Consider the following 43143-nt stretch of genomic DNA (forward strand, 5'->3'; position numbering starts at 1 on the left):
CGCCGCAGCCCCGGCCGCCGCCCCCCAATCCCACGAAGTCATCGAAGTCGGCGCGGAAGACCTGCCCGTCTTCTGCCCCGGCCCCAAGGCTCCGCTCTGGAGCATGCATCCCCGCGTCTTCCTCGACGTGACGCACACCGGCTCGGCCAACTGTCCATACTGCGGCGCCAGCTATCGCCTGAAGCCCGGCGCCGTCCTGCACGGCCACCACTGAGCCGGCCCCGTCCACGTTTCCGCCCCCAGCCATGTTCGCCACGCCCGACGAAGCCGAGCACGCCTTCTACGAAGCCCTGGAACAGGGAGACGCCGTCCGCCTGATGCAAGTCTGGGCCGACGACGAGGAAGTCGTGTGCATCCATCCGGGAGGCCTGCGCATCGTCGGCCATTCCGCGGTCCAGGAGTCCTGGCAGCAGGTGCTGGCCAACGGCCCCCTGCACATCCGCGCCCTGCGTCCGCTGGTGATGCAGAGCATGATGTGCGCCGTGCACGTCCTGGTGGAGCAGGTGGCGGTGCGCACCCGCGAGGGCACGCAGTTCGCCAATTGCTACGCGACGAACATCTATCACAAGGGGCCGGCGGGCTGGCGCATGGTGATGCACCACGCTTCGCCGGCGCCGGCGGAGGCCGGCGTGCTGGACCTGCACGACGTGCCCGACATGCTGCACTGAATCGGGTGGATCGTTGGCCGCTGCACGCTTAGACACGTCTCCCTGTCCCGTTCCCGCCTGGCTGCCCGGCGGCGATGCCCAGACGGTGTACGCCGCGCTTTTCGCGCAGTACCACCGCATCGCCTTCGTGCGCGACCGCGTGGACACGCCCGACACGGATTTCGTCGACTTCGACTGGACCGGCCCCGGACTCTTCCCGCACAAGGCCGCCGACGGCACGCCGGTCAGCGGCCAGCAGCCGGTCGTGAACGGCAGGACGGCGGCGGCGCGGTGGATGACCGAAGCCGACTGGAAGTCCCTGCCCCACACGCCCGATACGCCCGCGCTGATCCTCTTCCACGGGCTGGAGGGCGGCAGCACGAGCCGCTACGCGCAGTCCATCGCGCATCATTTCCGCGCGCGCGGCTGGATCGTCGTCATCGCGCACTTCCGCGGCTGCTCGGGCGTGCCCAACCGCCTGGCGCGCGCCTACTACTCCGGCGACTCGGCCGAAGTGGGGTTCCTGCTCCAGACGGTGCGCAACCGCATCCCGCACGCCAGGTGGCACGCGGTGGGGGTGTCGCTGGGCGGCAACGCGCTGCTCAAGTACCTGGGCGAGCACCAGGAAGAAACCGCCTGGCTCACGGCCTGCGCCGGCGTGTCGGTGCCGATGGACCTGGTCGCCTGCGGCAAGACGCTGTCCACCGGCGTCTTCAACCGCCGCGTTTATACGGCGCACTTTCTCAAGACGCTCAAGCACAAGGTGCTGGAAAAGGCGCACCGCTTTCCAGGCGCCATCGACGTGATGCGCATCGCCCACGCCCGCGACCTGCGCGACTTCGACGATGCCTACACGGCGCCCATGCATGGGTTCCGCAATGCGCTCGATTACTGGACGCGCGCCTCCAGCAAGCCCCTGCTGCCCGGCATCCGCGTGCCGACGCTGGTGCTCAATGCGCGCAACGACCCGTTCATTCCGCCGAGCGCCCTGCCCCGGCCCGAAGAGTGCTCGCCGTCGGTGCTGCTGCACCAGCCCAGCGACGGCGGCCACGCCGGCTTTCCGACCGGCGCCTTCCCGGCGCACCTGAACTGGCTGCCCCAGCGCCTGGGCCGCTTCTTCGAAACCGGCCTCTGAGCCCCCCGCGACGGGCGCTTTCCGACAGGGTGGACACGCTTCAGCCCGACTTGAAGCGTTCCAGGAGCTGCCTCTCCTCGGCCAGCTTGTCCTTCACTTCCTTGATTTCCACATCGATCTGCGACTGTTCGTAGAAATCGTTGGACATGCCGCGCGCCTGCTGGAGCTGGGATTCGGCGGCCGCGTAGGCGCCGGTCTGCACATAGAACTGGGCCAGGTCGCGGCGCGCCTGCACGGGCTTGCCCGTGCGCTCCTCGCTCTGGGCCAGCATCTGGTAGAGCGCGGGCTCGTCCGCCCCCCACTGCTTGATCTTCTCGCGCAGGTAGGCTTGCGCGTCGGCGTGCCGGCCCACCGCCTGCAGGGCGGTGGCGTAGGCCATGCCCAGGGCCCTCCGGTCGGGCCAGCGCCGGACAGCCGCCTGCGACAGCTCCAGGGCGCGCGCCGTGTCCTTGCGCGCCAGGGCGATATCCACGCTCAGCTTGGCCAGTTGCGGCGAGTTCTGGCCGTCGGCCGTGGCCTGCTTCCATTCGCGCTCGGCCTCGTCCAGGTTGTTGCGCGTGTAGGCCTGCAGCGCCAGCCCGTAGCAGGCCGCCGAGCGCCGCACGCCGGACAGCGCGCGCGCCTCGTCGCGCAACTGCTGCTCGGCGCTGCGCAGGCTGAGGGCGTCGCGTCCCTGCACCACGCGCATCTTGGCGCGCAGATACCAGAAATCGTCGCTGTCGAGATGCTGCCTGGGCGGCAGCGACCGGATGCGGTTCTGCACGTCGGACATGCGATCGATGGACAAGGGGTGGGTGCTGGCCCAGGAGCCGCCGCCCGCCCCTTCGTTCAGGCGCGATGCATTCATGAGGCGCGCGAACATCTGCGCCATGCCGCCGGGGTCATAGCCCGCCTTGGTGAGCATCTGCAGGCCGGCCCGGTCGGCTTCGCGTTCGGCGTCGCGCGAGAAGCCGAGCTGGCGGTTGATGGCCGCCGCCTGCCCGAACGCGGCCACCCCCATGGCGAGGTTGCCGCCGCCGCCCGCCAGGGCGGCCAGCAGCGCGCCGGCCAGGCTGGCCAGCATGACCATGCCGTTCTGGTTCTGCTGCGTCATGCCGCGCGCGATGTGCCGCTGCACCACGTGGCCGATTTCGTGCGCCAGCACGGCGGCCAGCTCGGACTCGCTGTCCGCGGCGACGATGAGGCCGGTGTTCACGCCGATGTAGCCGCCCGGCATGGCAAAGGCGTTGATTTCCGGATCGCGGACGCCGAACATCTCCACGTCGGGCACGGCGCCGGGCGAGTAGGAGGCCAGCTTGCGGCCCATGGTGGTCAGATACTGGGAAAGCTCGGAGTCGTCCACGTAGGTGGGATCGCGCCTGCCCTGCGCCATGATGGCCTGCCCCAGGCTGCGCTCGAGCATGGGCGAGAGTTCGGAAGCCGAGGCCGTTCCCATGGAAGGCAGCCCCACCGGCTGGGCCCAGGCGGCGACCGGCACGGCGGGCAAGGCCAGCGACGCGCACAGGCCGGCGATCAATCCTCGTTTTGCAATCGCGCAAATGGATGGCGTGTTCCTGCGTTTCATAACGCCTATGATAGCGATGAGCCTAAAATGTTTCATCGATACCCCATTCAACGAGGTTTCAATGCGTCCTGTCCGCAAAGCCGTTTTCCCCGTCGCCGGCATGGGTACGCGCTTCCTGCCCGCCACCAAGGCCATGCCCAAGGAAATGCTGCCCGTCGTCGACAAGCCGCTGATTCAATACGCCGTCGAGGAGGCCGTTGCCGCAGGCATCACGGACCTGATCTTCGTAACTGGCCGAAACAAACGCGCCATCGAAGATCACTTCGACTCCGCCCCCGAACTCGAGTCCGACCTGGAAAGCAAGGGCAAGCACGAATTGCTCGCCATGGTGCGCGGCATTCTACCCGCGCACGTGAACTGCCTCTACATTCGGCAATCGGCCCCGCTGGGGCTGGGCCACGCCGTGCTGACGGCCGCGCCCGCCGTGGGCGATGAGCCCTTTGCCGTGCTGCTGGCCGACGACCTCATCGACGCCGACACGCCGGCCATGAAACAGCTCGTGGACGTGGCCATGGCCCAGGACGCCAGCGTGCTCGGGGTGCAGGACGTGCCGCGCGCCGACACGCGCAAGTACGGCATCGTCGCCACCCGCGAGCACGATCCGCAGGCAGGCGGCCGCACCGAGCGCGTCACGCACATCGTGGAAAAGCCCGACCCCGGCGATGCGCCCTCGACGCTGGCCGTGGTGGGCCGCTATGTGCTGGAAGCCGCCATCTTCGACCACCTGCGCTCCATCAAGCTGGGCGCGGGCAACGAGATCCAGCTCACCGACGGCATCGCTTCCATGATGCGCGAGCGGGCGGTGTACGCGCACCGCTACGAAGGCGTGCGCTACGACTGCGGCAACAAGGCGGGCATGTTCCAGGCCACCGTGGCGCTGGGACGCAAGTACCACGGGCTGGAGCCCGAATAAGCGGCTGGCGGGCTCAGGCCGACAGCGCTTTGCCGGGCTTGTTGCGCATGCGCGCCTCGCGGTCGGCGCGGCGCAGCCGCCCCCGGCCCGACAGGCGCATCAACGTGCCCAGCGCCACCAGCAGCCCGATCACCTCGACCAGGGCGGCGGGAATCCACATGGTCAGCCCGCCGATGGTCTGGTCGGTCTGGGCCGACATCGGAATGGCCCGGCCGCACAGCTCGAAAATCGGATAGATGTCGCTTTCCGTGAAGGCGATGACGGCGCCCGCGACCATCTGCGGCGCCATGGTCAGGATGGGCGAGATCACCCGCCCGCCGGGCGACATGGCCGCGGGCGGGCTGGGCCGGCGGTCCAGGATGAGATTCCAGTACATGAATCCGCTGATCACCACCGACCAGTTCATCAGCCGGTACAGCCGCCAGTCCAGCATGGAATAGAACTGCACGGCGGGAATCAGCCACACCAGCACCAGGAACACGAACAGGGCCGGAACCAGGATCTTGTGGGTGCAGACCGCCGTCAGCGCCCGGCCCCAGGGAGTGGCCAGCCAGCGGCGCAGGCGGGCCCGCCAGGCCAGCGGCAGCCCCGCGCGCATGACCGAGCCCGGAAACGCCGCCATGACGAGCAGCGGCCCCAGGTGGTGGAGCACCAGGTGCTGGATGCGGTGGATGAAGAACATGCGCTCGGCGTAGTAGTCGAGCCGCGTGTGCATGGAGAGATACAGCAGCGCGAGCCCCGTCCAGAACAGCGCCTGGCGCGCCCACGTGACGCGATGCACCCGGCGGCCGCGCGCGAAAAGCGCGATGGCGGCCGCGAAGCCCGCCACCAGCGTGGGAGAGAACTCCCAGGGTATCAGCCATTCGAGAGAATCCATGCGCCCTATCCGGAGAACGGCCGCCCGGCGAAAGACCGCGGGGCGGGCGGCGGACGCACGCGTCCGCCCGGTGATTGTAGTGGAGGCCCGGCGGACGGCGTTCAGTAGCGGTGCGACACCCCCATTCCCGCCCTCGCGGTGCGGGAGCCGCCCGGGTCGAACTGGTTGTCCAACGTGTAATTGCGCGCGTAGCCGGCAAAGCCGTAGAGCGTCGTGCGCCGGGACAGGTCGTAGGTATAGCCCAGCGTCACGACCTGCGCCTTGCGCGCCGTCATGCCGCCGCGCCATTCCCAGTCGGGGCGGGCGATCGAGCCCTGGATGAGCACGGTTCCGGCGCCCAGGGGCAGGCTGGCGCCCAGCAGGTACGCGTCGGCGCGGCCGCCCCGCGCGAAGGCGGCCGGCCCCAGGCCGAGGCCCAGCCCGTCGGGGTCGCCGCCGTCCAGTCCCACATAGCCATTGCGCTGGCGCGTCCAGGCCGCGAACAGCCTCACCCATTCGATGTCGTACGAAACGCCGAACTGCGCCGCCTGGGGCCGGCCGACGCCGGCCGGCGCATCGGCCAGCCGCAGGCGTTCCCAGGTGGCCACCGCCAGCAGCGGCCCGCTTTCATACTTGAGGCCCGCGCTCAGGGCGCGATCGTTGTCGCGCGTGGCGTAGCGGCCCTGGTCGCCGGCATCGAACGCATAGCCCGCCCCCGCCTGCCAGCCTCCCCACACGGGCGTGAGGTAATTGAGCATGTTGCTGAACTGATAGTTGTCGGCGGCCTTGAAGGTGGCGCCCATGCCCATGTCCTTCCAGGAAGCGATCTCGAGCGCGCTGGCGAAATCCCGCCCCACGGTGTATTGCCGGCCCAGGCGCAGTTCGCCCAGGTCCGCGCGGCCCAGGCCCACCCAGGCCTGGTAGTTGAAAAGGCGGGTGTCGTCGGCGGCGCCCGACGATGGATCGAAGCCGCTTTCGAGCCGGAAACCGGCGCGCCAACCGGCCCCCAGGGACTCGGCCCCGGCCAGGCCCCACAGCGAATCGGCCAGGCCCCCGTCAAGCAGGCGCACACTGCCGCCCTGCCCCGACTGGCGCGTGGCGGCCACGCCCGCGTCGACCACGCCGTAGAAGTCCAGTTGGGGCGCGGCCGCGCCGGGCCGGGCCGAAGCCAGCGCGGCCGCCACGGCGGCGCAGCGCAGGGCCTTGATGGCGCGCCGCGACGCCGGCGCAGGGCGCGCCTTGCCCGGAAAACGGCGCTCATTGCCAGCCATAGCGGCGCACCCAGATGTGCTTGAGTCCCTGCGTGAGCGCGCAATAGCCGAGCAGGATGGCGACGAGCCAAGGGAAGTAGCTCCAGGGCAACGCCTGCAGGTGGAAATACTCCGCCAGCGGCGAGAACGGCAGCGCCAGCCCCAGCGCGACCACCATCAGCGTCATGAGCATCAACGGCCAGGCGGCGCAGCTCTGCACGAAGGGAATGCGGCGCGTGCGGATCATGTGCACGATCAGCGTCTGCGACAGCAGGCCCTCCACGAACCAGCCCGACTGGAAGAGCGTCTGGTGCCCGGGCGTGTTGGCCTGGAAGACGAACCACATGAGCGCATAGGTGGCAATATCGAACACGGAGCTGATCGGCCCGAAGAACATCATGAACCGGCCCAGCCCCTCGGGATCCCATTTCTGGGGCCGCGCCAGCAGTTCTTCATCGACGTTGTCGAAGGGAATCGCGGTCTGCGAGATGTCGTACATGAGGTTCTGCACCAGCAGGTGGATCGGCAGCATGGGCAGGAAGGGCAGGAACGCGCTGGCGACCAGCACCGAAAAGACGTTGCCGAAGTTGGAACTGGCCGTCATTTTCAGGTACTTGAGCATGTTGCAGAAGGTCTTGCGGCCCTCAATCACGCCATCTTCCAGCACTATCAGACTCTTTTCCAGCAGAATGATGTCGGCGGCCTCCTTGGAGATGTCCACAGCCGAATCCACCGAAATGCCTACGTCGGCGGCGCGCAGCGCGGGCGCGTCGTTGATGCCGTCCCCCATGAAGCCGACGGTGTTGCCCTGCCCGCGCAGCGCGCGCACGATGCGCTCCTTGTGGGCAGGGGTCAACCGGGCGAACAGGTTGGCCTGGCGCACCGCGGCCGCCAGCCGGCCGTCGTCCATGCCGTCGATGTCGGCGCCCACATAGACGCTGCTCACCTCGAAACCCACTTCGCGGCACACTTTGCGCGCGACCAGCTCCACGTCGCCCGTCAGCACCTTGACGTCGATGCCGGACGCCTTCATGGCGGCCAGCGCCGGGGCGGTGGATTCCTTGGGCGGATCGAGGAAGGCGATGTAGCCCACCAGCAGCAGGTCGGATTCGTCGGCCACGCCATAGGCCTCGCGCGCCGGGGGCATCTGCTTCACGCCCACGGCGATGACGCGCAGGCCGTCTCGATTCAGCTTCGCCGCGACGCGGCGGATGTCCTCGCGGCGCTCGTCGGTGAGCGGAAGCGCCTCGCCGCCCGCGCGCAGGCGGGTGCAAGCGGACAACACCTCCTCCAGCGCACCCTTGCAGATCAGTTCGTGGTGGTCGCGCCCGTGCTCGGTTTCGTTCACGACCACGGACATGCGGCGCCGCGAGAAATCGAACGGGATCTCGTCCACCTTGCGGTATCTGCCGGCCAGGTCCAGGCTGCGCTCGACCTCGGCGTGCTGCAGCACCGCCACATCCAGCAGGCTCTTCAGCCCGGTCTGGTAGTAGCTGTTGAGGTACGCATAGGCGAGCACGTCGTCGCAGGTTTCGCCGTAGACGTCGGTATGCCGCTCGAGCACGATGCGGTCCTGGGTCAGGGTGCCGGTCTTGTCGGTGCAAAGCACGTTCATCGCGCCCAGGTTCTGGATGGCGTCCAGGCGCTTGACCACCACCTTGCGGCGCGCCATGCGCACCGCGCCCTTGGCCAGCGTGGCGGTGACGATCATGGGCAGCATCTCGGGCGTGAGCCCCACGGCGATCGCCAGCGCGAACAGCACAGCCTCCAGCCAGTCGCCCTTGGTGAAACCATTGATGAGCATGACGATGGGCGCCATGATCAGCATGAACCGGATCAGCACCCAGCTCACGCGGTTGATGCCTTGCTCGAATTGCGTGGGCGCCCGCGACGACTGGGCGAGCCGCGAAGCCAGGCCGCCGAAATAGGTGCGGCCGCCGGTGCCGACCACCATGGCCACGCCCGAACCGCTGACCACGTTGGTGCCCATGAACGCCATGTTTTCCAGCTCCAGCGCGCTGGCGGCCTCGCCGTGCACGGCCGCGTGCTTCTCCACGGGCAGGGACTCGCCCGTCAGCGCGGCCTGCGCCACGAACAGATCCTTGGCGGCCAGGATGCGGCAGTCCGCCGGGATCATGTCTCCGGCCGAAAGCAGCACCACGTCGCCGGGCGCCAGCTCCGCCAGCGGCAGCTCCCGGCCGCGCGGCGCGCCGCCGCGCCCCGCCCGGCCCTGGCCCGGCGCCTCGTCCCGACGCAGCACCGTCGCCGTGTTCTGGACCATGGCCTTCAGGGCCTCGGCCGCGCGATTGGAACGGCGCTCCTGGATGAAGCGCAGCACGGTGGATATCGCCACCATGGACCCGATGATGAACACCGCCGTCCAGGACTGCTCGCCGGGCCCGGCCGTGTGCACGTCGGTAAGCCAGGACAGCGCGGCCAGCGCCGTCAGCAGCAGGTTGAAGGGATTGCGGTAGGACAGCCACAGGTGCAGCGGCCAGCCCAGCGGCTTTTCCTGGGCCACCTCGTTGCGGCCATGGCGGGCCAGGGCGGCCTGCGCCTGGGCCTCGGTCAGCCCGTCGCGGCCGCTTTCGTAGCGCGCATAGAGCGCGGGCAGGTCCAGGCGCGCCAGCGCCAGCATCCGGCGGTTGGCGCGCCGGGCGGCCGCGGCCGACATGGCCCCGTGGCCGTTGCGCTCAAGGATGGGCGCGCGGCGGAAATGGCCGGCGCCGCGGCGCAGCCGGGCCGCGGCGGAAAAGAAGGATTTCAGGTGTTTGAACATCGGAGTGCTCCGCTTGTCATTGGTGTTCTGGGAGACACTGACGGCCAGGCGCGGGCGAGCGCGGGCCGAACGCCGCCGCGGCCCTCGTGCGGGGGGCCGTGATCCGTCGCGTACGGGCGTGCGCAGGCGCCGGCGCAATGCAGCCGGTGTCCGGGTCGCGTCAAGGTCGCGCCGGGTGCGGAAACGGAAGGGGGAGCGGGGAGAGATGCCGGGACCGGCGCGCGGGGCGGCCAGCCGGATGCTCAGGCTGCGAATTCCGTACGGACCGGGATGACTATCCGGCCGGTCGGCTCGCAAGGAGAAGACGGGTCAGACAGCCACGCCGGGACCGCGCACTGGGCGCAATCGAGGGTCAGGGTCTAAGGCACTGGGCATGGTCTCGCTCCAGGAAGAAAAAACGAAAGCGCGGGGCTCAGGCCGCAGTGCGCGCGCCGCCGGCCATGCCTGCCGCCGCGCCGGCCCCGAAGCGCACGTGGCGCACGGCGGGATTGGCGCTGAGGCGGCGCGCCTGCGACATCAGTTCGCCGCGCAGCTCGGGCGGGCAGTTCACGGTAATGCAGGCCGAGGCCAGCTCGGTGTCGCGGCCGGTGTCGACCTGTACCCGGGCCACGTCGAGGCCCGCGGCGCTGAAATCGAGACAGATCTGCTTGCGCAGCGCGCCGATTTCGTCACGCGGGCAGACGACGGTCAGGCGAGAGGTGCCGCGACGGCGGCCTTGGGCGGCGTGGCGGTCCACGCCGGCGCGGCGCAGGAACAAATCAAAAAAACGCATAGCGACCTCCATTGCGAAAACGGGAAGCGAAATCGCGGTCATCCGCGCGCGCAACGGCCGCGCTTGCGCACGGGGCGCGCAAGCGGGCGCGGACGCTGCAACGAGCGGCGGTTCTGGCGTTAAGGCGTTGGGGAGTATCCCGTCAAGCCGCGGGGCTTGCGCTCAGGGGCCGGCGAGCGGAAGCTCGCGATTCGGACCTGGCTTGGGTGGGATGCGCCGCAACCTGCATGACAGGATGCGGCAGAGGGCGTTCTGCGTGGATCCTGTCAGGCAGCGATGTCGATGCAAGATCGACTACTGTCGCCGGAATCGGTATTCACGAAAACTGCTCCTGGGATTGAAAACGGATAAATTTTACGCGGGTTTGCCCGTACGGACAAGGGTTTGCCCGAACAACCCGCGCAATCGCCGGCACCGCGCCGCTCAGGCGTGGAAATGCCACCCGAGGTAGACGGCGAACAGCGCGTAGAAGCCGCCGGCCGCCGACAGGGCCGGCACGCTCATGCCGGCGCGGCGGAAGCGCAGCCACAGCATGCCGATGGAAAACATGGTGACGAAACCCGCCGTCAGCAGCGGGCCGTCCAGCAGCCATGGGGTCAGGAAAATGCCCAGGGCGCTGGGAATGGTGGCCTGGATCATCATGGCGCCCGAAATATTGGCCAACGCCAGCCGCTCCTTGCCCTGGCGCACCCAGATGAGCGCGTTCATGATTTCCGGCAGCTCGGTGGCGACGGGCGCCAGCAGCAGCGCCGCGACGTGCGGCGAGGCTCCCATGGCCACGCCGAGCAGCTCGATCTGGTTCACGAACACCCGCGAGGCGCCTGCGATGACGAGCAGGGCGAGCACGGTCTGGGTCACCGCCCAGCCCATGCTGGGGTCTTCGTCGCGCGGGCGCAGCTTGAGGGGTTCGAGGTCTTCGCAGTCCAGGCATTCGTCGTCGCGGCTCAGCTCGCGCTTGACGTAGAGCGCGTAGGTGCCCAGGAACAGCAGCCCCAGCCACGGCTTCCAGGCAAAGGCCAGCAGCCCCAGGCCCACCTTGGCCACGAAAATGCCCATGAACCATGCCTGATCGCGGGCCAGGCGCTGCTGGTCCGCGTTGATACAGGGCACGCCCGCCGCCTGCCCGTTGCGGCGGCGCCACAGGGCCAGCCCCACCACGGCGTAGGCCAGGGTCGCCAGCACCAGCGGGCCGCCCATGGCGGCGCCCACGCCGATGTCTTTTTGCTCCGGGGAAGTGCCGAACACCACGGCCATGAAAGTCACTGCGCTTTCGGGCAGCGCGGTGCCGAAGGCCGCCAGCACGGTGCCGGTGGCGGTGGCGCCCAGCTGGAAGCGGTGGCCGACCCATTCCACGCCGTTGACGAAGAACTCGCAGGCGAAATAGATGACGGCGGCGGACAGGAAAAACAGGAAGAGCGTGAGCAGCATATAGGCGAGCCGGACGAGCAGATACCCATGGCGCGACATCGCGGCTCGCCCGGCCAGGGTGAACGCGATGCGGCCAAAGGTCTCGCCGGGCTGCTCCATGCGCGGGCATGCCGCCTGCATGAATGCCGTCCGCGCCATGGGATCCAGGCTCTTGCTGCGCAAGGCCGAACCGCCAAGTCTGTTGACGCGGACTCCTTTGGGGGCAAAGGATGGCTACTCCCCAATGACAGAGGCGCGATTGTAGCAGCTTGAAAGCGCGTGTCCAGGTTTGCGCCGCGCCTCCGGCCCGGGCCGCGGCCGCCCTGCCGCGAGGCGATGACGGGTAAAGTAGTAGCGTCTCCCGCCACCTTCCGCGTGCCCGCCCATGAGCCTGCCTCCCTCCGACATCGCTCCCTTCGTCTCGCGCCGCCAGCGGCTCATGGCGCGCATGCGCGCCGAGGGCGGCGGCATCGCCATCCTGCCAACGGCGCCGGAAGCGTTCCGCAACCGCGACGCGGAGTATCCGTACCGGCACGACAGCGACTTCTTCTACCTCTCCGGATTCACGGAACCGCAGGCGTGGCTGGTGCTGGTCGCCGGCGCCGAAGACCGGGCGCTGCTCTTCTGCCGGCCGCGCCATGCCGAGCGCGAAATCTGGGAAGGCCGGCGTTTCGGTCCCGAGGCGGCGGCCGCGCATTTCGGCTTCGACGACGCCTACCCGGTGGACGCGCTGGACGAAGTGGTGCCGCCCCTGCTGCTCGACCAGCCGGTTCTGTACGGCCCGCTGGCCGAAGACCGCCGCACCGACGGACAAGTGATGCGCTGGATGGCGCGGGCGCGCGAATCCGCGCGCGGCGGGCGCAAGCCGCCCGAGCGCCTGGCGGACCTGCGGGCCATGCTGGCGGAAATGCGGCTGGTCAAGGACGCGAGCGAAATCGCGGCCATGCGCAAGGCGGCGAAGATCTCGGCGGGCGCCCATGCGCGCGCCATGCGCGCCGCCCGCCCCGGCATGCGCGAGTACGAACTCGAGGCCGAGCTGCTTTACGAATTCCGGCGCCACGGCGCCCAGTCGGTGGCCTACAACAGCATCGTGGCCGCCGGCGCCAACGCCTGCGTGCTGCACTACCCCGCGGGCGACGCGGTCATGCGCGACGGCGACCTGGTGCTCATCGACGCGGGCTGCGAGGTGGACAGCTACGCCAGCGACATCACGCGGACCTTCCCCGTCAACGGCCGCTACAGCGGCCCGCAGCGGGCGCTGTACGACCTGACGGTGGCGGCGCAGGAGGCGGCCGTCCGGGCCACCGCGCCCGGCCGCGGCTTCAACGAGGCGCACGAGGCGGCGGTGCGCGTGCTGGCCCAGGGCATGCTGGACCTGAAACTGCTCAGGGGCTCGCTGGACGGCGTCATCGAATCGGGCGAGTACAGCCGGTTCTACATGCACCGCACGGGGCACTGGCTCGGCCTGGACGTGCACGACGCGGGCGACTACCGCCTGCCGGGCGCCGGCGCGGACCGGCCCTGGCGCCCGCTGCAAACCGGCATGATGGTCACGATCGAGCCCGGCATCTACGTGCGGGCGGCCGACGACGTGCCCGAGGCGTACTGGAATATCGGCATCCGCACCGAGGACGACGCGCTGGTCACCGACGAGGGCTGCGAGCTCATCACCCGCGGCGTGCCCGTGCATGCCGGCGAAATCGAGGCCCTGATGCGCGAGTGACGCCCGCCCGCAAAAGCGCGGCTCAGAGCACGTACCCGTCCAGCCAGCCCATGGCCACCCAGACGTACACCACCACCATCGCGATCGCGAACATGGTGACGGTCGCCCCGATCAGGCAGGCCAGCAGGGCCACCAGCACCGGGCCCCAGCCGGTGCGGGACGGCCGGTCCAGGCCCGGGTTGTAGAGGCGGTCGAATTTCTCGTCGGACATGAGCGAAAACACTGCGCTTTCGACAAAGCCATCGATCACCGGAACGAAAACCAGGAAAAAGGCAGGGTTGTCGTACCAGACCGGATAGAAGCGGAAGGCGCAGAACAGGCAGACCGCCGAGAACGCGGTCACGGCCCAGGCGTGGCGGCGGCCCAGGTACCACCAGTGCGCGCCCAGGCCGCCGAGAAAGCAGGCCAGGAGGCCGACCGCCACCTTGCCGCGCGGACGGCGCGCGGCGGGGCCCGATAACGATGAAGAAACCTGAGCTTGCGTCATGTCGTCATGTCGGTGGAAACGGGAATGAGGCGCAGCGGCGCCGTGCCATGGCGCCCGCAGGGGGGCGGCCCGCCGGGCGGACCCATTGTAGTGGCAGGCGCGGCGGGAGGGGGCGGGTAAAATCCGCCGCATGACTACGTCCGCCTTCGACATCGCGATTCTCGGCGCCGGCCCGGTGGGCCGGGTACTGGCTCTGATGCTGGCGCGCGAAGCGCCGGACCCGGCCCGCATCGCGCTCGTCCAGGGCGCCGCGCCGGGCGCCGTTCCGCCGGCGGCGGCGGACCCGCGCGTGCTGGCCATGAACCAGGGCAGCCGCGTGCTGCTGGAGTCGCTGCATGCGTGGCCCGAGCGCTCGGCGGATATCCGCCACATCCATGTGTCCCAGCGCGGCCGCCTGGGCCGCACCCTCATCCAGGCCGCCGATTTCGGCGTGCCGCAGCTGGGCAGCGTGGTGCCCTATGCGGGCCTGCACGCGCACCTCGAAGCGCGCGTGGCCGCCAGCGGCGTGACCGTGCTTTCGGGCCCGCCGGCGCGCATCGACGTCCAGGATGCCGACGGCATCGAAATCGTCCAGGGCGACTCGCGCCTGCGCTGCCGCGTGGCCGTGCAGTCCGACGGGGCGGGCGCGCCGGATGTCAGGCGCGAATACGGCCAGCACGCGGTGCTCGCCACCGTGCGCGCCGCCCTGCCCCGCCCGGGTTGGGCCTGGGAACGCTTCACCCCCGAAGGACCGCTGGCCCTGCTGCCGCATCCCCAGCAGGCCGACGCCTGTTCGGTGGTCTGGTGCAGCGCGCCGGCGCGCGCCGCCGAGCTGGCCGGGCTGGACGACGCGGCGTTTTCGCGGGCGCTCACGGAGGCTTTCGGCGACCGCCTCGGGCGGCTCCATGCCCTGGCGCCGCGCCATGTGTTTCCGCTGGCCCTGAGCGCGCGCCGCGCCCAGGTGCAGGGACGCACCGTCGCCATCGGCAATGCCGCCCAGACCCTGCATCCGGTGGCCGGCCAGGGCCTCAACCTGGGGCTGCGCGATGCCGCCCGCCTGGCGCAGGCGCTCGCTCCCTGGCTGCTGGCGCCGCAAGCCAGCCCCGCGCCTGCGCTGGACGAATTCGCCGGCGCGCGCCAGTTCGACCGCTACCTGACCGCCGGCATCACCGACCTGATGCCGCGCGTCTTCGCCACCCGGCTGGCGCCGGTGGAGCATGCCTGCGGGCTGGCGCTGCTGGCGCTGGATCTGTCTGCCGGGCTGCGCGCGCCGCTCGCGCGCCACCTGCTGCAAGGGTTCCGCGCCTGACGGCCCTTTCCGATACGGCCCCCTTTGCGGGGGCCGCCGCCCTCCGGCGGCCGCGGCTGTTACCAGGCCGCCGGCACGGTAAAAAAGAGGGTTGGATCGAGGCGGTTAAAATGTGAGCATGCGCATCGGCCCGTGGACTCTCCCCAACAACGTTCTGGTCGCGCCCATGGCGGGCGTGACGGACCGTCCTTTCCGCCAGCTTTGCAAGAAACTGGGGGCGGGTTACGCCGTGTCCGAAATGGCGGCGAGCAATCCCAGGCTCTGGGACAGCGTCAAAACCTCGCGCCGCCTCAACCACGACGGCGAGATCGCCCCCGTTTCGGTGCAGATCGCGGGAGCGGACCCCGCGATGATGGCGGAAGCCGCCGTGTTCAATGCGCACAAAGGCGCGAAGATCATCGACATCAACATGGGCTGCCCGGTCAAGAAGGTGTGCAACGTGGCCTCCGGCTCCGCGCTGCTGCGCCACGAAGACCTGATCGCGCGCATCCTGGAGGCGGTGGTCGAAGCCTGCGCCCCCCTGGGAGTGCCGGTCACGCTCAAGACCCGCACCGGCTGGGACCGCGAAAACCGCAATGCGTTGCGGGTGGCCCGGCTGGCCGAGAACGCCGGCATCGCCGCCCTGACGCTGCACGGCCGCACCCGGGCCGACCTGTACGCGGGCAAGGCCGAGTACGACACCATACGCGCCGTCAAGGCCGAGATCGGGATTCCCGTGATCGCCAACGGCGACATCGATTCCCCCGAGAAAGCCCGGCGCGTCCTGGATTACACTTCTGCCGATGCGGTCATGATCGGCCGGGCCGCGCAAGGCCGTCCCTGGATTTTCCGCGAGATCGACCACTACCTGCGCACCGGGCGGACGCTGGCGCCGCCCACCCATGCGGAAATGCGCGAGCTGCTGCTCGAACATCTCGACGACCACTACCGCTTCTATGGCGAGCACACCGGCGTGCGCACGGCGCGCAAGCACATAGGCTGGTACCTGGAAAGCCTGCCGGGCGCGGACGCGTTCCTCGCCCGCATGAACCGGATCGACAACACCCGCGACCAGTGGCGGGCCGTGGCCGACTGGTTCGATCTCCTGCAAGAGGAGGCCGGCTCCGGCCGGCCCCCTGCGGACGGCCCGGACGCCCCTGCGGGCGGCGCCGGGCAGTCCGGCATCACGCGCGGCGGCACTCATCCGGCGCCCGCCGCAAACGCCCTGCTGGCGGCATAACCGCCTAACACCAACATAAAAATATCTGTACTCCCATGAGCAAGAAAGATGTCCTGGAAGAATGCGTGCGCGCCAGCCTGGAGCGCTATTTCGAAGACTTGGGCGAATCCGAGCCCCACGACATGTGGGACATGGTGATGCGCTGCGTGGAGCGCCCGGTGCTCGAAGTGGCCCTGGAACGCTCCGGCGGCAACCAGTCGCGGGCGTCCGAAATGCTGGGCATCACCCGCAACACGCTGCGCAAGAAGCTGCTGGCGCACAACATCCAGGTATAGCTTTCCGCGGGCGGCTCCGGCCGTCCTCCGATTTCCCATCCGACCTGAACGAGAAAGGCCCGCGCGCCTCCTTCCGTCCCCATCATGAAAATCGAAACCGCCCTGATCTCGGTGTCCGACAAGACCGGCATCGTTGAATTCGTCCGCGCCCTGGCCGCGCGCGGCGTGCGCCTGCTTTCCACGGGAGGCACCGCCCGCCTGCTGGCCGACGCCGGCCTCGCCGTGACGGAAGTGGCCGCCCATACCGGCTCGCCGGAAATCCTCGACGGCCGCGTCAAGACGCTGCACCCCAAGATCCATGGCGGCCTGCTGGCCCGCCGCGACAGCGCTGAGCACATGGAAACCATCAAGCAGGCGGGCATCGACCGCATCGACATGCTGGTGGTCAACCTGTACCCGTTCCGCGAAACCGTCGCCAAGCCCGGCTGCACGTTTGCCGACGCGGTCGAGAACATCGACATCGGCGGCCCCGCCATGCTGCGCGCCGCCGCCAAGAACCACGGCACCGAGGCCGGCGGCGTGACCGTCGTGATCGACCCGGCCGACTACTCGCGCGTGCTGGCCGAGATGGACAACGGCGGCAAGACTTCCTACGGCCTGCGCCTGGCGCTGGCGGCCAAGGTGTACGCGCATACCGCCGCCTACGACGGCGCCATCGCCGCCTACCTGAGCAGCCTGGCCGAGCCCGAGCCCGCCCAGGACGCCGCGCCCGCCCGCAACGACTGGCCGGGCACGCTGACCATCCAGGTCAGGCAGCAGCAGGCGCTGCGCTATGGCGAAAACCCGCACCAGACCGCCGCCTTCTACGTGGACGGAGAGCGTCACGCCGGCCTGCTGGGCAACTACCGCCAGCTCCAGGGCAAGGAACTTTCGTACAACAATATCGCCGACGCCGACGCGGCCTGGGAATGCGCGCGCAGCTTCGAGGCGCCGACCTGCGTGATCGTCAAGCACGCCAACCCCTGCGGCGTGGCCGTGGGCGAGAACACGCTGGATGCCTACCAGAAAGCCTTCAAGACCGATCCCACCTCGGCCTTCGGCGGCATCATCGCGTTCAACCGCCCCGTGGACGCCGCCACGGCGGAAGCCGTCAGCGCGCAGTTCCTGGAAGTGCTGCTCGCGCCGGCCTATGACGGCGCGGCGCTGGCCATCCTGGCCGCCAAGAAGAACGTGCGCGTGCTGGAAGTGCCCATGGGCACGGGCCAGAACGCGTTCGACGTCAAGCGCGTGGGCGGCGGCTGGCTGGTGCAGAGCCCGGACGCCTACAACGTGCCGCGCGATGCGCTGAAGGTGGTGACCCGGCGCCAGCCCACCGAGCAGGAAATGAACGATCTCATGTTCGCCTGGAAGGTGGCCAAGTACGTCAAGTCCAACGCCATCGTGTTCACGGGCGGCGGCATGACGCTGGGCGTGGGCGCGGGCCAGATGAGCCGCATCGACTCCGCCCGCATCGCCTCCATCAAGGCGGAGAACGCCGGCCTGACCCTGCAGGGCTCGGCCGTGGCCTCGGACGCTTTCTTCCCGTTCCGCGACGGCCTGGACGTGGTGGTGGCGGCCGGCGCGAGCTGCGTGATCCAGCCCGGCGGCAGCGTGCGCGACGACGAAGTCATCGCCGCCGCCGACGAGCACGGCATCGCCATGGTGCTGACCGGCACCCGCCACTTCCGCCACTGATGCGCGTCCTCGGCATCGATCCCGGCCTGCGCCGCACCGGCTTCGGCGTGATCGATGCCGACGGCATGCGGCTGCGCTACGTGGCCAGCGGGACCATCGTGGTCCCGCCCGCGCTGCCGCTGCCGGAGCGGCTCAAGGTCATCCTGGACAACCTGCGCCAGGTGGCGCGCGACATGCGGCCCGACGTGGCCGCGCTCGAAATTGTCTTTCTCAACACCAACCCCGCTTCCACCCTGCTGCTGGGCCAGGCCCGCGGCGCGGCCCTGTGCGCGCTGGCCGACAGCGCGCTGGACGTGCACGAGTACACCGCCCTGCAGATCAAGAAAGCCGTGGTGGGAACGGGCCGCGCGGCCAAGGAACAGGTGCAGATGATGGTGCAGCACCTGCTGTCGCTGGACGGCGCGCCCGCGCCCGACTCGGCCGACGCGCTGGCCTGCGCCATCTGCCACGCGCACGTGGGCCCCTTGCAGGGCAAGCTCGAACGCCTGGGCGCCAGCCTGGGCGCGGCGGGCAGGACGCGGCTGCGCAACGGCCGCCTGGTGGGCTAGGGCGAACACGCCCTGGAACCCCGGCGCCCGGCTTTGTATAGAATCGCGGCATCGCCGCGCCCGCGGCCCCTCCCCTGCCTGGACCCGCCATGATCGGACGCATTACCGGAACCCTGATCGAGAAACTGCCGCCCACCGTCTGCGTGGACGTCAACGGCGTGGGATATGACATCGACGTGCCCATGAGCACGCTCTACGCGCTGCCCGAGACGGGCGCGCGCGTGACGCTCTATACCCACCTCACCGTGCGCGAAGACGCCCACATCCTGTATGGCTTCGGCACCGCGGCCGAGCGCGGGGCGTTCCGCGAGCTCATCAAGGTCAGCGGCATCGGCGCGCGCACCGCGCTCGCGGTGCTGTCGGGGCTCTCGGTGGCCGAACTGGCGCAGGCCGTGACGCTGCAGGAATCGGGCCGCCTGACCCGCGTGCCGGGCATCGGCAAGAAAACCGCGGAACGGCTGCTGCTGGAAATGCGCGGCAAGCTGGGCGCCGACATCGGCGCCGCGCCCCATGCCGCGCCCGACAGCCAGTCGGACATCCTGAACGCGCTGCTGGCGCTGGGCTATTCGGAAAAGGAATCGCTCGCCGCCCTGAAGAACCTGCCCGAAGGCGTGGGCGTGTCGGAAGGCATCAAGCTCGCCCTCAAGGCCCTGGTGCGCTGAGGGCGACCGGCCAGGGCGACCGGCCAGGGCGACCGGCCAGGGCCGCGCGTTTCAGCGCAGCGGCGTGCCGCCGCGCAGGTAGCCGGGCGCCACCGCCTCCAGCCCGGTGGGCACCACGCGCAGCTCCGGCGCGATGGGCCCGGCGCAGACGTTGTCGGTGCGCAGCGAGTCGAGATTGTCGCGCGACATCAGCGGCTCTCCCGGCATGCACTCGAACAGCCGCGCCTGCAGGCGCCCCAGGCCCATGGGCACCGGCAGCACCGGGCGCGGATGGCCGCCCCAGGCCGCGCACAGCCGCGCGATCTCGCCCAGCGTGTAGACCTGCGGACCGCCGAGTTCGTATGTCTTGCCGCCCGCGTGGGAATCGGTCAACGCGGTTTCCATGGCCTTGACCACGTCGCCCACGTAGACCGGCTGCATGCGCGCGCCGGCGCCCGCCAAGGGCAGCGCCGGCAGGCAGCGGGCCAGGCGGGCGAAGCGGTTGGTGAACTTGTCGTCGGGGCCGAAGACCACGGAGGGGCGGAAGATGGTCCAGCCTTGCGGGTTCCAGTCGGCGAATTCCTGCTTGACGGCGGCTTCGCCGTCGCCCTTGGAACGCTGGTACATGCTGGGACCGCCGGAATCCGCGCCCAGCGCGCTCATGTGCAACATGCGCCGCACGCCCTGACGCCGGCAGGCTGCCGCCAGGCGCTGCGGCAGGTGCACATGCACGCGGGCGAAGTCGGATCCGTAGGGCCGGCCGCTGTTTCCATGCAGAATGCCCGCCAGATTGACCACCGCATCACAGCCCTCGGCCAGGCGGTCGAGCGTGGCGTCGTCCTGGACATCGGCCTCCAGCACCGTGACGGTGGGCAAGAGTTGCAGGTCGCGCCCCCGCGCGTAGAGGCGGGAGGGAACCAGAACCTGATGCTGGCCGGCGCTCAGGCGCGCCACCAGATGACGGCCGATGAAGCCGGTGCCGCCGATGACAAGAATACGCATGTAGCAGCCCCTCTCGTGCGTCGGGATTCAAGCCCGATTCTGCCCTGCGTGGACGACAACCGCAAGCGCGGACGGCGCCGGCGCGCCGCTCGCGCCTGATATGCGTCTAGGAAGCCAGCAGGCGGGCGTAGGACGCCAGGTCGACGTTGCCGCCGCTGATGATGACGCCGACCCGCGCACCGCGCACCGGCACCACGTTCTGCAGCACGGCCGACGCGGCCAGGCAGCCGGTGGGCTCCACCACCATCTTCATGCGCTCGGCGAAGAACTTCATGGTGGAGACGAGCTGCTCGTCCTTGACCGTGACGATGTCGCGCACGTACTTCTGGATGAGCGGGAAGGTGAGATGCCCGAGATGCGTGGTGGCGGCGCCGTCGGCCAGGGTCTTGGGCGCCTGGATTCGGACGATTTCGCCTTTGCGCAGCGATTGCTGGCCGTCGTTGCCGGCCTCGGGCTCCACGCCGTACACCAGGCAGCGCGGGCTGAGGGCGTAGGCCGAGAGCGCCGAACCCGACAGCAGGCCGCCGCCGCCCAGACAGACGAACAGGTAGTCCAGTTCGCCGACTTCCTCGAACAGCTCCTTGGCGGCCGTGCCCTGGCCGGCGATCACGTCGGCGTGGTCGTAGGGCGGGATCAGCGTGGCGCCGGTTTCGGCCTGGATGCGGCGCGCGATGTCTTCGCGGTCTTCCGTGTAGCGGTCATAGGTGACGATCTTGCCGCCATAGCCTTCGGTGGCGGCGCGCTTGGCCGCGGGCGCGTCCAGGGGCATGATGATGGTGGCCTGCACGCCCTGCAGCCGCGAAGCCAGCGCGATGGCCTGCGCGTGGTTGCCGGACGAGAACGTCAGCACGCCGGCGGCGCGCTGACCGGGCGTCAGGCGCGCGATGGCGTTGTAGCCGCCGCGGAACTTGAAGGCGCCCATGCGCTGGAAGTTTTCGCACTTGAAGAAGACCTGCGCTCCGGCGACGGCGTTCGCCGTGGCGGAGGTGAGCACCGGCGTGCGATGCGCGTTGCCGGCCAGGCGCTCGCTGGCGCGCACGACGTCGTCATAGGAAGGCAGTTCGGGCTGCTGCATGGAGATCGGTCCTTGAATCGCGGGTACGGAAACCCTGCGATGATAAACCCGCCTGGCGCCGGCGCGGACGGCCTACTTGCCGAACAGGTCGCCGCTCGCGCTGGCCGCGCCGGCGGGCGGCGTGAGGCCCAGGTGGCGCCAGGTGGTCAGCGTGGCGGTGCGGCCGCGCGGCGTGCGCTGCAGGTAGCCGTGCTGGATCAGGTAGGGCTCGATGACGTCCTCGATGGTGTCGCGCTCTTCGCCGATGGCGGCGGCCAGGCTGTCCACGCCCACCGGCCCGCCGTCGAACTTGTGGACGATGGCTTCCAGCAGCTTGCGGTCCATCAGGTCCAGGCCCTGCGGGTCCACCTCCAGCATGGAAAGCGCCCGGCCCGCCACATCGGCGTCGATGAGGCCGCCCGCCTTGACCTCCGCGTAGTCGCGCACGCGGCGCAGCAGGCGGTTGGCGATGCGCGGCGTGCCGCGCGCGCGGCGCGCGACCTCGGCCGCGCCCTCGGGCGTGATGGCGGCGTTGAGCAGGCCCGCGCTGCGCGTCACGATGCGGCCCAGGTCGGCAGCGTCGTAGAACTCCAGGCGCGAGACGATGCCGAAACGGTCGCGCAGCGGATTGGTCAGCATGCCGGCGCGCGTGGTGGCGCCCACCAGCGTGAAGGGCTGCAGGTCCAGCTTGACGCTGCGCGCGGCCGGGCCTTCGCCGATGAGGATGTCGATCTGGAAATCCTCCAGCGCCGGATACAGAATTTCCTCGACCACCGGCGACAGCCGGTGAATCTCGTCGATGAACAGCACGTCGTTCTTCTCGAGATTGGTGAGCAGCGCGGCCAGGTCGCCCGGGCGCTCCAGCACCGGGCCGGACGTCTGGCGCAGCTGCACCCCCATTTCGTGCGCGATGATGTGGGCCAGCGTGGTCTTGCCCAGCCCGGGCGGGCCGAAGAGCAGGACGTGGTCCAGGGCCTCGCCGCGCTGGCGGGCGGCGGCGATGAAGATCTCAAGCTGCTCGCGCGCGCGCTGCTGGCCGACGTACTCCTGCAGCGCCTTCGGGCGCAGGGCGCGTTCGATGGACTCCTCGTTGGACGACACCGGTTGCGGCGTCACGATGCGGGCAGTGTCGGCGCGGGTAGAGAGGGAATCGGACTGTATGGCCATGTTGCGGGAACGGCGATGATGAATGCAGCAAGCATCGTACCGTAATGCGGGCCGCGGCGCGCCCCGCCGGACGGGCGCGGCCGGCGGGGCGTACAGGCCCTAGTTTTCGGCCAGCGGCAGGCGGACGCGCACGCACAGCCCGCCGGACTCGGCCTGGCGCAGCTCCAGCGACCCGCCGTGCGCGCGCGCGATGGCTTCGGCCAGCGCCAGGCCCAGGCCCACGCTGCCGGTGCGGGTGCGGGCATCGTCGAGCCGGCTGAACGGGCGCAGGGCTTCGAGCCGGCGCTCGGGCGCGATGCCCTCCCCGTGGTCGGCCACGTCCAGCACGGCCTCGCGGCCTTCGCGGCGCAGGTGGATCTCGACCGGCGGCCGGGCATGGTTGAGCGCGTTGCCGATGAGATTGTCGAGCAGCCTCCCGAGCGCGACCGCGTCGGCCTGCACCGTGAGCCCCGGCTCTTCGTCCATGTGCAACCGCACGTCGGTGCCCGCGCCCTGCCAGGCGCCCACGCGCTCGGCCAGCCAGTCGCCCAGCGCCATGGGCGCATAGCGATAGGCGGCCGGGTCCGTGCCGCGCACGAAACCGATGAACTGGTCCACCATGTGCTGCATGTCGCGCAGATCGGTGCGCAGCCCTTCCTTGAGGTCGGAGTCGTCGGCCAGCTCGACCCGCAGCCACATGCGCGACAGCGGCCCCTTCAGATCGTGGGGCAGGCCGGAGAGCAGGGTGCGGCGCACCGAATCGGATTCGGCCAGCGCGTCGAGCATGGCGTTGAAGCGCTCGCCCAGCGCCCGCGTCTCGTGCGGGCCGGATGGCTCCACGCGCTGGGGCTGCCCCGCCGCCAGGCGGTCGGCGGCATCGGCCAGGCGCGTGAGCGGGCGGGTGATATGCCACGAGAAGCCCACCGCCAGCAGCAGCAGCAGGCCCAGCCCGCCCAGCCAGGCGGCGACAAACGGCATGGCCACGGGCGGGTCCAGGCGCTCGAGCGGGATCACGAGCCATTCGCGCAGGCGCGGAACGTCCTCGCTGGCGGAATTGGGCGCCAGCGAAATGAAGATCTCCGGCGTGGGACCGTGCGAGAGCGCCACGCGGGTGCCGTCGTTCAGGCGCTCGTTGAGCTGGCGGACCAGGTCGCGCAGGTCGCGCCGGATGTCGTCGGGCTCGTTCTCGTACCGGTGGCGGCGCATGGCCCGCTCGGCGTCGTCGCGGTCGCCGCCGGCCTGCGCGCCGCGGTCGCCGCCGTCGCCGGCGCGTTCATCGGGCGGAGGCGGCGGGCGTCTGCCATTGAAGCGCTGCAGGCGCGCCTCGGCCGGCAGCACCCGCGACCACAGCCGCCACTGGTTCTGCGAGGCCGAACGCACGAATTCCGCGCGGTCTTCGGCGGGCACCTGCGACACCGCCGCCCGCAGGGTGCGGATGGTGGTGACGATGTAGCCGATGGCCACGTCTTCCATGAACTTGTGCCGGAAGTACGAAACCGTGACCAGCGTGGCGGCCTGGGTCAGCAGCACCGAGCCCAGGACCAGCAGGATGAGGCGGGTGCGCAGCGAGCGCGGCACCAGCAGGCCGGGAGAAAAACGCATCAGGGAGAGAAACGGTAGCCGATGCCCCAGACCGTCTGGATCCAGCGCGGCTGCTTGGGGTCGTCTTCGATCACGCGGCGCAGCCGCAGGATGGCGATGTCGATGGCGCGGTCGTTGCGCTCGCCGGCGTCGTCGTCGCGCGCGAGCGCGAGCAGCCGCTCGCGCGACAGCGGCTTGCCGGCGTTGCGCACCAGCGCCTCGAGCAGGTTGATTTCACCGCCCGTCAGCTTGACCACCGCGCCGTCGCGCGAGAGCTGGCGCGTGGAAGGATCGAAGACGAAGGGGCCGAACGAGACGGGCGAGTCCTTGGTGAGCGCCGAGGGCCCGCGCTTGCGGCGCAGCACGGCCTCGATGCGGGCCAGGAGTTCGCGCGGATCGAAAGGCTTGCCCACGTAGTCATCGGCGCCGGCCTCCAGGCCGATGATGCGGTCCACCGCCTCGTCGCGCGCGGTGAGCAGGATGACGGGGATGTCTTCGCCCTGCTCGCGCAGGCGGCGGCAGGCGTCGGCGCCGTCGCCGCCGGGCAGCATGCGGTCGAGCACCAGCAGGTCGGGCGCGTAGCGCGTGATGCGCGCGGGCAGGTCGCTGGCGTCGGGGGCGAGCAGGGTGTCGTAGCCGTGCCGGTTGAGGTAATCGGCCAGCAACTGGCGCAGGGCCGGGTCGTCGTCGACGACCAGCAGCTTGGTATGCGGATTTTCCATATCCGCCATAGTGGCGGCGCGGCCGCCGGACGGCAAGAGGGGGGAAATCAACTGAAATACGGCTGTTGCGCAATGTTGCCGGAAGGTTCGCGATCTCGAGGGCGGAATCCCACGGGCGCCGCCGACTCGACCTACAATGGGCCGCGCTGCGGCGCGCGCCTTGCCGGACATCCGGCATTCGTTTACACCTGCGCGCCCTTCCCTAATACAGTGTAGTCATGGCCGTTCCTGCATTCCGGGGCGTTCGGCTGTTCCGCGCCCTATTTTCCGCCAGCCTGATCTGCTGCGCGCTGCCCGCCGCCAGCGCGCCCGGCGAGGCCCGCGCTCCGGACGCGGCCGTCTACGTCGCGAGCGGCATCGGCGTGCTGGCCCCCGTCCAGCCCGTGCCGGTGCGTCCCGCCGTGGACATCCGGGCGCGCGCCGTGCCGCTGGACCCCATGCCCTGCGACCTGCAGGCCGCGGAGCCGGCCCTGGACAATTCGGTGCGCGGCGGGGGCGACATGGAAATCCCCGGCACCGGGCCCGGCCTGTCGGGAGAGCCGGTGTTCCCGCCGCCCGAGGCCGGCCCCCTGAACTGTTCCGACCCCGACGCCGTCGGCGCCCAGCCCCCGCCTGTGTATTCCCTGGGACTGGAAAGCGGCGACGTGCCGCGCCCGCCGGTGGTGGTGATCTCGGGCGTATCCCGTCCGACCCGTCCCTGGTTTGCCTCGGTCAGCAGCCAGGAAGGGCTGCGCTACGGCGACCGCAACTGGAACTACCGCAGCCCGGACGGCCCCTCGGTCACGGTGGGCAACCTCAACACCAACGCGCCCGCCTGGGGCAGCGCCGCGCCGCTAGGCGGCATCCAGATCTCCAATTGGGCGGGCGCGTCGGCCACGCTGCCCGAAGGCAGCCTGGGCTATTCCTCCTCGATCGGGCGGCTCAACCTCATGGACCCCAATGCCCAGTCCGGCGCCGTGGACTACGGCGCCTCAGTCGGGACCGGCAGCGTGCGCTACGGGCTGACGCCGTCGCTCACGGTCGAGGGACAGATGCAGAGCGCCCCCTCGCTCACGAGCCGCGGGCTGGGCACCACCTACAAAACGGCCGGCTACGGCACCTTCCAGGTCGGCGCCACCGAAAGCACCTTCGACGCCAGCAACGCCTGGCGCTACCGCTTCGGCTACAGCGTGGACGTGGCCGACGCGGTCAACCTGGGCTACGTGAACGAACAGATCGGCGCGGGCTTCGGCGACATCGCCTCGTACACCGGCGGCGTGGCCGGCGCGCCGCAGACGCGCAACACCCTGTCGGCGGGCATCCCGATCTCCGGCTGGGGCACCCTGAGCGGCACCTACTCGGGCCTGCGCGAAGGCTCGGCCCTGGCCGAGGAACGGCTGGGCATTTCGCACAGCATGTTCGTGGCGCCCAAGGTGCAACTGGCCGTGGGCGCGGATCGCGACATCATCAGCGGCAACTACGAATGGCGCGCCAATCTCAGCATGCCGGTGGATACCTTCATGCGGGGCACCTGGCTCAACTGGTAGCCGCCCGGGCCGCGGCCGGAACCGCCCGGAAGACGGAAACCTCTCCTTCATGGGCGGTCCGGCGCAAATGCGGCTTAAAATCCCCGCCATGATGCTTCCGCCCTACCTCCATGTCTGACCCGCGCGCCCTCGACATCCTCCAGCGCGTTTTCGGTTACGAATCCTTCCGCGGCGACCAGCAGGCCATTGTCGAACAGGTGATCGGCGGCGGCGACGCGCTGGTGCTCATGCCCACGGGCGGCGGCAAATCGCTGTGCTACCAGATTCCCGCGCTGGTGCGCGAAGGCACGGGCGTGGTCGTCTCGCCCCTCATCGCCCTCATGCAAGACCAGGTCGACGCCCTGACCGAGCTCGGCGTGCGGGCGGCCTACCTCAATTCCACGCAGGACTGGCGTGTGGCCCGCGAGGTGGAACAGGCTTTCCTGGCCGGCGAGCTGGACCTGCTCTACGTGGCGCCCGAACGCCTGCTCACCGACCGCTGCATGCAGCTGCTGGACCGCGGCCGCATCGCGCTCTTCGCCATCGACGAAGCGCACTGCGTGTCCCAGTGGGGGCACGACTTCCGGCCGGAATACCTGGGCCTGTCCACGCTGCACGAGCGCTGGCCCGACGTGCCGCGCATCGCGCTCACCGCGACCGCCACAGCCGCCACCCGGACCGAGATCGCGCAGCGCCTGGCCCTGGACGACGCCCGCCACTTCGTGTCGAGTTTCGACCGGCCCAACATCCGCTACCGCATCGTGGAAAAGAACGAGGTGCGCAAGCAGCTGCTCGAAATGATCCGCAGCGAGCACGAGGGCGATTCCGGCGTGGTGTACTGCCTGTCGCGGGCCCGGGTCGAGGAAACCGCCGATTTCCTGTGCGGCCAGGGCATCGACGCCATGCCCTACCACGCCGGCCTGAGCCCGCAGGTGCGGGCCGCCAACCAGGCGCGCTTTCTGCGCGAAGACGGCGTGGTCATGGTGGCCACCATTGCGTTCGGCATGGGCATCGACAAGCCGGACGTGCGCTTCGTGGCGCACATCGACCTGCCCAAGTCGGTGGAAGGCTATTACCAGGAAACCGGGCGCGCGGGCCGCGACGGCCTGCCCGCCACGGCCTGGCTGGCCTATGGGCTGCAGGACGTGGTGCAGCAGCGCCGCATGATCGACGAGTCCCCGGGCGACGAGATCTATCGCCGCCGCCTGGGGCAGCAGCTCGACGCCATGCTGGGGCTGTGCGAAACCGTGGAATGCCGCCGCATGCGGCTGCTGGCCTATTTCGGCCAGCAGATCGGCCCCTGCGGCAACTGCGACGTATGCCTGGAGCCGCCCCAGGCCTGGGACGGCACGGTCGCGGCCCAGAAGGTGCTGTCGGCGGTCTACCGGCTCTGGAAAGAGCGCGGCCAGCGCTACGGCGCGGGCCACATCATCGATATCCTGCGCGGCAAGGTCACCGACCGCACCCGCCAGCACGGCCACGACACCCTGTCCGTGTTCGGCGTGGGCCAGGACCTGAGCGAAACCGCCTGGCGCGGCGTGCTGCGCCAGCTGCTGGCGCAGGGGCTGCTCACGGTGGACCACGAAGGCTACGGCACGCTCGCCCTCACCGAGGGCAGCCGCGCCGTGCTCAAGGGCGAACGCCAGCTCATGCTGCGGCGCGAGCCCGAAAAGAAGGCCCGCTCGGGCAAGACGGCCGGCGGCCGCGCCAAGGCGGCGGTGGTGGACCTGCCGCCGGAGCTGCAGCCCGTTTTCGAGGCCCTGCGGGCCTGGCGCGGCGAAGTGGCCAAGAACCACGGCGTGCCCGCCTACGTCATTTTCCACGACGCCACGCTGCGGGAAATCGCGCTGGCGCAGCCGGACTCCATGGAAGCGCTCAGCCGCATCAGCGGGGTGGGCGCGCGCAAGCTGGAAGCGTACGGCGAGGAAATCCTGCAGCGCGTGGCGCGGCCGGTGCTCTGACCGAGCCGCCGCGCTCAGCGCGATTCGGCGGGAGGCGGGAGCAGCGGCACGGGCGCGCGCTCCTTGCCGAACACCGAGCGGTAGGCCAGGATGTTGAACACCAGCACGACGGGGATGCCGATCACGGCCCCCGCCATCACCAGGCGCATCGAGCCCAGCGCGCCCACGCCGTCCCAGATCGTCATGTCGTCCAGGATGAGATAGGGAAACAGGCTGTAGGCCAGGCCGCTGAGCATCAGCAGGAAAAGCCCCACGCACAGTACGAACGGCAGCCAGCTAAAGCGCTCGGCGCGGCCGGGCAGGCGCGCCAGCAGCATTTCCGCCGCCACGTAGCCCGCCAGCATCAGCACCCAGACCGTGGCCGCCACGCCCAGGTGGGCGATGTTGCTCCATTTGTAGAAAATGCCGGCGTTGGCCAGGCCCAGCGTGACGGCCACCGCCACCATGCCCACCGCCGTCCAGCGGATGGCGTGGCGCGCCCAGCCGGAAGCGCGCCGCTGCAGTTCGCCGTCGACCCGCATCACCAGCCAGGCCGCGCCCAGCAGCACGTAGGCCGCCACGGCGCACAGGCCCACGAACACGGCGAACCAGCCGTAGCCGGCATCGGTCTGGTAGCCGGTGGCGATGCGGCCCAGCAGCATGCCCTGGCCGAATGCGGTCATGAGCGAGCCCGCCCAGAAGCCGAAGATCCAGCGCGGCTTGTGCTCGTTGCGGGCCCGGATGCGGAACTCGAACGACACGCTGCGCAACACCACGCCCAGCACCATGAGCGTGAGCGGGCCGTAGAGCTTGCCCAGCACCGCGCCCCAGGCGAACGGAAAGGCCGCGGCGAACAGCCCCAGCCCCAGCAGCATCCAGAATTCGTTGGCGTCGCGCCAGGGGCTGAGCAGCCCCATCATGCGCCCGCGCTCCTCGGCCGGCGCAAGCTGGACCAGGATGCCCACGCCGAGGTCGAAGCCGTCGAGCACGAGGCCGGCGGCGATCACGGCGAACAGCATCGCCAGGAAGGCCAGCGGCATCCAGAAAGAGGGGTCGTCGGGATTCAGGCCCTGCGAAGCGGCCAGCATGGCGATCATGGAGAACCTCCTCCGGGTTTGCGCACCGGCACCACGCCATAGCGCGCCGCATGGAACAGCATGCCGGCGAACGCGGCCAGCAGCAACGCGTAGAGCACGGCGTAGCCCGCCATTCCGTACAGCACGGCGGCGGTGGAAGCCTGGCCAAGAATCTCGGTCTGGGTAACGGTGCCGTTCACCGCGAAAGGCTGCAGCCCGATGATGGACACCCACCAGCCCGCCACCACGGACAGCCCGCCCGAGAACATCATGCCGCGCAGCATGCGGTGCCACCCCGGCGAAAGCGCGGCGGGGTCCAGGCCGCGGCGCCAGACCCGGAAAAACGTGAGCCAGGCGGCCAGCGTCATGAGCAGGGCCAGCAATGCCGCCACGCGCAGCGACCAGAACGTCAGCGCCACCGGCGGCAGCATGCCCGAATACTTGTCCAGGCCGCGGTAACGGCCGTCTTCGTCGCGGTGCAGCCAGGCACCGCCCATGCCGTGGAACGTGATGTCGGCCTCATTGGCGCGGGCGCGCGCGTCGGGCCAGCCCAGCAGCACCAGCGCGGGCTCGGGCCCGCTCTCCCAGTAGCCCGCGGCGGCGGCCGCCTTGGCCGGCTGGAGCCGGGCCATGAGCTTGCCCGAGCCCGCCGCCACCGGGAACTGGAGCATGGTGGCCACCAGCGCGACCACCAGCCCGGTCTTGAAGGTGCAGCGCTCGCCATCGCCCAACGGGCGGCGCAGCGCCTGCAAGGCCGTCACGCCCAGCATCAGGAAGGCGGTGGCCAGCGCCGCGCCCACGAGCACCGTGCCCATGCGCCAGCCCAGCGAAGGATTGAACACCACGGCCACCCAGTCGTACACCTGGTAGCGGCCGTCCACCAGCAGCGCGCCCGCCGGAGTCTGCATCCAGGATTGCAGGGCCACCACCCAGAACACCGCCACCACCTGGCCCAGCGCCACCATGAACACCGCCAGGGTGTGCGCCAGGTCGGATACGCGGCGCTGCCCGAACAGCATGACGCCCAGGAAGCAGGACTTCAGCACGAACACCGACAGGATGCCGAAACCGAGGAGCGGCCCGGCCACGTTGCCGATCTTGTCCATGAGGCCGGCCCACAGGCTGCCGAGCTGGATCAGCACGGGCACGCTGGAGGCCAGCGCGAGCACGAAGGCCAGGGCGAAGATGCGCACCCAGAAGCGGTAGGCCGCCGTCCAGCCCGGCAGGCCGGTCATGCGGGCGCGGATCTTGAAGAACAGCAGGACCCAGGCAAGCGAAAGGGAAACAGCGAGAAAGAGCGCCAGGAAGCTCAGGCTGGCGACGAATTGCGTGCGCGCCAGCGATAGCGTCGAAATATCCATGCGTGTCAGTGTTCCGCGGCGCCGGGGTGGCCGCCTTGTTGCAGTCTCATGCGTGGTCCTTCCCTTTTTTCGATGGCCCTAAGTGTAGAGCCTGTTACCGCCGGGCGGGAGCGCCGGGGCGGCGGGCGGCCGGGGCGCAAACGCCGGAACGTGGCAAAATTGACGCTTTGTCGCTGCTTTTTCCTATTCTTTCCAGAATGACCTCCGCCACGACGCCACCGCCCGCCGCATCGAATTTCCTGCTCCATATCGTCGAGGACGACCTGAAGGCCGACCGGTTCCAGGGCAAGCTCTGGGCCGGCAAGCCCGGACCGGCGTCGGTGCAGGCGCAGGGCCGGCCCGATCCGGCCCGCATCCGCACGCGCTTTCCGCCGGAGCCCAACGGCTACCTGCACATCGGGCACGCCAAGAGCATCTGCGTCAATTTCGGGCTGGCGCGCGATTTCGGCGGCGTGTGCCACCTGCGTTTCGACGACACCAACCCGGAGAAGGAAGACCAGGAATACGTGGACGCCATCATCGAGGCCGTGCACTGGCTGGGCTTCGACTGGAAGGCGGACGGCAACGACAACCTGTATTTCGCCAGCGACTACTTCGGCTATATGTACGAATTCGCCGAAGCCCTGGTGGAAGCGGGCCATGCCTACGTGGACGAACAGAGCGCCGACGAGATCCGCGCCAACCGCGGCACGCTGACCGAACCGGGCGTCGATTCCCCGTGGCGCAACCGCCCCGCGGCCGAGTCGCTGGCCCTGCTGCGCGAGATGCGCGACGGCAAGCATCCCGACGGCAGCCTGGTGCTGCGCGCCAAGATCGACATGGCCTCGCCCAACATCAACCTGCGCGACCCCGTAATGTACCGGGTGCGCCACGCCACCCACCACCGCACGGGCAACCAGTGGTGCATCTACCCCATGTACAGCTGGGCGCACCCCGTGGAAGACGCGCTGGAAGGCATCACGCACAGCGTGTGCACGCTGGAATTCGAAGACCAGCGCCCCTTTTACGACTGGATCCTGGCGCGCCTGGCCGAGCTGGGCAAGCTGGCGCGGCCGCTGCCGCACCAGTACGAATTCGCGCGGCTGAACCTGAGCTACGTCGTCACCAGCAAGCGCAAGCTGCTGCAGCTCGTGCGCGAAGGCCACGTGGACGGCTGGGACGATCCGCGCATGCCCACCATCTTCGGCCTGCGCCGACGCGGCTATACGCCGTCCTCCATCCGGCTGTTCTGCGACCGCACCGCCGTGTCCAAGTCCGACTCGCGCATCGACTACAGCCTGCTGGAGCAGGCCGTGCGCGACGATCTCGACCCGGTCGCGCCGCGCTCGGTGGCGGTGCTGGACCCGCTCAAGCTGGTCATCACCAACTACCCCGAGGGGCAGACCGAAACCTGCACCGCGCCGCGCAACCCGCACGATCCGCAGGCCGGCCAGCGCGAATTCCCCTTCTCGCGCGAGCTGTGGATCGAACGCGACGACTTCCGCGAGGAAGCGCCCAAGAAATACTTCCGCCTGTTCCCGGGCAACACCGTGCGCCTGAAGTACGGCTATGTGGTGCGCTGCACCGGCTTCACCCGCAACGAGGCCGGCGAAGTGGTGGAAGTGCAGGCCGAATACCTGCCCGACACCAAGAGCGGCACGCCCGGCGCGGACAGCGTCAAGGTCAAGGGCAACATCACCTGGGTCAGCGCCGCGCACGCCGTGCCCGCGCAGATCCACTTGTACGACCGGCTGTTCGCCGACCCGCGCCCCGACGCGGGCGACAAGGACTTCATCGCCTGCCTGAACCCCGACTCCAAGCAGACCGTCTCGGGCTGGCTGGAACCGGGCACCGTGGCCGCGCCCGGCGCCACCTGGCAGTTCGAGCGGCTGGGCTATTTCACGGCGGACATGAAAGACTCCACCCCCGAGGCCCCCGTGCTCAACCGCATCGTCACGCTGCGCGACTCCTGGGCCCAGGGCTGAGCCCGGGCCCGACGCCCTCCGGCCGTCCATGGCCGCCTGCCGCCGCCCGGCCCTACGAAAGCGGCGGCAGGCGGGTTATCATGCCCGACATTCCAGAGCCGGCCGGACGCGCCGTTTCCCGGCGCGCCGGGTCCCGGCCTCTTCCTGAACATGAACACTGAACCCCTAGCCCTGGATTTCAAGAGCGCCACGCTGTATGCCGTGCGCGTGGTGCTGCACGATGCGGACCCCGAGCGCCTGAACGCCGCGCTGGCCAAGCGCATGGCCGACGCGGGCAGCTTCTTCGAAAACGAGCCGGTGGTGGTGGACGCCAGCCGGGTCGACGCCCCGATCGACTGGCCCGCCCTGCTGGCCGCGCTGCGCGAGCACAACCTGCCTCCCATCGGCGTGGTGGCCGAGGGCGCCAACCTGGAGGCGGCGCGCGCCGCCGGGCTGACCGCCGTCGAGCTCTCCGCCACGCCCGTGCGCCAGCCCCAGGCGGTCGATCCCGCGCCGCCCAACGACGTCTCCACGCCGGTGCCCGCCGTGCAGGCGGCGGCGGTGGAAACCGCCCCCGCGCCCGCCGACACCTCGGCCGCCGGCGACAGGGCCGCGGCCGAAGCCGAGCCCCTGCCCGAGCGCGCCGCCCGCGCCACCACCTCGGCCCCGGCGCCCGCGCCGGCCGCGCCCCAGTCGTCCTCCGCCCTGGTCATCACCCGGCCGTTGCGCTCCGGACAGCGCGTCTACGCGCGGCATACCGACCTGGTCGTGATCGGCATGGTGAGCCAGGGCGCCGAAGTGATCGCCGACGGCAACGTGCACGTCTACGGGCCGTTGCGCGGCAAGGCCATGGCGGGCGCGCGCGGCGACACCTCGGCGCGCATCTTCACCACGCACCTCGACGCCGAGCTGCTGGCGGTGGCGGGCGTGTACCGCGTGGTCGAAGACAAGCTCGACCGCAGCCTGCAGAACCAGCCCGCGCTGGTGCGGCTGGACGGCGACACGCTGCGCATCGAGGCGCTCAAATCCTGAGCCTTTGCGCGCCCGCGGCGCACGCTTGCACACATTCTGTAAGAGAAGCCTTACACGGGCTTTTTGATTTACGATAACGCGATTTATTCGAACATAAGGGTTTGATCGTCATGACACGCATTGTTGTGGTGACTTCCGGCAAGGGCGGCGTGGGCAAGACCACGACGAGCGCCAGTTTTTCCGCGGGCCTCGCGATGCGGGGCCACAAGACCGCGGTCATCGACTTCGATGTCGGCTTGCGCAACCTCGATCTCATCATGGGCTGCGAACGCCGTGTCGTGTACGACTTCGTCAACGTCATCCAGGGCGAAGCCTCGCTCAAGCAGGCTCTCATCAAGGACAAGCAGCTTGAAAACCTTTTCATCCTGCCGGCCTCGCAAACGCGCGACAAAGACGCGCTGACGCAGGAAGGCGTGGAGAAGGTCATCGACGAGCTCAAGGAAATGGGCTTCGACTACATCGTGTGCGATTCGCCGGCCGGCATCGAGACCGGCGCGCTCATGGCCGCCTACTTCGCCGATGACGCGCTGGTGGTGACCAACCCCGAAGTCTCCTCGGTGCGCGACTCCGACCGCATCCTGGGCATCCTGGCCGCCAAGTCGCGGCGCGCGGTGCAGGGCGACGAGCCGGTCAAGGAATATCTGCTGCTCACCCGCTACAACCCCAAGCGGGTGGTGGACGGCGAAATGCTGTCGCTCAGCGACATCGAAGACATTCTGCGCATCAAGCTGATCGGCGTGATTCCCGAATCCGAGGCGGTGCTGCAGGCGTCCAACCAGGGCCTGCCCGCCATTCATCTCAAGGGCACGGACGTTTCCGAGGCCTACAAGGATGTGGTTTCGCGCTACCTGGGCGAAGACAAGGCCCTGCGCTTCACCGACTACGAAAAGCCCGGCCTGCTGAAGCGTCTGTTCGGAGGGAAATAAGCAATGTCCTTCCTGTCGTTTCTGCTCGGTCAAAAAAAGACCTCCGCCGCTGTCGCAAAGGAGCGGCTGCAGATCATCCTGGCTCACGAACGCGGCCGCGGCGAGTCGCCCGACTACCTGCCGCAATTGCAGCAGGAACTGATCGCCGTGATTTCGAAGTACGTGAAGATCAACCCCGAAGACATCAAGGTCCACCTCGAGCGCCAGGACACCCTGGAAGTGCTGGAAGTCAAGATCGAGATGCCGCAAAACGAAAACTGACGGCCGCGCGGGCCCGCGCGGCCCGCGCCCATGAAAAGAAAAACGCCGCGAACTTCGCGGCGTTTTTCCGTTGCGGGCCGGCGCGGCGCGCCGGCGGTGGATGAGGGCGCCCGGCCGGACTCAGTGCTTGCCGATCTGGTCGCCGATGACGCCGCCGATCGCGGCGCCGCCCACCGTGCCCAGCACGCCGCCGTTGGTGATGACCGCACCCGCGACGCCGCCCAGCGCCGCGCCGCCGACGGCGCTCTTCTGGCGATGGCTCATGCTGTCCCAGGAAGAGCAGCCCGCCATGGCCAGGGCCATGCAGGCCGCGATGCAGACTTTGCTGATAGATGCGAATTTCATGATGGGCTCCTGATCTTGTCCCGGGACCGCCACGCAAGCCCTGCGCAGGCGCGCGGTCCTCTCGTAATTACCGAAGCTACAGCATCGCAAAATCCGTGCGCTCCGGCTGTGAAGTTTGCCCAGGAATTGTGTCAAACGGCGAACGAATCGGACGTGTTCCCCGTGACAATATTGCAGCATGCGCCTGCTATTTGACCAGACGTAACACTTCGCGGAAGCGCGGGTGCTCGCAAGTGTCCATCCATTCGAAGATGGCCATTTCCGAAGTGACGATTTCGGCGCCGTGGGCGCGCGCGCGGCGCAGCGCCGCATGGTGGTCCGAACCGCGCCGCGAGCCCGCGGCGTCCGCCACCAGCACGGCGCGCAGCCCCAGCCCCACCAGCCCCAGCACGGTCTGCAGCACACAGATGTGCGCCTCGCACCCCGCCACCAGCACGGTCTTGCGCGCGGGCGGCAGCCAGGCTTCGAAGCCCGGTTCGCGCACCGAGGAGAAGTGCATTTTCTGGAAGGTGGCCTGCACCGACGCGCTCAGCGGCTCCACCGTGGGGCCCAGCATCTTGCCGTGGTGCTCGGTGGCCACTACGGGCACGTCCAGCAGCCGGGCCGCCCGGGCCAGCGTGCCGGCGCGGGCCAGCACCGAATCGCCGTCGTGGATCACGGGCATCAGCCGCGACTGCATGTCGACGATGAGCAGCGTGGAATCGGAAGCGTTGAGCAGCATGGGAAGACTCCTGGCGTGGAAACTTCCGGCGCGGGGCTCCAGCCCCGCCCGGGCGCGATGTCCCATTATCGCCCCGCCCCCGGAAAGCAGGAACCCGGCGCGAAGCCGGGTTCCTGTGGTGCCTGCCGCGGCTTGCGCGCCTTACTTCAGGGCCTTGTAGCGCAGGCGCCGGGGCTTGGCGCCTTCCTCGCCCAGGCGGCGCTTCTTGTCGGCTTCGTATTCCTGGTAGTTGCCGTCGAAGAACACCACTTGCGAATCGCCTTCGAAGGCCAGGGTGTGGGTGGCGATACGGTCCAGGAACCAGCGGTCGTGGCTGATGACCATGACGCTGCCGGGAAACTCCAGCAGCGCGTCTTCGAGGGCGCGCAGGGTTTCCACGTCGAGGTCGTTGGAAGGCTCGTCCAGCAGCAGCACGTTGCCGCCGGCGATGAGCGTCTTGGCCATGTGCAGCCGGCCGCGCTCGCCGCCGGAGAGCTGGCCCACGAGCTTGTTCTGGTCGCCGCCCTTGAAATTGAAGCGGCCCAGGTAGGCGCGCGCGGGCATCTCGAACTTGCCCACGGTGATCAGGTCGGCGCCGTCGGCCACGGCGTCGAACACCGACTTCTTGTCTTCGAGCGCATCGCGGGACTGGTCCACGTAGGCCAGCTTGACCGTCTGGCCGATCTTCACTTCGCCCGAATCCGGCTGCTCGCGGCCGGCGATCAGGCGAAACAGCGTGGACTTGCCGGCGCCGTTGGCGCCGATGATGCCCACGATGGCGCCGGGCGGCACCTTGAAGCTCAGGTTGTCGATGAGCAGGCGGTCGCCGTAGGCCTTGCTGACATTGGCGAATTCGATGACTTCGTTGCCCAGGCGCTCGCCCACGGGAATGAAGATTTCCTGGGTTTCGTTGCGCTTCTGGTATTCGTAGGACGACAGCTCCTCGAAGCGGGCCAGGCGGGCCTTGGCCTTGGCCTGGCGGCCCTTGGGATTCTGGCGCACCCACTCGAGTTCTTTCTTGATGGTCTTCTGCCGCGCGGACTCCGAGGCTTCTTCCTGCTTGAGGCGCTCTTCCTTCTGTTCGAGCCACGAGCTGTAGTTGCCCTTCCAGGGTATGCCGTGGCCGCGGTCCAGTTCGAGGATCCATTCGGCGGCGTTGTCCAGGAAGTAGCGGTCGTGGGTCACCGCCACCACGGTGCCCGGGAACTTGTGCAGGAACTGCTCCAGCCATTCCACGCTTTCAGCGTCGAGGTGGTTGGTGGGCTCGTCCAGCAGCAGCATGTCGGGCTTGGAGAGCAGCAGGCGGCACAGGGCCACGCGGCGCTTCTCGCCGCCCGACAGGTTGCCGACGATGGCGTCCCAGGGCGGCAGGCGCAGCGCATCGGCGGCGATTTCCATCTGGTGCTCGATGTCGTCGGCGCCGCTGGAGGCGGCCGCGGCGATGATGGCCTCGAGCTCGGCCTGTTCAGCCGCCAGCGCGTCGAAATCGGCGTCCGGCTCGGCGTAGGCGGCATAGACCTCGTCCAGCCGCTTCTTGGCCTGGACCACGGCGCCCAGGCCCTCCTCGACGGCCTGGCGCACGGTGTGCGCCGGATCGAGCTGCGGCTCCTGCGGCAGGTAGCCGATGTTCAGGCCCGGCATGGGAATGGCCTCGCCCTCGATCTCGCGATCCACTCCCGCCATGATCTTGAGCAGCGTCGACTTGCCCGAGCCGTTCAGGCCCAGCACGCCGATCTTGGCGCCAGGAAAAAACGAAAGGGAAATGTCGCGCAGGATCTGCCGCTTGGGCGGCACGATCTTGCCGACGCGATTCATGGTGTAGACGTATTGGGCCATGGGCTCGTACCGGAGATGTAGCTGACAAACCCATGATTGTAGGCCGGAACCTCGAAGCTAGACGGATGAACGCCGCCCGCGGGCCGGGCGGGGCCCCATTTGCGCCAGCAGCACGCCGGCCAGCGCCAGCGCGCCGCCCGCAATGTGGAACAGGTGCGGCCGTTCGCCCAGGAAAACGGCGGCGATGGCCACGGTGGCCACCGGCATCAGGTTGATGAAGACGCTGGCGCGGTTGGGCCCGAGGTGGCGCACGCCCTGCATCCAGAGAAAGGGCGCGAACAGGGACGGGAACACGCCCGCGTACAGCACCAGCGGCAGGTTGTCGGCGTTCAGCGGCGAGGCGGGCGCCATGAGAAAGGCCGGCAGCTGGAAGATCACGCCGAAAAGCACCTGCACGTAGAGCGACTGCCACGGCCCCACCGGCAGCGCCCAGCGCCGCAGCAGCACACCGTACAGCGCGTAGGCGAGCGCCGCGCCGCCCATCAGCAGGTCGCCATGGTTCGCGCCCACCGACATCAGCCGGGCGGGATCGCCTTCGCCGATGAGCAGGGCCAGCCCCACCAGCGACACCACGCCGCCCGCCACCGCCGTCCAGGCCGGCCGCTCGCGCAGCACCAGCGCGCCCACGCCGATGGTGAGCAGCGGCACCGTCGCGGTGATGAAACCCATATTGGTGGCGGTGGTCGTGGCGGCGGCCACGTAGGCCAGGCCCTGGAACAGCCACATGCCCAGCGCGCCCAGCGCCGCCAGGCGCGGCAGGCAGGCCAGCACGAGCCGGCGCTGGGCCCAGGTTCCCGGCAGGGCGAAGGGCGTCAGCAATGCGCCCGCCAGCACCCAGCGGTAAAAGCCGATGGCGGCCGGCGCGATCACGCCCGCCGCCATCTTCGTGACGATCATGTTGACCGACCAGATCAGGGCGGCCAGCAGCGGATACAGCAAATAACGGGCGGGAACGGGAGCGGTGGCGGCGGGGCGCGGCATGGAACGGGGGAAGGGAGCAAACCCCGCATATTAAAGCGCCGGAGCCGAACCCCGGACGCAGCCTTGTAGCACGCGCCCGTTGCACGCGCCCGTTGCACGCGCCGCCAGCCGTCCCCGGAGCCGCCCGGCCCCGGTCATCCAAGCGTCTGATGCAGCGCACCGCGGTTCGCGCGACAATAGCGCCTGATTTCTCTTGCATCGCCGTGCCGCCGCGGCCTTCTCGCGCCAGGAACTTCCATGTCCGCATCCGCCACTCCCCCCGCCAGCCTCACCCGTTTCAGCGCCGCCGAGCTCGACATGCTGGCCAAGACCGCCGACGCCCTGAGCGCCTATCTCGGCAAGCCCGTACTGGCGGAAGTCGTGCTGGGCGAAGAAGGCACCGAGTGGGTGACCTACGGCGTGCCCATGGACGAAAACGCCGACGCGGACGAAGACCAGGTGCACGTGCAGCTCGGCGGCCCCGGCGCGCGCCTGCTCGGCAACCGCGGCGGCCTGCCGCCCGGCGACGAGGACACCTACGACTGCCTCTACCTGTGGGCCATCCAGATCTCGCTCAACGAGGGCGAGCGCTTCGTCAAACTCGACCATGACGGCGAAGAATCCGCCTGGTCGGACAACCTGGAAGACGTGCTGCCCTTCGCGCTGAGCGAAGACCCGCAGCCGCCCGAAGACGACGAGGACGATGACGAGGAAGACCGGGACGAAAACCCGGACGATCCGCGCGACGACGGACGGGCCGCGCCCCGCCACTGATCCGCGCCGCCCGCGCCCCGCCTGGATCGGCGCGGCCGCGCGGCGCCAGGCTCACGCGTCTTCGTCCGCGTCCAGCGGCAGGCCGAGCGGCACGTGCTCGGTCATGAGCACGCGCAGCATGTCGATGAGCAGCGCGGCCTTTTCTTCGCCGAAGGGCGCCAGCACCGCGCGCTGATGCTGCAGGGCCTGTTCACACAGGCCCGCGATGAGGTTGCGCCCCTTGGCCGTGATGCGCACGCGCGTCTGGCGACGGTCGGCGCGCACCCCCGCGCGCGACACCAGCCCCTCCGCCTCCATGCGCTGCACCACCTTGCTGAGCGTGGGCTGCTTGGTAATGGCCAGCACCGCCAGCGAACCAATGGTTTCGCCGGCGCTGCCCTGCAGACTGGCCAGCACGCGCCATTCGGTGACGGACAGCCCCGCCGCCTTCACCTGCTGGTGGAACTCCGCCGAAATGCGCTGGCTCGCCTGCGCCAGCAGGTAGGCCAGGTAGCCATCCACGAAACGCGGCGTTTCCGCCGCCTGCGCGTCATCGGCGCGCTGCTTGTTGTGCCGCATGTCCATGTTCTGCACCGTATCCGAAATGTGGCGTCCGCGCATCGGCGCGCGCATCGGCGGCGCCTCGCACCACGCCGGCGCGCGGGCGCCCCGCGATGGTACGCGATGCTGTCCCGCAGCACAGGGTATACCCCTAAGCGGCACCGGTTTCTGCACCATCCAGGGTCACTGGAGCGGCCCCGGAATTCTAGGACAACCAGTATATACACCCTTGTTTTCGCGTGATATTTTTTTCAATCCATGAAATTTCATCTTTTTTGTTGACAGCTAAAACGTTGACTCCTAAATTATTTTCTGGAGGTCGGTTTCGTGACACGGCGATGCTGCGAGGCAGCATGCCCTGACCCCGGAGCGAGGAGTGCCAGATGGCGGAAAGGTCGTTCAAGAAAGAAGTCCAGCAGTTGCGCATAGGCGAAGGCGAGGAATTCCGCGGCGAGGGCATCCTGGCCGTGACCAAGGCCCTGCTGCAATCGGGAGTGGGATACGTGGCCGGGTACCAGGGCTCGCCCATCTCGCACCTGATGGACGTGCTGGCCGACGCCAACGACATCCTCCAGGAGCTCGGCGTGCACTTCGAGGCCAGCGCCTCCGAAGCCACGGCCGCGGCCACGCTGGCCGCCTCGGTCATGTACCCGATCCGCGGCGCGGTGACGTGGAAGTCCACGGTGGGCACCAACGTGGCCTCGGACGCCCTGGCGAATCTGGCCTCGGGCGGCGTGACGGGCGGGGCCCTCGTCATCGTGGGCGAAGACTACGGCGAAGGCTCGTCCATCATGCAGGAACGCTCGCACGCCTTCGCCATGAAATCGCAGATCTGGCTGCTGGATCCGCGCCCCAACCTGGAAAGCATGGTCAAGGCGGTGGAAGACGGCTTCGCGCTGTCGGAAGCCAGCAAGACGCCCGTCATGCTGCAGCTGCGCATACGCGGCTGCCATGTGCACGGCCGCTTCACCGCAAAAGACAACAAGCGCCCGGCCTTCACGCTGGCGCAGGCGCTGGAGCATCCGGCGCGCGACACCAGCCGCATCGTGCTGCCGCCTGCGTCCTTCCTGCACGAGCAGGAAAAGATCAAGGAGCGCTGGCCGGCCGCCATCCGCTACATCAAGGAACACCGGCTCAACGAGCGCTTCGAGGGCGACCAGGACGACATCGGCATCATCCTGCAGGGCGGCCTCTACAACGGCGCGATCCGCGCGCTGCAACTGCTGGGGCTGGCCGACAACTTCGGCAACAGCCGCGTCCCGCTCTACGTCATGAACGTGACCTATCCCGTCATCGAGGACGAGGTGCTGGACTTCTGCCGCGGCAAGTGCGCCGTGCTGCTGCTCGAAGAAGGCCAGCCGGACTACATCGAGCAGAACCTGCATGCCGTATTGCGCCGCGCCGGGGCCGGCGCGCACCTCTCGGGCAAGGACGTGCTGCCCATGGCGGGCGAGTACACCACCCAGGTCATGCGCGACGGCATCGCCGCCTTCCTGCGCCGCCACCGCCCTGAATCGCTGCAGACGCATCCGGCCGCGGCCGCCGACGCGCAGGCCGCCGAGGCGCGCCAGCTCGAGATCACGGAGGTTTCGCGGCCCCGTTCCGCGCAGCCCGCCGAGCGGCCCATTACCTTTCACAAGCACGTGGAGAACCTGGCGTCCGTCGTGCCGCCGCGGCCGGCGGGCTTCTGCACCGGCTGTCCGGAACGGCCGATCTTCTCGGCGCTGACGCTGGCGCAGGAAACCCTGGGCCAGCATCACATCTCCTGCGACATCGGCTGCCATCTGTTCTCGATCCTGCCGCCCTTCAACCTGGGCGCCACCACCATGGGCTACGGCCTGGGCGCGTCCAGCGCCGCGGCCTTCAACGTGCCCGCCGCCAAGCGGCCGATCTCCATCATGGGAGACGGCGGCTTCTGGCACAACGGCCTGGCCTCGGGCATCGGCAACGCCGTCTTCAACAAGTACGACGGCGTCATCGTGATCGTGGATAACTACTATTCCTCGGCCACGGGCGGCCAGGACATCCTGTCCTCGCGCGCCGAAAACCCCGACCGCTCCACCAACAACCCCATCGAGAAAGCCGTGCGCGGCGTGGGAGTCAAGTGGGTGCGCACGCTGGACCGCACCTACGACGTGGCGCGCGTGCGCGCCACCCTCGAAGAGGCGCTCACCACCGACGAAAAGGGCCCCAAGGTCATCATCGCGCAGTCCGAGTGCATGCTGAACAAGCAGCGCCGCGTCAAGCCGCAGTTCAACCAGGCCGTCAAGGCGGGCAAGCGCGTGGTGAAAGAACGCTTCGGCGTGGATCCCGACGTCTGCACGGGCGATCACGCCTGCATCCGGCTCTCGGGCTGTCCGTCGCTCACCGTGAAAGACAGCGGCGACCCGCTCAAGGAAGACCCGGTCGCGCACGTGGAAAGCAGTTGCGTGGGCTGCGGCAATTGCGGCGAGGTGGCGCATGCCGCCGTGCTGTGCCCTTCCTTCTATCGCGCCGACATCGTGCACAACCCCACGGCGCACGACCGCCGCCTGGCGCGCCTGCGCTCGGCCGTGATCGGCTTTCTGCAGCGGCGCCGCGCGGCGCGGCTGGCCCGCTACGCACTCTGACGACGAGGACAGACGCCATGAACCCGGTGGCTTTGCAACAAGGCGCCCCCATCAAGATCGCCATCCTGGCCATGGGCGGCCAGGGCGGCGGCGTGCTCGCGGACTGGATCGTCGACATGGCCGAGCATGCGGGCTGGTGGGCACAGACCACCTCCGTGCCCGGCGTGGCCCAGCGCACCGGCGCCACCATCTATTACCTGGAGATTCTGCCCGAGGCCGACGTGCGGCGCGCGGGCCGCCCGCCCGCGCTGGCCCTGATGCCCACGCCCGGCGACGTGGACCTGGTGATCGCGGCGGAGCTGATGGAAGGCGGCCGCGCCATTCAGCGCGGCCTGGTCACCCCCGGGCGCACGGTGCTCATCTCGTCTTCGCACCGCAGCTACGCCGTCAGCGAAAAATCGGCGCCCGGCAACGGCATCGCCGACCCCAACAAGGTGCTGGAGGCCGGGCGCGCGGCGGCGCGCCGCTTCCTGTGCTTCGACCTGCAGGCGCTGGCCGACCGCGCCGGCAGCGTCATCAGCGCCGGCCTGTTCGGCGCGGTGGCGGGCAGCGGCGCCCTGCCCTTTGCGCGCGATGACTACGAAGGCACCATCCGGCGCGCCGGCGTGGGAGTGGATGCCAGCCTGCGCGCCTTCGGCCTGGCCTACGATGC

At 69.4% G+C, this 43143-nt stretch carries 39 protein-coding genes and 1 riboswitch (1 of these 40 only partly in view); of the genes, 20 read left to right on the plus strand and 19 right to left on the minus strand.

Features of this window, described 5'->3' with window-relative positions; all coding sequences use genetic code 11:
• The 3 genes in view from NGJ44_RS14990 to NGJ44_RS15000 are tightly spaced (at most 31 nt apart) and all read left to right on the plus strand, a layout consistent with a single transcriptional unit that may run on beyond the window.
• A protein-coding gene (locus tag NGJ44_RS14990) for a zinc-finger domain-containing protein (RefSeq protein ID WP_053246671.1) crosses the window boundary here: on the plus strand, positions 1-214 show its 3' portion. The gene continues 5 nt to the left of window position 1, outside the view; 214 of the gene's 219 nt are visible here — the last part of the coding sequence; its start codon lies off the left edge, out of view; it ends in the stop codon at positions 212-214.
• Positions 215-245: 31 nt separating this feature from the next.
• A complete protein-coding gene (locus tag NGJ44_RS14995; protein ID WP_053246672.1) occupies positions 246-668 on the plus strand; it encodes a YybH family protein in 423 nt (140 codons plus the stop codon).
• 13 nt (positions 669-681) lie between these two features.
• Positions 682-1782 (plus strand): YheT family hydrolase, encoded by a 1101-nt coding sequence (locus NGJ44_RS15000; RefSeq protein WP_053246673.1) that lies wholly within the window; start codon positions 682-684, stop codon positions 1780-1782.
• Positions 1783-1822: 40 nt separating this feature from the next.
• Here NGJ44_RS15000 and NGJ44_RS15005 read toward each other — a convergent pair whose 3' ends face one another.
• Positions 1823-3346, minus strand: coding sequence for a M48 family metalloprotease (locus tag NGJ44_RS15005; RefSeq protein WP_251864410.1), 1524 nt, complete (start codon positions 3344-3346; stop codon positions 1823-1825).
• 61 nt (positions 3347-3407) lie between these two features.
• Between NGJ44_RS15005 and galU the strand changes: the two genes are divergently transcribed.
• Positions 3408-4259 (plus strand): UTP--glucose-1-phosphate uridylyltransferase GalU, encoded by an 852-nt coding sequence (gene galU / locus NGJ44_RS15010; RefSeq protein ID WP_053246556.1) that lies wholly within the window; start codon positions 3408-3410, stop codon positions 4257-4259.
• A 13-nt stretch (positions 4260-4272) separates the two neighbouring features.
• Here galU and NGJ44_RS15015 read toward each other — a convergent pair whose 3' ends face one another.
• From NGJ44_RS15015 to NGJ44_RS15035, 5 genes are all read right to left on the minus strand, one after another.
• Positions 4273-5145, minus strand: coding sequence for a cytochrome c oxidase assembly protein (locus NGJ44_RS15015; RefSeq protein WP_251864437.1), 873 nt, complete (start codon positions 5143-5145; stop codon positions 4273-4275).
• 92 nt (positions 5146-5237) lie between these two features.
• Positions 5238-6386, minus strand: coding sequence for a porin (locus NGJ44_RS15020; protein ID WP_251864411.1), 1149 nt, complete (start codon positions 6384-6386; stop codon positions 5238-5240).
• Positions 6373-9144: a magnesium-translocating P-type ATPase gene (gene mgtA, locus NGJ44_RS15025; RefSeq protein WP_251864412.1), complete on the minus strand. Its 2772-nt coding sequence runs from the start codon at positions 9142-9144 to the stop codon at positions 6373-6375. Before mgtA ends, NGJ44_RS15020 begins: the two co-directional genes overlap by 14 nt.
• 412 nt (positions 9145-9556) lie before the next feature.
• On the minus strand, positions 9557-9916 hold the full coding sequence (locus NGJ44_RS15030; protein ID WP_053246012.1) for a hypothetical protein: 360 nt from the start codon (positions 9914-9916) through the stop codon (positions 9557-9559).
• Between the two features lie 423 nt (positions 9917-10339).
• Entirely contained in the window at positions 10340-11344 is a 1005-nt protein-coding gene (locus NGJ44_RS15035; protein ID WP_053246015.1) for a sodium:calcium antiporter, read from the minus strand.
• 103 nt (positions 11345-11447) lie between these two features.
• A riboswitch (yybP-ykoY riboswitch) is annotated at positions 11448-11578 on the minus strand.
• Positions 11579-11708: 130 nt separating this feature from the next.
• On the opposite strand from NGJ44_RS15035, the gene NGJ44_RS15040 reads away from it, so the two are divergent.
• Positions 11709-13046 carry an aminopeptidase P N-terminal domain-containing protein gene (locus NGJ44_RS15040; RefSeq protein ID WP_053246013.1) on the plus strand — a complete coding sequence of 446 codons (1338 nt, stop codon included), beginning with the start codon at positions 11709-11711 and terminating at the stop codon, positions 13044-13046.
• Between the two features lie 22 nt (positions 13047-13068).
• Here NGJ44_RS15040 and NGJ44_RS15045 read toward each other — a convergent pair whose 3' ends face one another.
• Positions 13069-13533 carry an NINE protein gene (locus NGJ44_RS15045; RefSeq protein WP_053246014.1) on the minus strand — a complete coding sequence of 155 codons (465 nt, stop codon included), beginning with the start codon at positions 13531-13533 and terminating at the stop codon, positions 13069-13071.
• A 130-nt stretch (positions 13534-13663) separates the two neighbouring features.
• Here NGJ44_RS15045 and NGJ44_RS15050 point away from each other — a divergent pair, with 130 nt between their 5' ends.
• The 6 genes from NGJ44_RS15050 to ruvA all read left to right on the plus strand — a co-directional run bounded on the left by NGJ44_RS15050 (position 13664) and on the right by ruvA (position 19199).
• A complete protein-coding gene (locus NGJ44_RS15050; RefSeq protein ID WP_251864413.1) occupies positions 13664-14821 on the plus strand; it encodes a UbiH/UbiF/VisC/COQ6 family ubiquinone biosynthesis hydroxylase in 1158 nt (385 codons plus the stop codon).
• A 118-nt stretch (positions 14822-14939) separates the two neighbouring features.
• Positions 14940-16040 carry a tRNA dihydrouridine synthase DusB gene (gene dusB / locus NGJ44_RS15055; RefSeq protein ID WP_251864438.1) on the plus strand — a complete coding sequence of 367 codons (1101 nt, stop codon included), beginning with the start codon at positions 14940-14942 and terminating at the stop codon, positions 16038-16040.
• A gap of 35 nt (positions 16041-16075) precedes the next feature.
• On the plus strand, positions 16076-16315 hold the full coding sequence (locus NGJ44_RS15060; protein ID WP_006217670.1) for a helix-turn-helix domain-containing protein: 240 nt from the start codon (positions 16076-16078) through the stop codon (positions 16313-16315).
• Positions 16316-16399: 84 nt separating this feature from the next.
• On the plus strand, positions 16400-17989 hold the full coding sequence (gene purH / locus NGJ44_RS15065) for a bifunctional phosphoribosylaminoimidazolecarboxamide formyltransferase/IMP cyclohydrolase (protein ID WP_251864414.1): 1590 nt from the start codon (positions 16400-16402) through the stop codon (positions 17987-17989).
• The gene (ruvC, locus tag NGJ44_RS15070) at positions 17989-18537 is read left to right on the plus strand and encodes a crossover junction endodeoxyribonuclease RuvC (protein ID WP_251864415.1); all 549 of its coding nucleotides are present in this window, start codon (positions 17989-17991) and stop codon (positions 18535-18537) included. Before purH ends, ruvC begins: the two co-directional genes overlap by 1 nt.
• An 89-nt stretch (positions 18538-18626) precedes the next feature.
• Positions 18627-19199, plus strand: coding sequence for a Holliday junction branch migration protein RuvA (ruvA, locus tag NGJ44_RS15075; protein WP_251864416.1), 573 nt, complete (start codon positions 18627-18629; stop codon positions 19197-19199).
• A 51-nt stretch (positions 19200-19250) separates the two neighbouring features.
• Here ruvA and NGJ44_RS15080 read toward each other — a convergent pair whose 3' ends face one another.
• The 5 genes from NGJ44_RS15080 to NGJ44_RS15100 form a co-directional block, all read right to left on the minus strand.
• Positions 19251-20180 carry a complex I NDUFA9 subunit family protein gene (locus NGJ44_RS15080; RefSeq protein ID WP_053246009.1) on the minus strand — a complete coding sequence of 310 codons (930 nt, stop codon included), beginning with the start codon at positions 20178-20180 and terminating at the stop codon, positions 19251-19253.
• A gap of 106 nt (positions 20181-20286) precedes the next feature.
• A complete protein-coding gene (locus tag NGJ44_RS15085) occupies positions 20287-21255 on the minus strand; it encodes a threo-3-hydroxy-L-aspartate ammonia-lyase (protein WP_053246008.1) in 969 nt (322 codons plus the stop codon).
• Positions 21256-21327: 72 nt separating this feature from the next.
• Positions 21328-22401: a Holliday junction branch migration DNA helicase RuvB gene (ruvB, locus tag NGJ44_RS15090; protein ID WP_251864417.1), complete on the minus strand. Its 1074-nt coding sequence runs from the start codon at positions 22399-22401 to the stop codon at positions 21328-21330.
• A 99-nt stretch (positions 22402-22500) separates the two neighbouring features.
• Positions 22501-23982: a sensor histidine kinase RisK gene (gene risK / locus NGJ44_RS15095; protein ID WP_251864418.1), complete on the minus strand. Its 1482-nt coding sequence runs from the start codon at positions 23980-23982 to the stop codon at positions 22501-22503.
• Positions 23982-24683, minus strand: a complete 702-nt coding sequence (locus NGJ44_RS15100; protein WP_251864419.1) for a response regulator — start codon at positions 24681-24683, stop codon at positions 23982-23984. The genes risK and NGJ44_RS15100 overlap by 1 nt, the downstream gene beginning before the upstream one ends.
• A gap of 218 nt (positions 24684-24901) precedes the next feature.
• On the opposite strand from NGJ44_RS15100, the gene NGJ44_RS15105 reads away from it, so the two are divergent.
• Positions 24902-26209 (plus strand): fimbria/pilus outer membrane usher protein, encoded by a 1308-nt coding sequence (locus NGJ44_RS15105; RefSeq protein ID WP_251864420.1) that lies wholly within the window; start codon positions 24902-24904, stop codon positions 26207-26209.
• Between the two features lie 110 nt (positions 26210-26319).
• The gene (gene recQ, locus NGJ44_RS15110) at positions 26320-28149 is read left to right on the plus strand and encodes a DNA helicase RecQ (protein WP_251864421.1); all 1830 of its coding nucleotides are present in this window, start codon (positions 26320-26322) and stop codon (positions 28147-28149) included.
• A gap of 14 nt (positions 28150-28163) precedes the next feature.
• Here the strand turns inward: recQ and NGJ44_RS15115 are convergent, their stop codons facing one another.
• The gene (locus NGJ44_RS15115; protein WP_251864422.1) at positions 28164-29225 is read right to left on the minus strand and encodes a cytochrome d ubiquinol oxidase subunit II; all 1062 of its coding nucleotides are present in this window, start codon (positions 29223-29225) and stop codon (positions 28164-28166) included.
• Positions 29222-30565, minus strand: a complete 1344-nt coding sequence (locus NGJ44_RS15120) for a cytochrome ubiquinol oxidase subunit I (RefSeq protein ID WP_251864423.1) — start codon at positions 30563-30565, stop codon at positions 29222-29224. The genes NGJ44_RS15115 and NGJ44_RS15120 overlap by 4 nt, the downstream gene beginning before the upstream one ends.
• Before the next feature lie 197 nt (positions 30566-30762).
• Here NGJ44_RS15120 and NGJ44_RS15125 point away from each other — a divergent pair, with 197 nt between their 5' ends.
• The 4 genes from NGJ44_RS15125 (at position 30763) to minE (ending at position 34727) form a co-directional block, all read left to right on the plus strand.
• Positions 30763-32529, plus strand: coding sequence for a glutamine--tRNA ligase/YqeY domain fusion protein (locus tag NGJ44_RS15125; protein ID WP_053245930.1), 1767 nt, complete (start codon positions 30763-30765; stop codon positions 32527-32529).
• Positions 32530-32679: 150 nt separating this feature from the next.
• Positions 32680-33540 (plus strand): septum site-determining protein MinC, encoded by an 861-nt coding sequence (gene minC / locus NGJ44_RS15130; RefSeq protein ID WP_251864424.1) that lies wholly within the window; start codon positions 32680-32682, stop codon positions 33538-33540.
• A gap of 110 nt (positions 33541-33650) precedes the next feature.
• Complete coding sequence (minD, locus tag NGJ44_RS15135) at positions 33651-34466, plus strand: septum site-determining protein MinD (protein ID WP_251864425.1); 816 nt, start codon at positions 33651-33653, stop codon at positions 34464-34466.
• A 3-nt stretch (positions 34467-34469) separates the two neighbouring features.
• Complete coding sequence (minE, locus tag NGJ44_RS15140; protein WP_251864426.1) at positions 34470-34727, plus strand: cell division topological specificity factor MinE; 258 nt, start codon at positions 34470-34472, stop codon at positions 34725-34727.
• Positions 34728-34847: 120 nt separating this feature from the next.
• Here the strand turns inward: minE and NGJ44_RS15145 are convergent, their stop codons facing one another.
• The 4 genes from NGJ44_RS15145 to NGJ44_RS15160 all read right to left on the minus strand — a co-directional run bounded on the left by NGJ44_RS15145 (position 34848) and on the right by NGJ44_RS15160 (position 38589).
• Entirely contained in the window at positions 34848-35072 is a 225-nt protein-coding gene (locus NGJ44_RS15145) for a YMGG-like glycine zipper-containing protein (RefSeq protein WP_251864427.1), read from the minus strand.
• Between the two features lie 187 nt (positions 35073-35259).
• A complete protein-coding gene (locus tag NGJ44_RS15150) occupies positions 35260-35793 on the minus strand; it encodes an isochorismatase family protein (protein WP_251864428.1) in 534 nt (177 codons plus the stop codon).
• Positions 35794-35934: 141 nt separating this feature from the next.
• The gene (gene ettA, locus NGJ44_RS15155) at positions 35935-37608 is read right to left on the minus strand and encodes an energy-dependent translational throttle protein EttA (protein WP_251864429.1); all 1674 of its coding nucleotides are present in this window, start codon (positions 37606-37608) and stop codon (positions 35935-35937) included.
• A 57-nt stretch (positions 37609-37665) separates the two neighbouring features.
• Complete coding sequence (locus NGJ44_RS15160) at positions 37666-38589, minus strand: DMT family transporter (RefSeq protein WP_251864430.1); 924 nt, start codon at positions 38587-38589, stop codon at positions 37666-37668.
• Between the two features lie 237 nt (positions 38590-38826).
• Here NGJ44_RS15160 and NGJ44_RS15165 point away from each other — a divergent pair, with 237 nt between their 5' ends.
• Positions 38827-39342 (plus strand): hypothetical protein, encoded by a 516-nt coding sequence (locus NGJ44_RS15165; RefSeq protein WP_251864431.1) that lies wholly within the window; start codon positions 38827-38829, stop codon positions 39340-39342.
• Positions 39343-39393: 51 nt separating this feature from the next.
• Here the strand turns inward: NGJ44_RS15165 and NGJ44_RS15170 are convergent, their stop codons facing one another.
• Entirely contained in the window at positions 39394-39900 is a 507-nt protein-coding gene (locus NGJ44_RS15170; protein WP_251864439.1) for a MarR family winged helix-turn-helix transcriptional regulator, read from the minus strand.
• Between the two features lie 365 nt (positions 39901-40265).
• Here NGJ44_RS15170 and NGJ44_RS15175 point away from each other — a divergent pair, with 365 nt between their 5' ends.
• Together NGJ44_RS15175 and NGJ44_RS15180 are read left to right on the plus strand one after the other, a co-directional pair.
• A complete protein-coding gene (locus NGJ44_RS15175; RefSeq protein ID WP_251864432.1) occupies positions 40266-42491 on the plus strand; it encodes a ferredoxin family protein in 2226 nt (741 codons plus the stop codon).
• A 17-nt stretch (positions 42492-42508) separates the two neighbouring features.
• On the plus strand, positions 42509-43143 hold a 635-nt coding region (locus NGJ44_RS15180), incomplete at its 3' end, for an indolepyruvate oxidoreductase subunit beta family protein (protein WP_251864433.1).

The organism is Achromobacter sp. Marseille-Q4962 (assembly GCF_943737005.1).
GTDB lineage: Bacteria > Pseudomonadota > Gammaproteobacteria > Burkholderiales > Burkholderiaceae_B > Achromobacter.

Excerpts from the sequence above, each read along its gene's own strand:
- NGJ44_RS14995 (WP_053246672.1), top strand. The coding sequence starts at position 246 with ATGTTCGCCACGCCCGACGAAGCCGAGCACGCCTTCTACGAAGCCCTG.
- minE (WP_251864426.1), top strand. The coding sequence starts at position 34,470 with ATGTCCTTCCTGTCGTTTCTGCTCGGTCAAAAAAAGACCTCCGCCGCT.
- recQ (WP_251864421.1), top strand. The coding sequence starts at position 26,320 with ATGTCTGACCCGCGCGCCCTCGACATCCTCCAGCGCGTTTTCGGTTAC.
- minD (WP_251864425.1), top strand. The coding sequence starts at position 33,651 with ATGACACGCATTGTTGTGGTGACTTCCGGCAAGGGCGGCGTGGGCAAG.
- NGJ44_RS15150 (WP_251864428.1), bottom strand. The coding sequence starts at position 35,793 with ATGCTGCTCAACGCTTCCGATTCCACGCTGCTCATCGTCGACATGCAG.
- ruvA (WP_251864416.1), top strand. The coding sequence starts at position 18,627 with ATGATCGGACGCATTACCGGAACCCTGATCGAGAAACTGCCGCCCACC.
- NGJ44_RS15105 (WP_251864420.1), top strand. The coding sequence starts at position 24,902 with ATGGCCGTTCCTGCATTCCGGGGCGTTCGGCTGTTCCGCGCCCTATTT.
- mgtA (WP_251864412.1), bottom strand. The coding sequence starts at position 9,144 with ATGTTCAAACACCTGAAATCCTTCTTTTCCGCCGCGGCCCGGCTGCGC.
- minC (WP_251864424.1), top strand. The coding sequence starts at position 32,680 with ATGAACACTGAACCCCTAGCCCTGGATTTCAAGAGCGCCACGCTGTAT.
- NGJ44_RS15085 (WP_053246008.1), bottom strand. The coding sequence starts at position 21,255 with ATGCAGCAGCCCGAACTGCCTTCCTATGACGACGTCGTGCGCGCCAGC.
- NGJ44_RS15120 (WP_251864423.1), bottom strand. The coding sequence starts at position 30,565 with ATGGATATTTCGACGCTATCGCTGGCGCGCACGCAATTCGTCGCCAGC.
- NGJ44_RS15115 (WP_251864422.1), bottom strand. The coding sequence starts at position 29,225 with ATGATCGCCATGCTGGCCGCTTCGCAGGGCCTGAATCCCGACGACCCC.
- NGJ44_RS15175 (WP_251864432.1), top strand. The coding sequence starts at position 40,266 with ATGGCGGAAAGGTCGTTCAAGAAAGAAGTCCAGCAGTTGCGCATAGGC.
- NGJ44_RS15125 (WP_053245930.1), top strand. The coding sequence starts at position 30,763 with ATGACCTCCGCCACGACGCCACCGCCCGCCGCATCGAATTTCCTGCTC.
- NGJ44_RS15080 (WP_053246009.1), bottom strand. The coding sequence starts at position 20,180 with ATGCGTATTCTTGTCATCGGCGGCACCGGCTTCATCGGCCGTCATCTG.
- dusB (WP_251864438.1), top strand. The coding sequence starts at position 14,940 with ATGCGCATCGGCCCGTGGACTCTCCCCAACAACGTTCTGGTCGCGCCC.
- NGJ44_RS15035 (WP_053246015.1), bottom strand. The coding sequence starts at position 11,344 with ATGCTGCTCACGCTCTTCCTGTTTTTCCTGTCCGCCGCCGTCATCTAT.
- NGJ44_RS15160 (WP_251864430.1), bottom strand. The coding sequence starts at position 38,589 with ATGCCGCGCCCCGCCGCCACCGCTCCCGTTCCCGCCCGTTATTTGCTG.
- NGJ44_RS15060 (WP_006217670.1), top strand. The coding sequence starts at position 16,076 with ATGAGCAAGAAAGATGTCCTGGAAGAATGCGTGCGCGCCAGCCTGGAG.
- NGJ44_RS15050 (WP_251864413.1), top strand. The coding sequence starts at position 13,664 with ATGACTACGTCCGCCTTCGACATCGCGATTCTCGGCGCCGGCCCGGTG.
- NGJ44_RS15030 (WP_053246012.1), bottom strand. The coding sequence starts at position 9,916 with ATGCGTTTTTTTGATTTGTTCCTGCGCCGCGCCGGCGTGGACCGCCAC.
- NGJ44_RS15145 (WP_251864427.1), bottom strand. The coding sequence starts at position 35,072 with ATGAAATTCGCATCTATCAGCAAAGTCTGCATCGCGGCCTGCATGGCC.
- galU (WP_053246556.1), top strand. The coding sequence starts at position 3,408 with ATGCGTCCTGTCCGCAAAGCCGTTTTCCCCGTCGCCGGCATGGGTACG.
- NGJ44_RS15040 (WP_053246013.1), top strand. The coding sequence starts at position 11,709 with ATGAGCCTGCCTCCCTCCGACATCGCTCCCTTCGTCTCGCGCCGCCAG.
- ettA (WP_251864429.1), bottom strand. The coding sequence starts at position 37,608 with ATGGCCCAATACGTCTACACCATGAATCGCGTCGGCAAGATCGTGCCG.
- ruvC (WP_251864415.1), top strand. The coding sequence starts at position 17,989 with ATGCGCGTCCTCGGCATCGATCCCGGCCTGCGCCGCACCGGCTTCGGC.
- ruvB (WP_251864417.1), bottom strand. The coding sequence starts at position 22,401 with ATGGCCATACAGTCCGATTCCCTCTCTACCCGCGCCGACACTGCCCGC.
- NGJ44_RS15020 (WP_251864411.1), bottom strand. The coding sequence starts at position 6,386 with ATGGCTGGCAATGAGCGCCGTTTTCCGGGCAAGGCGCGCCCTGCGCCG.
- NGJ44_RS15170 (WP_251864439.1), bottom strand. The coding sequence starts at position 39,900 with ATGCGGCACAACAAGCAGCGCGCCGATGACGCGCAGGCGGCGGAAACG.
- purH (WP_251864414.1), top strand. The coding sequence starts at position 16,400 with ATGAAAATCGAAACCGCCCTGATCTCGGTGTCCGACAAGACCGGCATC.
- NGJ44_RS15005 (WP_251864410.1), bottom strand. The coding sequence starts at position 3,346 with ATGAAACGCAGGAACACGCCATCCATTTGCGCGATTGCAAAACGAGGA.
- NGJ44_RS15165 (WP_251864431.1), top strand. The coding sequence starts at position 38,827 with ATGTCCGCATCCGCCACTCCCCCCGCCAGCCTCACCCGTTTCAGCGCC.
- NGJ44_RS15045 (WP_053246014.1), bottom strand. The coding sequence starts at position 13,533 with ATGACGCAAGCTCAGGTTTCTTCATCGTTATCGGGCCCCGCCGCGCGC.
- risK (WP_251864418.1), bottom strand. The coding sequence starts at position 23,982 with ATGCGTTTTTCTCCCGGCCTGCTGGTGCCGCGCTCGCTGCGCACCCGC.
- NGJ44_RS15100 (WP_251864419.1), bottom strand. The coding sequence starts at position 24,683 with ATGGAAAATCCGCATACCAAGCTGCTGGTCGTCGACGACGACCCGGCC.